Here is a 56604-nt window from a genome sequence, read left to right as displayed (position 1 = left end):
GGTCGGCGTGGATCCCCATTTCCTCGGCGTTGCGGGCGTCGTGGGCGACGTCGGTCGCCGTGATCAGCGCCTTCGACGGGATGCAGCCGTGGTTCAGACAGGTCCCGCCGTAGGCCTCCTTCTCGACGAGCGTGACGTCCAGATCGAGCTGTCCGGCCCGGATCGCGGCCACGTAACCCGCGGGCCCGGCGCCGACGATCAGGACGTCCGTTCCGGTGGTGACGTCTCCGACGACCATCAGTTCGCTCCCTCCTCGGTGTGGGCGTTCGGCGCGTCTCGTGTGTGCGGTGGTTCGGCGTACATGATTGGTGAATCGTAAATCGGTGGTGACGACGAGTCGTGGGTCCGTCTACGCTCACTCGAGCAATAGTAGGCTGGGGTTCTCGAGGTACTCCATGACGGCGTTGGTGAACTGCGCGGCGATCGCGCCGTCGATCAGGCGATGATCGAACGACAGCGAGAGGGTCAGCATAGATCGCGGTTCGATCGATTCGTTCCCGTTCTCGTCGGTCATCACGCGCGGTTTGCGCTTGATCGCGCCGATCGCGAGGATGCCCGCCTCGGGGTAGTTGATGATCGGCGTGGCGTACTCGCCGCCAATGGCGCCGACGTTGGTGATCGTGAACGTCGAACCCCGCAGTTCGCCGGGGCTGATCGACCGCTCGCGGGCCTTCTGGACGAGTTCGTTCATCTCCGAGGAGAGCTGCAGGAGCCCCTTCTCGTCGGCGTTCTCGACGACCGGTACCATTAGGCCGACGTCGGTCGCGGTGGCGACCCCGACGTTGTAGTAGTCGCGGTAGACGATCTCGTCGCTCTCCTCGTCGATGACCGCGTTCATCTCGGGGTACTCCTGTAGCGCCGCGACGACCGCCTTCATGATGAAGGGCATGTAGGTCAGCCGAATGCCCCGCTCCTCGGCGCGGGGTTTGAGCTCCTCGCGCGCCTCGACGAGTTCGGTGACGTCGACCTCGTCGTGGTGGGTGACGTGGGGCGCGCTGTACTTCGACTCGACCATCGCCTCGGCGATTCGCTTGCGCACGCCCCTGAACGGCTCTCGGCGTTCGCGCTCGCCCTCGGCGAAGTCAGTTCCCTTCGCTCCGACCGGTTCACCCGCTTCGACCGCCTCCCGGTCGGCCTCCTGGGCCCGCTGCTGGGCCTCGGCGTACTCCCGGACCGCTTCGGGCGTGACGAACGCCTCGCCCTCTCGCTGCTCGTCGGTGGGAACGGCGTTGATATCGATACCCTTCTCTCGAGCGATCCGCCGGGTCGCGGGCGCGGCGAGCGTCTTCTCGCGGTCCGCGGACTCGAGGTCGGTTGTCGGAGTCGTCGATTCGCTGGTACTCGCGGCTCCAGTTCCGGTCTCGGCTCCGGCCTCAGCCCCGGATCCGGGTTCGGTCCGGCCCTCCGTTTCGACTGCAGCGGCACCAGTCTCGCTCGAGTCGCCGGTCGTCGCGGCTGATTCGGCCGCCGTCTCCGTTGACTCCTGGCGCTGCGTTCCGCCGCCTACGGGACCGCCGCTCGCGGCGGCCTGCACGTCGGCCGCGGTGATCCGGCCACCGGGGCCGCTGCCCTCGAGACTCAAGAGATCGATCCCCTCCTCGCGGGCCATGCGTCGCACACGCGGTGGTGCGAAGACGCGATCCTGTGGCGTTGCGGTCTCCTCGGCGTCGGCGCCGAGCGCTTCGGGGCTGCCAGCGGTTTCGTTGGCTTCGGCCCCAGTTTCGCTCCCGGCCACGGTCGCCTCCTCGGGCGCGTCTACGCCTTCGGGTTCGCTAGCCCGCTCCTGTTCCTCGCCAGTTGTCTGCGCTGCCTCTTCGCCTTCCACGTTGAACGAGATGATTACCGTCCCGACGGGGACGACCTCGCCTTCCTCGACGTGTAACTCGCGGACCGTGCCGTTTACCGGCGCAGGGACCTCCACGAGGGCCTTGTCGGTCTCGACCTCCGCGACCGGCTGGTCCTCCGAGACCGTCTCGCCTTCCTCAACTAGCCACGAGACCAGTTCGCCCTCCGCGACCCCTTCGCCGACGTCCGGTAGCTCGAATTCCCTGACCATGTTAGAACTCCACGGCGTCTCGGATGCCGTCCTCGATGCGTGCCGGTTCGGGCAGGTAGTAGTCCTCGAGCGCGTACAGCGGGAACGGCGTGTCGAAACCCGTGATACGATCCACCGGCGCTTCCTGATACAGTAGTGCTTCCTCCTGCAGGGTCGCGGTGATCTCGGCGCCCAGCCCGCCGGTTTTCGGGGCTTCGTGGACGACCGCCGCGCGGCCCGTCTTCTCGAAGGACTCGACGATCGTCTCCTCGTCTAACGGCGACAGCGTCCGCAGGTCGACCACCTCGGCGTCGATCCCCTCCTCGGCCAGGTTCTCGGCGGCCTCGAGCGTCGGCCGGGTCATCGCCCCCCAGGTGTAGACCGAGATATCGCTCCCCTCGCGGCGAACGGCCGCCTCGCCGAGGGGCACCTCGTAGGATCCCGTAGGCACGTCCTCGCGGAACGCCCGGTAGATGAGTTTGGGCTCCATGAAGAGCACCGGATCTGGGCACCGGATCGCGCTCGTGAGCAGCCCCTTCGTGTCGTAGGGCGTCGACGGAACCACGACCTTCAGTCCGGGCTGGTGGACGAACATCGCCTCCGTCGACTCGGAGTGGTGTTCGGGCGCCCGGATGCCACCACCGTAGGGCGCGCGGACGACCAGCGGACAAGAGAATCGTCCGCGCGAGCGCGTCCGCAGGCGCGCGGCATGAGAGATGATCTGGTCGAACGCGGGATAGATAAAGCCCATGAACTGGATCTCGGGCACCGGGCGCATCCCGTAGGCGGCCATCCCGATCGCCGTGCCGACGATTCCCGACTCGGCCAGCGGGGTGTCGATCACGCGATCCCCGCCGAACTCGTCGTACAGCCCCTCCGTCGCGCGGAAGACGCCGCCGTTCTTCCCGACGTCCTCGCCCATGACGACGACGTCGTCGTCGCGTTGCATCTCCGTCTCTAGCCCGTCCCGAACCGCCTGGACGAGGGTGAGATTCTCCGTCTCCGATACGTCCGATGCCGACTCCGAGTTGGGTTCAGTCTCTGCTGCCATGGTATCACTCCAGAAGCGCGTCGTCGCCGTGGCGTTCGCGAATCGATTCGAAGTACTCGAGTTGCCGCTGTAAGCGCCGGGGCATCCCCTCGTAGACGTGGGCGAAGATCTCTTCGGGATCGGGCCGCTCGATCGACTCCGCGGTCTCGATCGCGTTAGCTACGGCCTCCTGAATTCGATTGTCGATCGCGTCGACCGCCTCGTCGTCGAGGATCCCCTCGTCGCGCAGGTACGACTCGAGTCGCGGGATCGGATCCTTCGCCTTCCAGCGTTCGACCTCCTCCTCGTCCCGGTAGACCGAGGGGTCGTCTGCGGTCGTGTGCGCGCCAAAGCGGTACTGGACCGCCTCGATCAGCGTCGGCCGTGTCGCGTCGCCGGGGGAGTCGTCCTCGACCGAGTCGGGATCCTTGGCCTTCTGGACCGCCTCCTTGGTGACCTTGTAGACCGCCAGCGGATCCATCCCGTCGACCTGCACGCCCTCGAACCCGTAGGCCTCGGCCTTCTGGGCCAGCGTGGCGCTGGCCGTCTGGCGCTCGCGGGGCACCGAGATGGCCCACTGGTTGTTGTTACAGAAGAAAACGTTTGGTGTGTCGAAGACGCCGGCGAAGTTCAGCCCCTCGTGGAAGTCGCCCTCCGAGGTGGCGCCGTCGCCGAAGTAGCACATGAAGGCTTTCTCCTCGCCCTTGAGCGTCGAGGCCCACGCAGCGCCGGTCGCGTGGGGGATCTGGGTCGCAATGGGCACCGCGACGGAGAACATGTTGACGTCCTCCGGGATGTAGTTGCCCCGCTCGTGGCCCATCCAGTAGAGCAGCGTTCGCTCGAGGCTCACGCCGCGTACCAGGCCGACGCCGTGTTCGCGGTAGCTGGGAAAGACCCAGTCATCCTCGGCGAGCGCGTGGGCGCTGCCGATCTGAGATCCTTCCTGCCCCGACAGCGGCGGGTAGGTACCCATCCGCCCCTGTCGCTGGAGGCTCACTGCCCGCTCGTCGAAGTGGCGCACCAGTCGCATCTGCTCGTACATCTCGACGAGTTCGTTGGCCGAGAGATCGGGGACGTCGGCGCCCTCGAGGACCTGACCGTCCTCGTCGAGCACCTGTACTCGTTCTCGGGGGTCGCGCTGTATCGTACTCACGGGACAACCCACCTGTACATACCCTAGTGAACTATCGCTCGGGATAAAGGAGTTTCCCAAAATATTTTACTATTGGTGAGATTCTTGCCCGCCACGCCGAAAAGATCTGGACACGACTGTACAGTTCTGGCCGTTGACGGGCGGCGAGTTGCGAGACCGGTTCGCGGGCGGCATCGAGGCGCAGACTGGGTCGCCGAACGCTCGGCTCCGAGGACGGACGGTCGGCGAACGGCCCAGTCACGACGGATCGGAGCGTCCGTGCGCGGTCTCGCGGACGCTCGCACGAAAGAACGACGTCCGACGCTCGACGGAGTTCCTCGCGGACCGCCTCGAGCATCGTCCAGCCGGCGGTGAAGTCAACGTTTCAGCGTTCACAAAACTTATCATGGGCGACACGTGAGTCGAACAGACGACTTACTACGAACCGATGAATCGGCGCACCCCCTCCCCGCACACCGTCCGAGAGCAGTTGTCGACCGGATTGGATCGATTCTCGCTGGGCCTCCAGCGGCGACTCGAGATCGATCTGCGAGCGCTGGCCGCGTTTCGTATCGCCGTCGGCGCGCTGTTGCTCGTCGACCTCCTGCTTCGCGCTCGCGAGCTCGGGAAGTTCTATACGGACGCCGGCGTGCTCCCGCGGGAGGCGCTGTTCGCCGACTACTCGTCGGTCTACTCGCTACACGCGGTCTCCGGGGAAGCGTGGGCACAAGCGCTGCTGTTCTTCGTCGCGGGCGCGTTCGCGCTCGCCGTGACGGTCGGCTACCGGACGCGGACTGCGACGGCCGTCTCGTGGCTCCTGTTGATCTCGCTTCACGTCCGCAATCCCATGGTCATCAACGGCGGCGACATGCTGTTGCGCATGCTCTGCTTCTGGGGGATGTTCCTCCCGCTGGGCGAACGGTGGTCGATCGACGCGCGCCGGATCGATCGGGAGCGATCGACCGTGGCCTCCGTCGCAACGATGGCGCTGCTGTTGCAGATACTGCTGATGTACGTGACCAACGCCATCCACAAGACCAGAAGCGACGTGTGGATGAACGGCGAGGCGCTCGGCCAGATCTTCCAGGCCGACCACCTCACGATCCTCCTCGGGAACGTCCTCGCGGACCAGTTCGAACTGCTGCGCGCGTTTACGCACGTCTGGATGACGCTCATCCTGCTTTCGCCACTGCTCGTGTTACTGACGGGCTACCGCCGCGCGGTGTTCGCCACACTGTTCGTCGGGATGCATCTCGGCATGCTCGTCACGCTTCGCATCGATCTGTTCCCGCTGATCGTCGCCGCGGGCCTCCTCGTTTTCTACCCGTCGGTCGTCTGGGACGACGCGACGGCGCTCGCAGAGCGACTCGGCGTCGCAGACGACTGTCGACGGGGGTTGGCGAAACTCCAACACCTCGTTCCGACGCTGCCGGTGCCGACGCTTCCGGTTGCGGTCGGTCGCGCCGCGCCGTCGCTCTCGAGTCTCAGAGCGCGGAGCCGCGTCGCGTTCGGGACGGTCGTGCCGTGGCTCTTTCTCGTATTGGTCGTGCTCTCGAACGCCGAAGCGGTTGATTACACCGAGGTTCCGGACCCTGCCGACCAGGTACTCGAGACAGCGGAGGCCGATCAGAGTTGGCGAATGTTCGCTCCGGAACCGACATCGACGGCCAAGTGGCTCGTGGTCCCCGGCGAACTGGCGGACGGGACGACGGTCGACGCCCGCGACGGAACGGCCGTCGACTGGGACCGGCCGCCGAGCGTCGAGGACACCTACGCGACCTCGCGGGATCGAAAGTACGTCATCAACATGCGGTACGCCGGCAACGAGAACCATCGCTCGTACTACGCGAACTACCTGTGTGGCCGCTGGAACCGGACCCACGACACCGGGCTCGAGTCGCTCACCCTCTACGGACTGACCGACAAAGCCGGCCCGTCCGACGACGAACCGGACGTCGCCAGATACGAACTGCTCGAGTACGACTGCTCGGGCGAGTTGGTCCAGAACGAGTAGTCTCTATCTCCGGCCGCTACATCGGCCAGTCCGCCCGATAGGACACCCTACGGACCGAGACCGAGTACCTGGCGAGACCGAATCACTCGGCCGCCGGCGTCTGCTCGTCGCGTCGTGCGTCCGCTCGCGCCTCCTCGACGCTCTTGCCCTCCCGCAACACGGCGTCGACGAACAGTTCGCCGGCCTTGTACGACGAGCGCACCATCGGACCGCTGGCACAGTAGAGGAATCCCAGTTCCTCCTCGGCGACCCGCCGCCAGGTGTCGTACTTGTCGGGATGGTCGTATCGTTGCACCTCGAGGTGGTCCATCGACGGCCGCAGGTACTGGCCGAGGGTGACGACGTCGACCCCGCGCTCGCGGCAGTCGGCTAAGGTCTGGTAGACCTCGTGGTCGTACTCGCCGTGCCCGAGCATGACGGAGGTCTTGGTGTAAATGTCGCTTTCCCGATCGACCTGCTCGAGGACGCCCAGACTCTGTTCGTAGCCCGCCCGGCGATCGCGGACGGGGAACTGCAGACGCTCGACGGTCTCGACGTTGTGGGCGATCACGTCCGGATCGGCGTCGATGATCTTCCGAACGAGACGCTCCTCACCCTGGAAGTCGGGTATCAAGACCTCGACGAGGATGCCCGGATGGCGCTCCTTGATCTCACGGATCGTCTCCGCGAAGTGACCGGCCCCCTGATCGGGCAGGTCGTCGCGATCGACCGAGGTCAGGACGACGTAATCCAGCCCGATTTCGGCGATCGCCTCGGCGACGTTTTCCGGCTCGTCGGGATCGAGCGACTCCATCCCACCCGTCTCGACGTCACAGAAGTTGCAGGCTCGAGAGCAGCGATCGCCCATCAGCATGAACGTGGCCGTGCCGCCCTCCCCATCGCCCGTTCCGGCGCCGCCCGACCAGCACTCGCCGAGGTTCGGGCAGTTCGCCTCCTCGCAAACCGTGTGGAGGTTTCGCTCGCGCAGCGTCTCCCGGATGTCGGTGAACTCCCGACCCGACGGCGGCCGCATCTTGAGCCAGTCGGGCTTGCGTGCGCTGCTCATACCAGGTCTCTAGCGACGGGCGGTGAAAAACGGTGTCCCTCGAGCCTCGACGTCCCGAACGCGGCGGTGAACACGTCAGCGGAAGGATTACTTGTGAGCCGTCAATTGTGTGGGACATGGTCGTTCCGCTGCAGATGGGCTGGCGACACCTCCTCTTCGAGAACTGGCCGGTCGATCCGGCGGTCCTCGAACCGCACCTCCCGAGGAACCTCACGGTCGACGAACACGACGGCCGCGGCTGGCTCTCGGTGGTTCCGTTTACCAACGTCGCCGTCCGGCCGCAGGGCTGTCCGAGACGGCTCGGCGTTCGGCTGCCGGAGATCAACCTCCGAACGTACGTGCGACGGGACGGCGAGCCGGCCGTCTACTTCTTCAGTCTCGACGCGCAGGGGATCGCGAGCGTCCTCGGGGCGCGGCTGTTCCACCACCTGCCCTACTACTACGCGCGGATCGCCCTCGAGTCCCGGGACGGCCGCGTGCGGTTCTCGAGTCGGCGCAAGCACCCCGGCGCGCGGCCGGCCGTGTACGAGGCCACCTACCGGCCGACGGGCGAGCCGATTTCGGCGCCGGACGATCCGCTGGCGCGCTTTCTCGTGGAACGGTACCGGTTCTACACTGAAGCGCCGGACGGGACGCTCCGGCAGACACGAGTCGACCACGAGCCGTGGACCCTCTACCCCGCGGCCGCGGACGTCGAGACGAACACGATCCTGGGGGCGAACGGGTTCGAGATTCCGGAGTCGGAGCCGGTGTACTACTACAGCCCCGGACTGGACGTGCAAGCGGCGCGCAGCGAGTCCGCGTGAGCGAGACGTACCCATAGCTTTACGGGAGCGAACAGAATACCGCCGACAATGGCGTTCAGCACGACGCCCGACTGGTTTCACATCAGCGACGAGGACGACATCGTCTGGGAGAGTCGTCCGCACCCCGTCTCGATGGGATCGCGGCTCCCGCTCGGCGTCGCGGTCGCGATCATCGGCCTCGTTCTAACCGGGTGGACGGCGGGCGACGGCGTCGGGCTCTTGACGCTCATCGGCGTCCTCGTCGCCGTCGCCGGGACGGCCCTGGCGGGCGCGCGCTACCTCGTCTGGACGAACACCCGCTATGTCATCACGACCTCGGAACTCTACAAGAAGTACGGTGTCGTCTCGCGGGACGTCACCCAGTTTCGCCTCGAGCGAATCCAGAACATCAGCCTCAACCAGAGCGTCCTCGGTCGCGCGCTCGGATACGGCGACCTGACCGTCTACACCGCCGGCTCCGGCGAACCGGAACTCGTCTTCGAACGCGTTCCCGAGCCTGAACGCGCCTCGCGGCTGTTGAGCGACCAACTCGAGGAGACGGCGGCGTCGAGCGAGGAAACGGCCGTCTGATCGCGAGCGACGGATCACAGCCCTCAATTGTATTACGACCCTTCGCTGTCGGTACGATGTCCCCACAGCCGACGGTATCCGACGAGGGACCCGAATCGTGCGACTCGAGTGCCGCGGACGTCGCCGCGAGTGCAGGACGATCGGCTACGCCGGCGTGCTGGAGCTGGGCGCCGTCGTCACCGAGGCCAGCGCCGCGGGAACGGTCATCGGCTTCGAGGTGAGTCGATCGATAGGGCCGCAGCTCCACTCCGCGGTCTTCCTCGGCGGCGTCCTCTACCCGCTCGTCTTCGCCACCGCTGGCGCGATCCTCGCCGCCGCGCTCGCTGCCGGTCGGGTCGGCGGCCTCGAAGGAAACGCCTTTGACCCGGCGCTCCCCGTTTGAGGGTGATGGAGGTCGCCGAGGTTCTCCCCGAATTCGCCGACGCCTTTGCCTTCGAGGAGTTCAACCGCATGCAACGCGAGGCACTGCCGGGGCTGCTCGAGTCCGAGGACAACGTGGTCGCGAGCGCGCCGACGGCCTCGGGCAAGACCGCGCTGGCAGAGCTGGCGATTTGCAAGGCCCTGGCCGACGACGGCACCGCGCTGTTTATCGCGCCGCTGCGGGCCCTGACCAACGAGAAGGAGGATGATTGGGACCGCTTCGAGGACCTCGACTACTCGGTGTACGTCGTCACCGGCGAGCGGGATCTGAACCCGCGCCGCGCGCGGCGCGCGGACATCCTCGTGATGACTCCCGAGAAGCTCGACTCAGCGACCCGGAAACACGACTCGCGGCGGTACGACTTCGTCACCGACATCGACGTCTGCGTCATCGACGAGGTCCACCTACTGGACGCCGATCGGCGGGGCTCGGTGCTCGAGGTGACGATCTCCCGGCTCCGACGGCTCTGTGATCCGCGCGTCGTCGCGCTCTCGGCGACGATGCCGAACGTCGACGACGTGGCCTCGTGGCTCGACGCCCCCGAAGAGACCACCTTCAAGTTCGGCGACGAGTACCGGCCCGTCGATCTCAAATCGGGAGTCAAGACCTACACGCACGGCGACAACGCCTTCGCGGACAAGTATCGTCGGCTCTATCGCGCCCTCGATCTGGCTGAACCGCATCTGCGAGAGGACGGCCAGGCGCTCGTCTTCGTCTCCTCCCGTCAAGACACCGTGCAGGCGGCCAAGAAGGCTAGAGACGAGATCGCCGAACGCGATATCCCGATGGGCGCTCGCGGCGACTACGATTTTCATACCGACGCGAAGGAACTCGACGACGCCACGCTCCGCAAGTCGGTGTTAGACGGCGTCGCCTTCCACCACGCCGGCCTCTCGAAGAACGACCGGGACCTGGTCGAAGAATGGTTCAAGGAGGGCCACGTCGAACTCCTCTTCTCGACGTCGACGCTGGCCTGGGGCGTCAACCTGCCCGCTCGCTGCGTCGTGATTCGGGACACGAAATACCACGACCCGCTTGAGGGCGAGGTCGACATGAGTCCCCTGGACGTCCTCCAGATGCTCGGTCGCGCCGGACGTCCGGGGTACGACGACGTCGGCTACGGCTGGGTCGTCTGCGACGGCGCGGACGCGGACAAGTACCGCCGGCTGCTCCGGGACGGCAAGGAGATCGAGTCCCGCCTCGCCGAGAGCTTAGAGACCCACCTCAACGCCGAGATCGCGATGGAGACCATCACCGATCTCGAGGAGGTCATGGACTGGCTCGAGACTACCTTCTACTACGTCCGCGGCCAGTCGAAACCCGAGGCGTACGACTTCCCTAATCTCCGCGAGCGCGTTCGGAACTGCCTCGAGGACCTCGTCGGTCGCGGGTTCGTCAAGATGGACGCCGACGACCTCTCGATCGAACCGACCGCGCGGGGCAAACTCGCCTCCGAGTACTACCTGCGACTCGAGACGGCCGCTGGGTTCGCGGAGCTCTGTGATCGCGTGAGCGACGGTAGCGAGAAACTCGAGACCAGCGACATCCTCGAGACGGTCGCGACCGCCGAGGAGTTCGACTCAGTGTCGGCCCGCCAGTCCGAGCGGGACGCGATCAACGCGGTGCTCGTCGGTCAGGAGACCGACGACCTCGAGGCGGGCCAGCGGAAGGTGCTGGCGATCCTCCGGGGGGCGGCCGACGGCTCGACGCCGTCGGAACTGGCCAGCGACGCGTGGGTGATCCGGCGCAACGCGACGCGACTCGTCTCGGCGCTGGGCGCCTTCCTCGATCGGTTCGTCGGCCCCCACGCCGCGAACCTCGCCCGGCGCGTCGAGGCCCGCATCGAGAACGGCGTCGCCGAGGACGCGGTCGGGCTGACCGCCATCGACGGCGTCGGGCCGGGCAGAGCGAGCAAGCTCGCGAGAGAGGGGCTGTCGGCCCCCGGCGATATCGTCGGCGTCGGCGTCGAGGGACTCGTCGACGCCGGCCTCTCCGAGGGCGTCGCCGAGCGCGTCTACGAGGGCGCCCAGTCGCTGCCCGCCCTCGAGATCGACTGGGGTGAGTTCCCCGAGACGATCGCCACCGGCGAGAACGAGGTCTGTGAGGTGACCGTCCGCAACGTCGGCGAGCCCGCGCGAGCCGGCATTCGCGTGACCGTTAATGGGGTCGAGATGACCAGCACCAACACCTACCTGCGCGATACGGACACCGTTCCGGTCGGCGTCTTCGGCGCCGATGCGGACGAACTCGAGTACACCGTCAGCGTCGCCTTCCCCGAGGAGCCGCTGGTGCCGATCGTCTCGAGTCGAACGGTCGACGTCGTCTGAGACCAGCGTCGGGTCCGACTCGAGGCCTCGAGGGGGGAGGGAAAGGGGAGTTCTCGGTAGCGCCCGGAATACACGGGTCGGTGTACTTTCAGTCGCCGGGTGGGAGGCCGCCGGTCCCGGAGGGTCTCGAGCCGGCTACGACGCCGACTCGAGGACCGTCTCTCGTAGTTCTGCAGCCGAGTCCGCGATCTCGTCGGCCGGCGAGAGGTCGAGGTCGTCGTGGGCGTCGATTCGATACGCCACGACCAGCGCGCCGGCCCGCGCGCCGGCCTCGACGCCGTTCTCCGAGTCCTCGACGACGACGCACTCCTCGGCCGGGACGCCGACCTCGCTCGCGGCGTACTCGAAGACGTCCGGCTCCGGTTTGCCCGCCGCGTCGATGTCCTCGGCGCTGATCACGTGGTCGAACGACCCCTCGAGGTTGAATCGCTCGAGGACGATATCGATCCACTCGTGCGGGGACGAGGAAACGAGCGCGCGCTCGACCCCGCGAGCGTCCAGTTCGGCCAGCAGGTCGTGGAGGCCGGAAAGCGCCTCGACGTGCTTGCGGTAGATCTCGCGAGCGGTCTCCTCGAAGCGCTCCTCGAACTCCTCGCGGGAGATGGCGGTTCCGTACTCCGCCTCGAGGTAGTCGTAGGTCTCGCGGTAGTTCATCCCGGTCACTTCGGCGACGTCGACGTCGTCGTCGGGGACGGCCGCCGGAAGGATATCCTCGGCCTGGAACTCGGTCCAGTAGTCCTCGCTGTTGACGAGGACGCCGTCCATGTCGAACAGCACTGCGTTCATGTGGCCCTGCCTACCCGGGCGTCACGGATAGCAATTTGGCAAGGAGCAACCGGGTGCGGTGGCTCGGGCAATAGTGGTCCACCCGCTCGCGCTGTACCGAGCGCTTCACGTGCGGCGGCGCGTGCGGTCTCGCGGTGAGCGACTAGCGAACCGCGAGACGAAGACGTGCGAGGGATGAGCGCGTGAGCCTGCGAGCGAGCGAGTCGGCTGGGGAGGGCGTGGCAATTCCCCATTGCTGTGATAGCAGAACGCTCCCGCTTTTCCTCACTTCGTACGCACCAGCGACGCTCGCACTCTCGAGGTTCGTGTACCCGCCGAGACGAGAGCGACGTATTCGCCGGTTGCAGTACCGAGATGAGATTAGCCGAACACTTCGCCGCGCTCGTAGGCCATCTCCTCGCTCACTTCGCTCGCGACGTCCTCGCCGAACTCCCGCTCGACGAGCCACAGCGCCAGATCGAGCCCCGAGGTGACGCCGCCGGCGGTCAGTACGTCGCCGTCGTCGACGACCCGCTCGTCGACCACGTTCGCCGCGTGGGCCTCGAGATCGTCGACGGCGACCCGGTGAGTAGCGGCGGGCCGGCCCTCGAGCAGGTCGGCCTCGGCCAGCACCATCGCGCCGGTACAGACCGAGGCGACCGTCGAGCCTTCGGCGTAGCATTCGTCGACCTCGTCGGGCAATGCGCCGTCCTCGACGACCGCGCGGACGCCCTCGTTGGCGGACGTCCATCCGCCGCCGGGGACGAGCAGGATGTCGGGCTGACCGAGCGTGCCCTGTGGTTCGACGCGCAGGTCGTGGCTCGCGGTGACGAGATCGGTCTCGTCGAGGGTCACCAGGTCGACCTCGAGGTCGGCGCCCGCGTGGGCGGCGTTCTCGAGCACCTCGTATGGGCCGATCGCGTCCAGTTCGTCGAAGCCGTCGAACAGCACGATCTCGGCGGTAGTCGCGGTCATGGGACGACCGACGGGGGCGCGGAATAAGCGCGTTTTGCAAGAATTGGCAGAACGAGACCGGCGGAGCGAACGCCGGGACTCAGACGTTCGCACGCGCGATTTCGCGGAGCGCGTCGAACACTGCCTCGTTGCCGGCGCCGGCGAACCACCGGCCGTCGTCGGACACCCCGATTTCCGCAGACAGATCGCTGATCGAGACCAAATCGCGTACCGCGTCAATTCCGATCGGTCCGGCGCATACGGTCGTTATTTGTCGCTCGATCGCGAAGCACGCATGATAATGGCTCGCGCATTCGTGCTGATCGACGTTGCGACGGGCATGGCCGAGACCGTCTGCGACTCCGTTCGCGAGGTCGACGGCGTCGCTGAGGCGTACGTCATCACCGGCGACTTCGACGTCGTGGTCGAACTCGAGGGCGAGCGACCGCACGACCTCCTTTCGACGGTCACGTCGGCGGTCCGGCCGCTCGAGGACGTCGGCACGACGCGAACGTACGTCTGTCTCGACTGACGCTCTCGATAGAACGGAGAGGGGACGATTCCGCTGGCTGACCGCTCGCCCTCGTGCTGGGCTACGTGGCCAATCCGGGGAAACAAACACGTCACTCCGCGGCGACGAACCCGTATACGGAGCCGAACTGGCGGGCGGCGGCCGTCCGATACGATATGAAACGACGCGCATTCATCGCGGCCACGGCGGTACTGGCGGCGGGGTCAGGCTGCCTCGAGGGCGGCGCCGACTCGGACGACGACGGTAACAGCGACGAATCGAACGAGTCGGCGGTCGAACTCACGACCGTCGACGCGCCTGGGAGCGAGGGAGGGACGATCGACGTTCCGAGCCGAGGGCAGATCCAGCTCGTCAACTGCATCCGGATCACCTGTCCGACCAGCCGCGCCATGCTCTCGCGGGTCGGCGAGGCCCGCGAGGAACTCGCGACCGCCCGCGAGGTCGGCCCCGACGGCGACGTCCACGTCGTAAGCGTCGTCGACGAGTACTCCGGCTCGGCGTCCTCGCCGTCGGAACTGTCCGACTGGTGGGCCCAGCAGGACGGTGACTGGACCCTCGCCGTCGACGAGGACGGGGCGCTGTTCGAGGACTATGGCGTCACCGGCACGCCGACGACGCTGGCCGTCGACGGCACCGGCGAGGTCCACTGGCGCGACGAGGGCGGTACGACCGCGAACAATCTGGTCAACGGCGTCGAGACGGCACTCGAGGCGTCGGACTCGTAGCGTCGGATTCGCAACGGCGGATTCGCAGCGCCTCGAGACGCGAGGCGCTGGAGAATCGGACCCGATAGCATTGCGTGCAATCCTCCGATAGCGCCCCCTCGAGAGTACGACGATCGCCAGCTCGGCTGCGTTCGGCGTCGTCGACCGGACGGCGCGCGCTCGAGTCGTGTTCGTCGCTGCGCTCGACCCGACGCCTCGGTGACGGGATACCCGCCTTCGATCGGCGTCAAACCGGAGACAAACCTGCGAAAACGACCCTCAAATGGCGTCAAACGCTCGAAAATCCGCTCCACGACGAACCCCCTTCAAGTCGGTCCGGCCACCGAGAGTGGGATGCGAGCTATGAAACGAACGACGCTCATCGCAGTCGCCTGCGCAGTACTGATCGCAACCACCGGGTTTGCCGCCGCGGCGCCCGGGAACGCGCCCGTGTCCCCGGACGCGAGTGCGGATAGCGCGGACGAACGACACGCGAACGATAACGCGGATCGAAGCGGGAATGGAACCGCCGGCGATACCGCCGCAGACGACCGGAACGGACAGGGACCGAACGTCAAACTCCCCGGACAGGTTCCCGATCACGTCTCCGCGATCCACGAGCGGATTTCGTCGTTCCTGAGCAGTGACCTCGGCGGTTCGCTCGGCGACGCGGTCAGCGACGTGACGCCGGATGACGACGAAGACGAGAGCGAGAGTGCTGACGAACGCGACGGGAACGGCGACGCTGACTCGGACAGCGATGAACGCGACGACGGCGCGGACGCCGACGAGAACGGCAACGACGCCGACACCGGTGACGACGAGACCGACGACGCCAACGAACCGAACGATGAGGAGGCCGTCGAACCGGGCGACTCGAACGAGAGCGAACAGACCGACGACACCGACGAATCGAACGACGAGGAAACGGACGACGAGGAATAAGTCTCCGGTAACTTCCCCATCCCATGCCTCCATTCGCTTCCCCGGCACCGATCGGGCTCGAGGACCGGCTGCTGACGTTCGCCGTGAGCCTGCTGGTCGGCGGCGCGGCCCTCCACGCCGGCACCCACGTCGCCGCGGACGCCCGTGACTACGGCCACGCTGTGGTGACCGCGCTGCTCGGCGCGCTGGCCTGGGCGTTCCTCGAGCCGGTGCCGCTGCTCGGCGGCCTGCTGGCCGTCATTGCTTGGGTCGCGGTCGTCAAGTGGCGCTACCGGCTCGGCTGGCTCCGCTCCGGCGCGGTCGGCCTCGCCGCGTGGGCGGCCGCGGTCGTCGTCCTCGCGGCCCTCGAGTTGCTCGGTATCGGCTCGCTCACGGCACTCGGCGTGCCGGGTGCCTGAACCGCGTCTCCGCTGACGCAGTCCTCCGCCGAAATCGCTCCCGCTGACGTCCCCTCCACCTGAAACGCTTCCGCTGGCGATCCCCTCCGCCGGAACCGTTCCCGCCGCCGCGCCCAAACGTACGCCGCGTTTTCTTGGAACGGGTCGGACTCGAGAGGGACATCCTCTACCCCCAAAGGTTTTGTAACTGACACATATAGCACAGTTTCGGCTTATCGTGCCGATTTCGGGCGATTTCGGCCCTTTTCTGACTTCGGTACGTTTTAAGCGAGCTGGCAAGTACCGACTCGCATGAACAGTCGCGTCGGCGTGACGGTCGCGGTCGTCGCGATACTGCTCGTCGGAACCGGGCCGATCGCAGCCGTCGGAGCCGCGGACACCGGGCGGCCGCAGTCGGAGCCGGGGTCGTTCGCGGTCCAGCAGGACCAGATCGACGCGGACGAGGTCCGAATGGACGTCGCGCTCCGACCGAACGGGACCGCAGAGTGGCGCCTCGAGTTTCTCGTTCGGCTCGACGACGAGGAGAGCACGACGGCGTTCGAATCGCTGCGGGACGATATCCGCGACGATCCGGACAACCACACGCAGTCGTTCGCCGACCGGATGGGCGAGACGGTCGCCACGGCGGAGAACGCGACGGGCCGTGAGATGTCCACCGACGGGTTCGCCGTGGAGACCGAACGCCAGTCGTTCGCTCAAGAGTACGGCGTCGTCAGGTACACGTTCCAATGGCATGGGTTCGCCGCCGTCGAGGGCGACGAACTCCGGGCGGGCGACGCGCTCGAGGGAATCTATCTCGACGACGGGACCCGATTGCTGATCGAGTGGCCGGACGGATACAACCGAGCCTCGGTCGCGCCGGAGCCCGACGACGAACGCGATCGCGCGGTCATCTGGCGGGGCGGCGACACCGACTTCGTCTCCGGCGAGCCGCGCGTCGTCGTCACCGCTGCGGGGACGGGCCCGTCCCCGGCGCTGCTCGCGGCCGCCGGCCTCACCGTCGTCGCGCTCGGCGCCGCAGGTCTCTGGTGGTATCGCAACCGCTCGCGGCCGACCGTGCCGCCGGTCGAGGGAGACATCGATCGAACCGATCCCGACGCCGCTCGAACGGACGACGCGACGGCGTCGCCACCGGCCGACGAACCGACGGTGTCGTCGGAACGGGCCCAGTCCGTGCAGTCGACGGACTCGAGTGCAACTGGGGCGCCGGATCCGGATCTGCTCAGCAACGAGGAACAGGTCCTCCGCCTCGTTCGCGAGAACGGCGGCCGGATGAAACAGCAGGCCGTCGTCGAGGAACTCGACTGGACCGATGCGAAGACCAGCAAGGTCGTCAGCGGGCTCCGAGACGAAGGGAAACTCGAGTCGTTCCGCCTCGGCCGCGAGAACGTGCTCTCACTGCCCGGCGAGGGCGATCCGCTGACCGACGAGGACGACGGTCCCGAATCGACATGAGAGCGAATCGAAACTGCATCCCGTTCCGGACGGGTAGCTGACACGAGTCGGTGAAACCGACGAAATCGCCGGACGGCGTCGGACCGAAAACGGCGTTGAATCGCGTTAATCGTCGGTGAACCCAAGTCATCGTCTCGAGCGTATATCACCACACGAAGACAACACCAACCAATGAATCGAACCACGTCGATCGCACTGGCAGCGATTCTCGTCGTCGCGGCGGTCACGGTCCCCTTCGCGGCGGCGAGCGCGACCTCCAGCGGCGGAGCGCAGTCGGAGACCGACGCCGACGACGGAACCGAATCGATCGAACCCGGCGCGCAGTTCGCCGCCACCGTCGGCGTCCAGAACGCCGAACTCGAGGGCAACGTCTCGGAGCGGGCCTTCGGCGTCCGGATCGCAAACGCCGAGTCCAACGAGACGAAAGCGGCCGTCATCGCCGCGCAGTTCAACGAGACTGACCGGCGCTTGACCGAACTCGAGGACAGACTCGAAGAGTTGAACGAGTCCCGCGAGGCCGGCGACCTCAGCGAGGGGCGCTACCGCGCGGAAGTCGCGACAACCGTCGCCGAGATGCGAAGCCTCGAGCGACGGGCTGACGCGGCCGAGACCGCCGCAGCCGGGGTCCCCGAACCCACCCTGGCCGATCACGGCGTCGACGTCGAGTCGATCCGGAGGCTCCGGGACCGCGCCGGCGAACTCGGTGGCCCGGAAACTGCGGCGATCGCTCGTTCGATCGTCGATAGCGACGACCGCTCGTCAGGCGGGCCGAACGAACGAGGGAACGAACCGCAGGGCGACGAGCGCGGCGGGCAGCCGTAATCGCGACCGCGACCTCGATCGAGGGCGCGTGAGCTGCTCGCGCTCCTCGCGTTCGAGACCGGCCGCGGGCCGCGGGTTTAAGTACGAAACCGGGGCCAGACCGCCCATGATCGACGACTCAATCCGCGTGCTCGCGGGTGACTGTACCGTTATCGCCGAGACAGGGGACCGCGAGGAGTACCGCGGCCGTGTGACGACCATCGTCAAACCCGACAACACCGTCCTGGTCCACGACAGCGACGGCTACCAGCCCGTCGCGTGGTTGACCCGCGCCGACAGCGTCTCAAGCGATCACACGGGCGATTTCACGCTCGTCGCGAAGAAGGGCACGCAGACGCTCCGGATCGCCGCCCACGAGCAGGACGGCTTCGCCAACTACCCGGCCTCCGCGGCCGGCACGCCCGTCGGCCACTGTCCCGACTGCGGCGCCGCCCTCGTGCGCTCGAGCGGCGTCCACTGTGTCGGCTGCGGCGACCGCTACGGCGTGCCCGCCGACGCGACGATCCGCGACGAGCAGAGTGACTGCGACTGCGGCCTCCCCAGAATGCGCGTCGAGCGCGGCCTCGCGTTCGACGTCTGTCTCGATCGGGGCTGCGAGTCCCTCGACGCGGCGGTCCAGGAGGCCTTCGACCGCGAGTGGGACTGCCCCGAATCCGATTGCGACGGCGACCTCCGAATCCTTCGGCGCGGCGGACTCATCGCGGGCTGCGAACACTACCCCGACTGCGACACCGGCTTCGCGGTCCCCGCCGGCGTCGTCGACGGCGAGTGTGGCTGTGGCCTTCCCACCTTCGAGACCGCCAGTGGAACCCGCTGTCTCGACGCGACGTGCGAAAAGGGGTTAGCGCGGCCGCTCGAGGTCGACTCCGCGGCGGACGACTGACCGGCGAACGTCGGTTCCCGCCGCGCTACAGCCGTCTGACCAGCCGCCGCTGCGGCGGGCGGGAATGAAAGGGGCTTCCGGGCTGGACGAACCCGGACGACGTAAGCACTACAGGGAGTGAGCGAAGCGAACGACCGAAGCGCGCAACGAGTCTTGGGAGTCCAGCCCGGAAGGGGCTTTCAGGATGTTCGCGTCGAGTACGGCGACTCGATCAGTACTGACGATGACGGAGCGGAATCGATCCGCAGCCCCTTAGTCCCCGACCGTCAAACCTCGGCTATGGCACTCGAGGGGCGGTTCGACGAGGCGGCGGGCGTCGTTCGCGTCGGCGACGACGCGCGCCAGCGCTATTACGATTCCCGGGGGTACGGCTATCCGCTCGAGGGCAACGAAATCGCACTCGCACCGGTTGAGGCGGCACACCTGCTCTACCGCGGGGATCTCGAGGCGGTCGTCGACGATTCGGGCGAACGGCTCGATTTCCGAGCGTTCGTGGCCCGCGAACCCGGCCGGAAGTTCGGCGTGCGATTTCTCGTCTATGCCGATCTGCGCTCGCGGGGGTTCTATCTCTCACCGGCGTCGGAGCCGTGGGTCGCCGATCCGCCCGCGGAACCGGCCGATTTCGCGGTCTTCCCGCGCGGGAAAGGCCCCGGCGACGGCGAGATCGAGTACGCCCTCCGGGTGATCGGCGAGCGAACCGACGTTCCGGCCGGCGAACTCACCGCCGGCGTCCTCGCGGTGGTCGACGAGGAGAGCGAGATCACCTACTTCGAGGTCTCCCGGCGGGATCCGTCTGGGACGACCGGCGCCACCCTTCCCGACGGCTGCGAGGCCGACCTGCTGGCCGACCGCGTCGTCGTCTGGGAGCCGCCGGTCGACCTCTACGAGTCGGCCTTCTACGGCCAGCCCCTCGAAGGACGAGAGTACGACAAGCCGACGCTGCAGTGCTCGCTGCTCGAGGCGGCGTACCTCGCCGAACGCGGCGCGATCGCCCTCGAGCCGACGGCGGTCCGCGAACGGGGCCGCGAGGTCGAGGGCGAGCGGTTCGACCGGCGGCTGGCGGTCTACACCACCCTGCGCGAACGCGGCGTCGTCCCGAAAACGGGCTACAAGTTCGGCGCGGACTTCCGGACCTACGCCGACGTCGAGTCCGTCGAGAACCTGGGCCACTCGGAGCTGCTGGTCCGGGTCCACCCCGCCGACTACGTCTTCGAGCCCCGGGACCTCGCGCTGGACGTTCGGCTGGCCCACGGCGTCCGGAAGACGATGGCGTTCGCGCTGGTCGACGAGGCCAGCGGCGTCGACTGGTGGTCCCTCGAGCGACTGACGCCCTGAGCTTCGAGCGAGCGGAACCGTGAAAACCCCTCGGCCGAGTATCCCGGTATGCAACTCGAGGTGATCGGCGTCGGGGGCGCGGGCTGTCGGATCGCCGACGCGATCCGAGCCGCGGAGCCGGCGGACCACTCGTTTCTGACGGACGTCTTCGTCTTCGACACCGACGCGGCGACGCTCCGGCGAACCGTCGTTCCCGAATCGCACCGCCACCGGTACGGACAGGGCACTGGGATCGACGCGGACGACGACCTCGAGCGTCGGTTCGAGATGGGCGAGACCCACGCCGAGGAACTGCTCGAGGCGCTGGCTCAGGGCGCACCGCACGAGGCCGACGCGTTTCTGGTCGCCGTCGGCCTGGGCGGCGCGACCGGCGGCGGAACGGCGCCCGCACTCGTCGCCGCGCTGCAGCGACGGTACGACGCGCCCGTCTACGTGCTGGCGACGCTGCCGGCCGACCGGGAGTTCGATCCCGACGCCGACGCCGGAGATACCGGACCGCACTCGCGAACGACCGCGGCCACCGGGAACGCCGAGCCGCCGCAGCCGACCGCAGCGTCGAACGCGGTCGCCACGATGGAGCGACTCGAGGGGCTCGCCAGCGCCGTCGTTTGTTTCGACAACGAGGCGTGGCTGCGCCCCGGCGAGACGGTCGCGGACGCCCGCGATCGATGCAATCGCGAGCTGGCGGGTCGCGTCGCGGCCGTCTTCGCCGGCGGCGGGTCGGACGGCTCCGTCGCCCAGAACGTGATCGACGCGAGCGACATCGAGCGGATCCTCGGTAACGAGTCGGCGATCGTGGCGCTTGGCTACGGCGATCAGGACGTCGAAACGAGTAGCTCGCGGTTCGGGCTCGGACTCCTGTCGACCGACCGGGACGTCGAGACGAGCGAAGCGGTCAGCGCCGTCGAGACGGTCGTCCGGAAGGGGACCCACGGGAAGCTTTCCCTGGAGTGCGACCCCGAGACGGCCGCCCGCGGGCTGTTGGTCGTCGGCGGCCCGCCGACGTGGCTCAACCGGCAGGCGATCGCCGAGGGCCGGCGGGCGCTGCAGTCGACCGTCAGCGGCAACGGCGTGCTGGGCGGCGACGCGCCGCGTCCCGACGACGAGACGGTTTTCGCGGCGGTCGTGCTGGCCGGGGTTGAATCAGAGCGACTCGAGGAGCTGCGCGCGGCAGATCGGGCAGTGTAGCCGGCGCGCCAGAAACACCGACCGTACGGTCCGCCGACCGCTCGAGCGGATCGCACACCGAACGAATGCCGACCTACGCTTCGTCCGGAATCGGAGCTCCCTCGTGCTCGAGCAACCGTCGTTTCAGCTTTAGTCCGCCCGCGTAGCCGGTCAGCGAGTCGGCGCCGACGATCCGGTGACAAGGGACGACGACGGGGACCGGATTGCGGCCGCAGGCCTGTCCGACCGCGATCGGCGCCGTCTCGAGGTCGGCCGCGACCTCGCCGTACGTTCGTGTCTCGCCGGCCGGAATCCGTTCCATCGCCCGCATGACGTCGCCCATGAACCCGTCGGGATACTCGATCTCGAGGGCGAACGTCGTTCGCTCGCCGGCCTCGTACTCGCGGACCCGCTCGCTGATCGTCTCCGCGTCCGCGTCGATCTTCGAGTCGTCAATCTCGCACTCGCGGTCGAACACTCGGATCTGCATATCGCGTCGTTCGTCGGGGTGTCGCTTTACTCTAGCAGGTCCCGTCGGACGAGATCACTCGCGTCGATCGGGACGGTCAGGGCCGCCGCTCCGGCGGCCGGTATCGTCCGTCTGGGTCGTTCGGTCCTACGATACTCGTCGCCGGGTCGCGGTATTCTTGTACGCGCGGTATCCTGTCGCCTGCGAAAACGGTTCGAGCGAGCGAAACGGTGAGTGTGCGAGGCGGATCGATTCCCGATTCGGTGCGGATACCGCCGCGAAGCCGAAGGCTTTTGCGAACTGGCGCGCCAAGACGAATCTAATGACCGGAGACGACCCACTCGAGGAGTCCGAGTCAGGGGAATCGACGACTGCAGAACCCCGTACCGACGGGGGAGCAGCTGGTGCCGACGACGTTGCACTGGACCCCTGGGGATCCTCGAGCGTCTCCGACTACCGCAAGCTGTTCGAGGAGTTCGGTATCGAGGAGTTCGACGAGGTCTTAGAGGAGGTCCCGAACCCGCACTACCTGATGCGGCGAGGCGTCATCTTCGGCCACCGCGACTACCGGCCGGTCGCCGAGGCCTTACAGAACGACGAGCCGGCGGCCGTCCTCTCCGGGTTCATGCCGACCGGCGATCCCCACATCGGCCACAAGCTGGTCTTCGACGAGATCATCTGGCACCAACAGCAGGGGGCCGACGCCTACGGGCTCATCGCCGACTTGGAGGCCAACTCAGCCCGCGGCATGTCCTGGGAGGAAATCGACGAGCACGCCCGGGACTACCTGCTCTCGCTGCTCGCGCTCGGCTTCGACCCCGAGGAGGGCGAACTCTACCGCCAGTCCGAGAACCGCGAACTGCAGGATCTCGCATTCGAACTCGGCGCCGACGCCAACTTCTCGGAGTTCCAGGCGATCTACGGCTTCGACGGCGAGACCGACGTCTCGCACATGCAGTCGGTCGTCACCCAGATGGCCGACATCCTCTACCCGCAACTCGAGGAGCCCAAGCCGACGGTCATCCCCGTCGGGCCCGACCAGGACCCCCACGTCCGGCTGGCGCGGGACTTAGCCGAGCGGATGCGCTTCTTCAAGGTCAGCGAGGCCTACGCCAGCTTCGAACTCGAGGACGAGGAGCGCGCGCTGGTCGCGGAGTTCTACGAACGCCTCGAGCCCGAGGAGTTCGACGACGACACGCTGCGCTGTGTTCACGTCGCCGAGGCGTTAGAAGAGACACCGCTGTCGGAACTCAACGTCGACGCGAGCGTCCTCGACTCGGTGCTGACCAAACTCGAGGAGGGCGGCATGGAACCGCTGCGACCCCGCACGCGCTTCTTCGACCGGCGGGCGACCGAGGATGCCTTCGACGCCCTGGTCGAGACCGTCGACGGCGAGAAACGGGTCTACGAAAGCCACGTCGATGCCTTCGACCTCGATCGGGCCGAGGCCGAGGAACTCGCCCGCGAGATCGAGGTCGACAACGGCGGCTACGGCTTCCGCCCGCCATCTTCGATCTACCATCGCTTCATGACCGGGCTGACCGGCGGCAAGATGTCCTCCTCGATTCCCGCCTCCCACATCTCGCTGCTGGACGACCCCGAGGACGGCTACGACAAGGTCAAGGCCGCCTCGACCGGCGGCCGCGAGACCGCGGAGGAACACCGCGAGAAGGGCGGAAAGGCCGACGAGTGTCCCGTCTACGAACTCTACGCCTACCTGCTGGCCGGCGACGACGACGAGTTTGCCAAGCGCGTCTACGACGAGTGTACGAGCGGCGAGCGCCTCTGTGGCGACTGCAAGGAGCAGGCCGCCCAACTGATGCGGGAGTTCCTCGAGGAACACCAGGAGAAACGCGAGGAGGTCGAGGAACTGCTCGCGGAGACGGACATCGAACTCGAGTCGCCGCGTCGACGCTGAGAGACACAGGGCCGCGAGGCCGGCCGATACAACATCAGAGACGTCGGTGAATTAACGCGTACCCATCCCATTCGTTCTCGGTCATGCGCACGGTCCAACCGTGAGCGTCGCGGCTGTCAATATGGTACTCATCCGGTCACTCGGATTCGTGAGTGGAGGACTCGGGGGCTGGCTAGCCGTTTCGAGTGTCGGTTCGGCTCTCGAGTCGATCGCATTCGTTGTCGTCGGACTCGTCGCGATTGCGCTCCCAGCTATCATCAACCGAATGAAGTAAGCGCTCTCACTGGTATTTATCAGATGGATATTCGCGGATGTGTGCTTCCTCGATGAAAGACTCAGTAGTGGCTTCGGAGTGGCCTCGAAACGGTAGATTGATCGGACATATGATTTTTGCACTCGCCGCTATTGCCGTCCTTACGGGCGTGTTCGCTACGGTCGTCGTGTTCCTGTGTCGATCCCTCGTCGTTCTTATTTTCGTTAGACCCTCGAATAGGATACCGCGGAGTCTTGTTTCGCTTACCCCTGACGGACTTCCGCTGTGGCTGTCAATAGGTGTTCCAGTCTCCGTTACACTCGCTATCTTTCTCGGATTGATGATACTGAACCGCTGGCAGCGCGGGTTACTCGTCCAGCGGTTCGAAGCGGGGACTCGTGATCCGCCTGCCGACGTCCGCAGGCAGGTCACGATGCTTTCCAAGAGTGCGAACATGCCACCGCCGTCGATCGCAGTGGTCGACTCGGAGATCCCGACTGCCTTTACTACCGGTTTACGGCCCAGTACAGCACAGATCACCGTCACCTCTACACTCCTCGAGACGTTGTCTAAATCCGAACTCAGCGCGGTCTTGGCACATGAACTGAGCCACATTAAGAACAGAGATATAACGGTCATGACGGTAGTGATGACTCCTATCGTTGTCACTGCTGGACTGTGGACTGTCATGACGACCGACACGAGCCATCAGCCTGGACAAACATATCGGCAGAAGACCCAGCGTTCAGTGCACGGATTCGATGGGGTCGTTTCGGGGGTATTCGGGCTTATCACCGGCGTGTTCTGGCTGCTGGCGTGTCTCTCCGTCGCTTCGTTTGCGCGATATCGGGAGTTCGCTGCGGATCGGGGCGCCGCCGTTATCACGGGAGAACCGGACACCGTCGCGACAGCACTAGAGACCATCAGCGGCCGAAGTCCGCCCGCCGTTGACATGCGGTTGGTCGAGGTATCACCACTAGCAGTCCTGCCGATTACGGATACCGATGCCTGGACGGTCGGATGGGAGACTCCGTCCGATTGGCTCCCCGAACCGGTCCGTGATGTAGTCTCGATGTCTGCGCGAACCCACCCAGAGACGAAAACGAGAATTCGTCGGCTTCGAGAACTGGAGAGTACGTCTCGTGGAACGGAATCGTGAGACCGTCTTTCCAGATCACTCTGTCTCTTCACCGCAGACTGGAGTACGTCACAGTTGAGATCGTCTGCACCCTCGACCTGTGCCCCACGGCGCGGTAGAACTAGATCGAGCGCCGTAGTGACGAAGTTGTGAACGCGATCGAGCGTATCAATTTTCTCTCAGTCAGGGGAAAGCATATTCGGGGTCGCGGTGTAGCCCGCGTCGATGGGGACCGGCCGCTCCGACGATCCGGACCGGGACGTCGTCGTCTGCGCCGACGTCCTTGGCTCCTTCGGCGTCGCGCCCGACGACGTCCGCGCCCAGCGTCGGGAGTACCGCGCCGCGGTCCCGCCCGGTCAGGAGGAGCGCTCCCTCGAGTCGATCCTTTCGGACGTCCTCGCGGACGCGCGCGACCGGACGGCGACGGTTCGCCAGCTCGTCTGCCGGAGCGACCGCGGGCTGACCTGTTCGGCGCGCTACGCCCAGCGGGCGCTGGGACGGGAACTCGAGGCCGTCTTCGACGCGATCAACTGGTCGTTCGAGTGGACGCGGACGGGGCCGGTCGAGAACGGCCGGGACCGACTGGAACTCGCCGCGACGGATCCCAATAGTCGCGAGCGGGCGGCGACGGTCGCCTACCCGCAAACGCCGCTCGCCGACGACAACCTCCCCGCCGTCCTACGAGTGGTCGATGAGCGTCTCCTCGCGGGCACCGATGCCACGCTCGTTCTCCTCTCGGCAGGCGTCGACCGCTGGCGGGCCGCGCTGGTCGAAGAGGAGGAACTCGAGGCGCTTCGAGATCGCTACGGCGAGCGGATTTCGGCGTTCGACCGCCCACTATTGCCGGAACACGACTTCGCGGCGTACGTGCCCGAAGATCCCGACGACGAACTCGACCCGGCGGACGCAACCGAGTCGGATCCGTGGCCGGCGTGGGCGCTCGAGCGCGCCGAACGGCGCTCGGATCCACTCGCAAGCGTCGTCGAGACAGAAGCGGCGGCACCCGGCGACGAGCGAGACTCGGTCGCATCGCTCATCGACGAAGCCGAGCCCGAGCGCACCTCGACGGCACGAACCGACGACGTCCCGACCGACGCGACCGAGTCGACTCAGAAATCGTCGTCGTCGACAGCCACGTCGGCGCCGTCGACGGAGGCCGGCGGATTCGAACTCCGGGGCGGGTCGCCGACCGTCTCGCGGGTTCGCGACGACGCCGACTCGAGCGCCGGCGCGTCGCCGCGGGACGTCGCCAACTCGATCCTCGAGACGGAGCGCGAGCGAGAGGAGCAATCCGACGCCGATGACGAGGACGGGTCGGCGGACGACGGATTCGGCACGCTCTCGGGAACCACGACGACGACTCGCGTGACCAACGACTCCTTCGGCGCGGGCGAGGAGTTCGCCACAGAGAACGACCGCTACCGTGCGCTCGGGGTCGCGCTGGGCGCCGGCGGTGCCGTCGACGTCGAGGGACTCCTCGAGGACGACGACTTCCTCCCGGAACTGCCCGTGAGCGGCCCCAGCGAGACGCGGATCGAGTTCGCCGATAAGTTCGATCCCGCGGCGGTCCCCGAGGCGACGGCCAGCGCCGAGCAGTCGGGCTTCGAGTGGGTCGACAGCGGCCGCCTCGAGACGACGCGGCTCTCGAACGACTGAGCGAGAGCGTCGTCGGCTCGCGAGCATGGTGTGGGTGATCGTACCATAACGTTTTTTGCTCGGAACTGAGTTCAATCGCATATGGCAACCGAATCCCACAATGATGGCGGTGTCGCCGGACGGACACAGCGACTGCGATCGGGATTCGGCTTCTTCTTCGCCCGGTGAACCCGGGCCAGTGGAGCCGCGAGCGACCGTAACGGGTCCTCGCGGCGAAACCGGCCGTTCTGTGCGCCCGCCCGGACGATCCGGCGGGCGGTATCGGAACCGCTAACTGACCGACACGCAGCCATACGAACAAGCGAATGCAACTTCCAGCACAACAGGTCGCGGTCTTGGAGGCCGCGAGCGCGGACGAAGCAACGTCCGTCGACGCGCTCGCCGAGCGAGCCGACCTCCCGCCCGAAACCGTCACCGGGGCGGCGTTCGAGCTCGAGGACGAGGGTCTGGTCGAAATCGAGGAACGCGTCGACGAAACGGTGGCGCTCACCGAGGAGGGTGCCGACTACGCGAGCGACGAACTACCCGAAATCGCGCTCTACGAGGCGGCCCTCGAGGCCGGCGCCGACGAGGAGGCCGTCCAGATGGGACGGGTCATCGGCGCCTCGGGACTCGAGGGTGCAGGGGTCGACATCGCGCTATCGAACTACGCGCGGAAGGGGTACGGTACGATCGACAGCGGCGAGATCACGGCCGATGCCGACGCCGATCCGTCGGCGGACGCCGAGGCGAACGCGCTCGAGACGCTTTCCGGCGCGGACGAGGCGGCCGTCGATTCGGAGACGCTCGATCAACTCGAGCGTCGCGGCCTGCTCGAGCGACGGGAGTCGACCGTCCGCGAGATCCGTCTGACCGACCGCGCCGTCACGGAGCTGATGGCCGGCATCGAGACTGCCGAGACGGTCGGGCAGGTGACGCCCGAACTCATCACGAGCGGCGAGTGGGAGGACGTCGAGTTCGCCGAGTACAACGTCGAGGCCGACGCCGAGGAGATCGGGAGCGGAAAGGTCCACGTCCTGCGCCAGATGTCCGAGCGCGTCAAGGACGTCCTCGTCGGGATGGGCTTCCAGGAGATGGACGGGCCCCACGTCGACGCGGACTTCTGGATCAACGACTGCCTGTTCATGCCCCAGGACCACCCGGCGCGGACCCACTGGGACCGCTTCGCCATGGAGCAGCCCAGCCACATCGACGAGTTGCCCGAGGATCTCGTCGCGGACGTCGAGCGCGTCCACCGCGAAGGACTCGGCGAGGACAGCGAGGGCTACCACTCGCCGTGGGACGAGGACTTCGCCCGCGCGCTTGCGTTGCGCGGACACACGACCTCGCTGTCGACGCGCTACCTCTCCGGGACCCAGATCGGCGAGATCGAACCGCCGGCGCGTTTCTTCAGCGTCGAGAAGGCCTACCGCAACGACACGCTCGACGCGACCCACCTGCTCGAGTTCTACCAGATCGAGGGCTGGGTGATGGCCGAAGACCTCTCGGTGCGGGACCTCATGGGCACCTTCGAGGAGTTCTACGCCCAGTTCGGCATCGAGGACATCCAGTTCAAACCCCACTACAACCCCTACACCGAACCGAGCTTCGAGCTGTTCGGTACCCACCCCACGACGGGCGAACTGATCGAGATCGGTAACTCCGGCATCTTCCGCGAGGAGATGTTGGAGCCGCTGGGCGTCGACTGCGACGTCATGGCCTGGGGGCTCGCACTGGAGCGACTCGCCATGCTGACCACCGGCGCGGAGGACATCCGCGACCTCCACGGCACGCTCGCCGATCTCGAGTTCCTGCGGAACGCGGAGGTGACCTACTGATGCCCACTGTCGACATCGATCCCGACGAACTGCGCGGCCTGACCGGTCGCGAAGAGAAGAGCGACGACGAACTCAAAGACGATCTGTTCGGTCTCGGCCTCGAGTTCGAGGGACGAACGGAAGACGGCGAGTTCGAACTCGAGTTCGCGCCCGACCGCCTCGACCGGCTCTCCGTCGAGGGCGTGGCGCGCTCGATGCGCTACCACTATGGCGACTCGCGCGGGGTCCACGTCCCCTCGACGAACTCGGCGGACTGGACCATCGAAGTCGACGAGTCGGTCCCCGACGAGCGGCCCTACGTGACCGGCGCGGTGATCCGCGACGTCGATCTCGACGAGGAGGCCCTCGAGTCGCTCATCCAACTGCAGGAGAAGCTCCACGCGACGATGGGCCGCAAGCGCGCGAAGGGCGCGATCGGGATCCACGACCTGACGATGCTGAAGGGGCGATCCGCCACGGACGAGAGCGTGCCGACGATCAAGTACGTCGGGCTCGAGCCCGACGAGGACACGTTCGTCCCGCTCGACGCGGACGCGGAGATGACGCCCGCGGAGGTCCTCGAGGACCATCAGACCGGCCAGACCTACGCCGACCTCGTCAGCGAGTACGAGCGCTACCCCGCGATCTACGACGATCTGGGGCTGTTCTCGTTCCCGCCGGTCATCAACGGTCGGCGCACCGAGGTCTCGACGGACTCGCGGGACCTGTTCGTCGAGATGACGGGCACCGACCAGTGGACGATCGACAAGATGCTCAACATCGTCTGCTACGCGCTGGCCGCGCGTGGGGCCACGCTTGAGGACGTGACGGTCGAGTATCCGGATAGCGAGGCCGCGAACGCGGCCTCGGACGGGAGCCGGACGCAGTCCGGCGGACGCGAGATCGTCCGGCCGGATCTCTCGACGAAGACGAAGACGGTCGCCCACGACCGCATCGAGACCATCCTCGGCATCGGCCTCGACCCCGAGGAAGTGATCGACCTCGCCGAGCGGTCCGGCCTCGAGGCCGAACGCGAGGAGAACGACGACGGGGAACTGGTCTACGAGGTTACCGTTCCGCCCTACCGCGTCGACGTCCTCCACCCGCTGGACGTCATCGACGACCTCGGGCGCGCCTACGGCTTCAACGACCTCGAGCCGACCTACCCCGACGTGGGGACCGTCGGCGGCCGCCACGAGCGCTCCCGTCTCGAGCGCGCCGCGCGCACCCAACTGGTCGGCCTCGGCTTCGAGGACCTCCTCAACTTCCACATGATCAACGAGGAGGAGAACTACGAGCGTATGGACGTCGAACCCGACGCCGACGTCTACGGCGCTGGCGAGCCGGCGACGATCAAGGAGGCCTACAGCGAGGACTACACCATGCTGCGGACCTGGACCATGCCCTCGCTGCTGATGGTCTTAGAGCGCAACACCCACCGCTCGTACCCCCAGTACCTCTCGGAGATCGGCTTCACGGCCCGTGTCGACGAGAGCGAGAACACCGGCGTCGGCGAGAACCGCCACGTCGGAGCCGTCCTCGCGAGCCACGAAGCGGGCTACGAGGACGCCAAGGCGCGCCTGCAGGCGCTCGCGGAGAACTTCGACGTCGACCTCGAGACGCCGCCGACCGACCATCCGACCTTCATTCCGGGTCGCACCGCAGCGGTCGTCATCGACGGCGAGGAAGTCGGCGTCATCGGCGAAGTCCACCCGAAGGTGCTCGTCGAGCACGACCTCGAGGTGCCCGTCGCGGCCTTCGAGTTCGACCTCGAGGCGTTACGGTAGGTTCGCGAACGACCGCCGAGCGCGATCGGGTTCCGGCACGGGTCCGATTCTCGCCCGAGGACGATCGATCGACGGAAAACGAGTAGTGCGCGGTCGGAGATGATCGGAGACCGTGATTCGGTCAGAAGCTGTTCCGGATCGTCGCCTCCTCTTCGGTGATCGTGGTCAACTCTAACGGACCGTCGCCGTTCCCGCCAGCGGACGTCTCCTCGATGACAACCGTTTCCGCACCGAGGGAGAACCCGTGGTACGAATTGTCTTCGGCGACGCAGTTCGTGATCGTCTGTTCGTCGTCACCTCTCGTACCGAGGACGCGAACGCCGTGTCCGCTCTCACTCTCGATGAACGACGAATTGCGCACGTCGACCGTCTGTCCGCGAACGTCGTTCCCGTCGATATTGAGTTGAGTCCCCTCGTTTCGGCGCAGTTCGACGTTTTCGACCTCGATCGTCTCGCCGTTGACGATGTGAATCCCGTAGCCGTACTCGTCGACGCTGGAGCTGAACCAACTAGTCGTCGTTTCCCGCTTGGTATCGGTGACTGTGGTATCACGCACCGTCACGTCGCCGTCACTCGAACTCACGATCGAGATACCGCTGTCCGCGGCCCCGCCGCTCTGTACCTCGACGCCGGTGATGTCTACGGTTTCGGCCGCGACATCGATGCCGTGGTACGAGTTGTCGACGAAATCGACGTTTTCGACGGTGACCGTATCGTCGCCGCTCGTTCCGACGATGGAGAGACCGTTACCGCTCTCGTTCTCGGTCATCGACGAGTTTCGAACGGTGACCGTCTGTCCGCGAACGTCTCCGCCTTCGACGCGGAGCTGATCGTTTCCGTTCTGGAGTAGTCCGATCTCCTCGATCTCGACCGTCTTCCCACCGGCGACGCGAATCCCGTATCCGCCGTCGTGCGTGACATCGCTATCGCGTACCGCCACGTCGCCGTCGCTGGTGCTCTCGATCGAGAGCCCGCTTCCGGTCCCGTTTTCCCGGAGATCGAGGCCGGTCACGTCCACGGACTCGGCCGCGATATCGACGCCGAAGCTCGAATTATCGGCGGCCTCGACGGTCTCGACGGTCACGGTGTCGTCCCCCCGCGTTCCGGTGACGGAGAGCCCGCTCCCGCCGTTCTCCAAACTGGTCACGTCCGTGACCTCGACCGTCTGTCCGCGCACGTTCCCGCCGCCGACGTTGATGCCTGTCCCGCCGTTTTGCAGCGCTTCGACGCCGTCGAGGACGACCGTCTTCCCGCCGGCGATGGTGAGTCCACCAGCAGCAGAACGGACGAAGTTGCTGTTGCGTACCGTCACGTCGCCGTCGGCAGACGCTTCGATACTGGCCGCTCCGCCGTTGTCCTCGAGGGTGACGTCGGCGAGCGAGGCGGTCTCGGCGGTAAGCTGGAGTGCCGCTTCCGAGATATTGTACAGTTCGACGTCAGTAATCGAAACCTCGGCGAGATCGCCGGAGGTACGAATCCCGGCGGTCTCGTAATCGAAGATTTCGAACCCTTCGATCTGAACGCCGGACTCCGACACCGTAATGGCCGAACCGCCGTCGGCGTCGACGCCGTCGAGGGCCGCGCCGTCCGGAGCGGTGAGCACGAGTTTCTTGTCGACCGCGAGAGACTCCACGTACGTCCCCGACCGCACCTCGACGGTTCCGTTCGGACTGACCTCGTCGATCGCATGCTGAATCGAGTCGCCCGATTCAACGACCACCGTCTCCGCCGTCCCCGTCGTCTCCTCGTCGCCGTTCGATTGCCCGCTGTTTCCGGTTCCATCGCCGTCGCCGTTCGGCAAATCCTCCGAACCCGTACAGCCGGCGATACAGAGCGTCGACACCGATCCGACTCCGGCAAGTAGCCGTCTCCGTTTCATATCTGAGCGTGATTGTGGTTGGATATTATAAGTCGTTTTGGCCGATAAGAACCGGGCAAGCACGATTAACTGTATGGTCCTAAAACTAAGCGAATTTTATGGTTGAATATAGGAGAGCGGAAATCTGATGGAGTTAACTAACCGAGTTGTGCCCGAAAGTCGGATTCGCGGTCGGCGACGCGTTTGACGGACCGAACGTAATTCGGTAGTCACACGGAAATCGATCGCCGCGCGAAGCGGCAGTCACAGCAGTTGCAGTATCGACGGCGCCGTCGAATTCCCGAGCAACGCTGGGACGCACGCTGTGCGGCCGCGACGCAAGCGCGGCGGGATTAGAACTCGTGTTCGACGTCTTCCTCGTCGGCTTTCTGGATGATGATCTTGCCGTCTCGGACGCGGACGAAAACCTCGTCGCCGATATCCATGCCCGCGACTGCCAGTTCGTCCTCGTGGAGATTCAGATGGACGTTGTGATAGTTGCCGTCTTCGTCTTTGGCACCGCTTGGACTCAGCTTCTTTTTCCGTACCATCGCGGGATTCTATCCCGAACTTCGCCGTAGGATATACTTAAGTGTTTTCGACGCCTCAACGAATGACCGAACGAGCGGTGAAACCAGGTGACGGAACCGTCAGCATCCTTGGAGTCGTCCGCCGGGTAATGCAGTACACTGGCGGAAGCTACTCACTTAAAGATACCGCCGCAGTCGGTCGGTTTTGGGGGATATCTTTATGTCGGATCGTGTGCTGGATTGACACGGAGGCGAAACTTATGGTACGCGAAGACGGGAAACGAAACTTTGCACTGCGCGAGTCGGACGGCGAGGAATCGAGCGTCTTCTCCGGAAACACCCCGCGACAGGCCGCTCTCAAGGCGGCCCGGCGGCTCGAGCCCGGCTCGAGCGAGGACGGCGCGGAACGCGTCGAACTCAGGTTACGGGAGAAGGGAACGGACAAGGTCCACATCTACGACGGCTGGGCGTGGGAGGAGACGGCCCCCGACGACAAGCCCGACTGGATGCCCGGCGAGATCACGGAGGCGAACGTCTCGAAGAAAGGTATCGAACACTTAGACGAGTGAGTCGCTGGCGGGCGAGTTTTCTCTTCGCGAGTTACGTAGCAGTATCTGTCGAGATATCTCCGTTTTTAGTTTAACCGTTTGTATTCTTCCCGGCTATCCGTTGACATCGATGAAGTCCTAAAGGAGGTTTAGTCCGATAGTCACTGCACACTAGTGTTAGGATCGTCTAAGAAGTACGCTTTTATAGCACTAGATGTCCAGTCTAGCCCAGAATATGGGCCCGAACGACGTCTGTATCCAGAAGAAAGAAAACGGTTGTACTCAGAATCTATCCTCAGTACGCGAGTCACACGCGTGCCGAGATTCGGCGAACGGGGGTGGGGGAACCGCATGATCCCCGCGAAGTACAAGAACCTGATCCTCGCGACGGCGATGTTCAACCTCGGGTTCGTCATCTGGTTCTCCTTCGCCCCCTTCACGGGCGAGATCGCCGACGAATTCGGGCTCTCGGTGGCCCAGCTCGGCGTCGTCTCGAGCGCGGCCGTCATCGCCGTGCCGCTCGGCCGGATCGTCGTCGGTCCGCTGACCGACAAGTACGGGGCGCCGATAACGGCGGGGAGCACGATGCTGCTCGTCGGTGCCTTCGCGATTGTCAGCGCGTTCGCACAGACCTACGAGGTGTTTACGGCCTCGCGGATCGTCGCCTCGCTGGCGGGGATCACCTTCGTCATCGGCATCCAGCACGTCTCCGAGTGGTTCGAAGAGGAGGAACTCGGCACGGCGGAGGGGATCTTCGCCGGAATCGGCAACGCCGGCGCGGGACTGGGCGCGTACTTCACCCTGCCGCGGATCTTCGGCGAGGGGTACGCCGGACCGCTGTTCTCGTCGAACTGGCGGGCCGCGTTCTTCTACACGGGTGTGCTCGCTGTCGCGATCGGTATCCTGTACTTCGTCTTCGGCGACGCGGCGAAAAGCGCCGCGAAGCGCGCGGAGACCAAACAGGGCGTCAGTCGGGAGCAGTGGCTCTACATCGCGACGCGCCACGGCGCGGTCGTACTCGCGGTGGCGTACGTCATGACCTTCGGCCTCGAGCTGGCGATGAACGGCTGGCTGGGCACCTACTACCGCGAGGCGTTCGGTCAGAGCGACATCGTGATCGCGGCGACGTTCGCGGCGACGTTCTCGATCGCGGCGGGGCTGCTCCGCCCGATCGGCGGCTACGTCAGCGATCTCGTTGCGCGCAAGGAGGAGAATATCCTTCCGTGGTTTACGGGCCGCTACCGCGAGCAGTGGACGTTCGCGACGCTCGCGTTCGTTGTGTGCGCCATGTTCGGCATGACAGCGGCCGGCCTGACCGGCAACATCTACGTCGCCGTCGTCGCCGGCTTCCTCGTCGGAACCGGCTGCGCGTTCGCCGAAGGGGCAATCTTCGCTCAGGTGCCCGCGATGTTCCCCGATAACTCGGGCTCCGTAGCCGGCTTCGTCGGCGGCATCGGCTCCTCCGGCGGCTCGATCTACCCGCTGATCTTCGCCGCGCCGTTCCTGTCGAACCTCCACCTCGGCTATGCGGTCGTCGGGCTCACCATGATTCCGATTGTCGCCCTGAGCGCGTGGGTCTTCCAGCCTCAGATCGCCGAGCGCGCGACCGAGAACGGTTGGTTCATCGCCGAGAACCCCGCCGCCAGTAACGGCAGTCCAGGCTCGACCAGCGACGACTGATGTCGCCCGCGAGTCGCCGCTCGAGCGGCGACTCGATAGCCTGCGACGCTCTGCTCACTTCGGCGCGGTCGCGTCGTCGACGATCGATGCGAAGTTCTCGACGACCCGGGTCGCGTTCACGTCGTCGAACCCGCGCTCGGCCTCGGTCCAGCCGAAATCCGCCTCGAGGCGCTCGCGCAGCGCGGCGGTGAACTCGGGGTGGAACTGGACGGTCCACAGCGGCGCCGTCCGGTAGCGCGTCGCGAACGCGGGGTAGTAGTCGGCTGACGCGATCGCGTCCATCCTGTCGCCGGGTTCGGTGACGACGTCCCCGTGGGCGACCGGAACGACCGACGAGACGCCGTCGAAGAGCGGCTCGTCCGCGAGATCGGCGTCGACCGGTCGAGCGGCCGTCTCGGCCTGTTCGACGGTTCCGCCCAGCGCCGCGTTGGCGATCTGATGGCCGAAGCAGACGCCCAGCGTCGGAATCTCGCGGTCGACCAGCTCTCGGATGAGCCGCTTCTGATCGGCGATCCACGGGCGGTCGTCGACCTCGTAGACGCCCGCAGTACTCCCCGTGATGATGACGCCGTCCGTCTCCTCGAGGACCGGGCGCTCGCCGGCCGGGTAGTCGACCGCTCGAGCGTCGGCCGCGGCGTCGGAGACGACCCTCGCTAAGGCGTCGCAGTGGTACTCGCAGCCGGGATCGACCTCATTGCGGACGACGGTGATCGTCGGGGACGACATCGGTGGTTCAGTGGTCCTTGGCCCGCCTTCGAAAAAGGGTTATCGCGATAGAGGGTGCATCGAACGTCCGGCGTCCGATTTCGAACTCCGGCGACGGTCAGGCGAGGACGTCCTTGTAGGCCTCGAGGGTCCGCTTGACGTCCGCCTCGGTGTGCGCGTCGCTCACGAACTGGCTCTCGAACTGATTGGGCGGCAGAAGGATCCCCCGCTCTTTCATCGCGGGCCGAAAGAGCCGCCGCCAGCGCTCGGTGTCGCCGGCGTCGACGTCGCTGCCATCCCGCGGATAGGCGTCGGGTTGGTCGGCCGGTTCGTCGCGGGTGAACAGGAGCTTGAACATCGAGTCCGTGCCGACGACCGCGTACTCGGGCGCGTGGTCCGCGACGATCTCGCTGAGGCCGGTTCGGAGCCGATCGCCGAGCGCATCAACGTGTTCGTAGACGTCGTTCTCCTCGGCGTACTCGAGGGTCGCCAGGCCGGCCGCCATCGCGACCGGATGCCCGTTGAACGTCCCCGACTCGAACACCTCGCCGGTCGGCGTGAACTCCTCCATCACCGACGCGCGGCCGCCGATCGCGCCGACGGGAAAGCCGCCGCCGACGATCTTGGCGAACGTCGTCAGGTCCGGTTCGATGTCGTACTTCCCCTGCGCACACGAGAGGCCGCCGACCCGAAAGCCGGTGATGACCTCGTCGAGGACGAACAGCGCGCCGTACTCGTCGCACAGAGTCCGGACGGTATCGTGGAAGCCGTCGACCGGGCGGACGATCCCGTTGTTGCCGAGCAGCGGTTCGGTGATGACGGCCGCGATCTCGTCGCCGTGTCGTTCGAACGCGTCGGCGAGCGCCGTCTCGTCGTTGAAGGGGACCGGAATCGTCTGCTCGGCGAACGCTTCGGGAACGCCCGCGCTTCCCGGGCGCGGCCGCTCTGCGTCGCCCTCAACGAGGAACGACTCGTGGCCGCCGTGATAGCCGCCCCGCATGACGACGATCTTATCGCGGTCGGTCGCGCCGCGAGCCAGTCGGACCGCCGCGGCCGTCGCCTCGGTCCCGGAGTTGACGAACCGCAGGCGCTCGACCGACGGGACGTGGTCGGTGATGAACTCCGCCAGTTCGACCTCGAGGTCGGTCGAGAGGCCGTACATCGGCCCTGCATCGACCGCTGTGTCGACCGCGTCCCGAACCGGATCGGGCAGGTCGTGACCGAGCAAGAGGGGCCCGTACCCCATCACGTAATCGAGATAGCGGTTCCCGTCCACGTCGACGACGCGAGCGCCCTCGCCGCGCTCGACGAACTCCGGATAGGGCTGGGAACCGGCCCGCACGGGCGAGTTCACGCCGCCGACGAGCGTCGACAGCGACCGTTCATACAGGGCTCGAGTCGTCTTCTCTTCGTTCATCGACTCACCTCGTCGCGATCGGTTTCGTCTCGCATTCTTCTTTCGGTAGTTTCCTGTCCGGCTAAAACAACGTTCCGAACGCGTTCATCGACTCGACGGCCTGCGTCCGGCGAGTCCGTTGAGAACGCAAGGAGTAGTTCGATTTCGCGGATCGTCGGAGGTCCGCACATGACCGACTACGAGATGCACGAACCCGACTTTTCGGGGACGACGACCGAGGAATGGGACGAGCCGCAACTCGAGGACTTCGATATCTCCGAGCAAAGTTCGGATGGTCAGCGAGACTCTGACGAGTCTCGCCAGACCGATGATCTGAGCGAGGTCGCCGACCACTTCATCCTCTCGTCGTCCGGGTTCCCGCCGGAGAACTTCACTGACCTGAAACTGCCCGCCGTGGACCCGGACGGCAACCTGAACAAGAACGCTCTCCAGACCGCCAAGAGCGGCGGGCACGGCGTCGGTTCGGTCGAGGACTTAGACGACGACAAGCAGGAAGAGATCGAGGACATGATCGACGAGCTGGCCAACGAGAACTTCGAGGACGCCGACTTCGGGGACTGACGTCAATCGCGCTGATCGGCAAGGTCAGTCGAACGCCGACGACCGACTTACTGCCACTCGCAGGTCGTCCCGGCAGTCAACCCCTCCTCCTCGATGTGGGCCGCGAGACAGCCGTAGTTGCAGAACCGGCTCGTCGGCGTCTCGACGCTTTCCTCACTGACGAACACCGGCTCGTGGCGCTCGATATCGCAGCCGCAGTAGGTGCAGTCGGCTCCCATACCGGAACCGTAGGGAACCGACGGGGAAGGCGCTACGCCCGGAGGGGCGTCTCGACAACTCGCTCGAGCGCCGCGGTCTCGCGGGTACGCGATCAGGCCGGACTCGAGTCCGATGGCGACGACCCACCACCGCGGACCAGCTTGAGAAGGCCCTGTGCTGCGAGTCCAGCCACTGTCCACTTCCAGGCGAGAACGGCGACGAAGAGGAGCGCGATTCCGCGAGTCCGGTTCCCCCGCCCGAACGCCTTTCGAGCCTCCGAGAGAACCGAAACGACCGTCATCGACCGCATCGCTTTCGAACCGAGGAGTTTCTTGAGTGGCATATCCGTCCTGAGGGCGCCGATGGAATAACGAGCGTCCCGGAGCGCGCAAGCGCGACCGAAGCCGCCGACTTACTCCGGATCGAAGCCGCCGACGAGATACTCGAGGCCGAACAGGGCGATAGCGCCGAGGACTGCCCACGCGGCGGTCAGCCCCATCGTCTCGGCAGTCCACGCGTGGCTCTCACCGATGTTGTGCAGCGGGGCCGGCACCGAGCCGGCGATGAGGCTCACCAGGAAGATCAGCGTCACCGATCGGTGGCGGGCCAGCGCGGCGCGAACGACGCGAGCGATCGTCACGAGCCCGACGATCCCGCCGGCGACGAACAGCGCGACGGTCGTCCCCGGGTCGACGACGGCCGCGAGCGAGCCGCCGCCGACGAGGTCGGCGACCGCGTGAACGAACGCGCTCAGCTCCCCGGAGAGGAAGACGTACTGGCCGAGCAGGATTAGGATGAGCGAGCCTGAGATCCCCGGCAGGATCATCGCGCTGATGGCGACGGCGCCGGCGAGGAAGATCACGACCCCGCCGCTGCCCGGAAGTTCGACGATATCGGCGGCGACCAGCAAGGCGAGCCCGGCGCCGGCCAGCACGGCGACGACGTGGCTCGGCGAGGTGATCTCGAGGCTCCGGTAGAGGGCGACCGCCGAGGCGGCGATCAGGCCGGTGAAGAAGCCGAACAGGGCGACCGGGTGGGACGACTCGAGCGACGAGACAATATCCGCGATGAAGACGACGGCGGTGACCATCCCGACGCCGAGGGGCAGCAGGAACTGGAGGTCCATCTCGAGGAGCGCGTCCCGGGCCCGGGAGCGCCGCTCAGGGCGATAGCCTCGCAGGACGGTGAGCGCCCGACCGGGGGTGAGCGCGGTGACAGCGGCGATCAGCCGGCCGTAGAAGCCGAGCAAGAGCGCGACGGTGCCGCCAGAGACGCCGGGCAGGGCGTCGGCCGCGCCCATACAGAGGCCGTACGCGTAGGCGCGAAGCAGTTCGACGCGGTCGACCACGTCGGTGCGTTCATACTCCATGCGTCTGCTCTCGTCGCCGTCCGTTCGGGGTGGGGATCGATCCGAGTCGGTACCGCGCCGACGAACCGCAGGGCGGTCTGGACTGCATGGTCGATTGGGTAACGCGCTGCCGTATAAAAGTTCGACACCGACGTCGGCGCGCTGCCCTCGTCGACCGTCAGTCGGCTCTCGCCTCTCGTCTCACATCGCCGCCCGTTTGCGCTCCCCGCTCGGCTTCCACCACACGGTACCGTCCGATTCCAGCAACGAGCGTCTCAGGCCGGTCGTCCGATCGTGTACAGAAACATCGGGGTCTGTCCAGCGGCTCGCGGCGCGAAGAAGTCCGTCGCGACGTCGTCGTAGAACGTCAGCCCGGTCCCGCCCAGCGTCCGGTGGGCATAGGTCCCCAAATACAGCCGCCCCGCGGTCAGGGCGGCCTCGAGTTGAGCCGCGCGATAGCCGCGGTCACCGAGCGCATCGACGATGTCTTCGAGGTCGGTCAGGAAATAGACGCAGACCGCGGCATCGCCGCCCAACCGCTGGTCCAGCGCGAGGTGGCTCGCTTCGCGTCGGAACTCGCCCGACTGGAGGCGCTCGAGTTCGCCCGCATCGGGATGGTAGTGGTAGCTGCCCGACTCGAGGCCGTCGACGCCGTTGACGATCAGATAGGGGTCGACGAACGAGAGCGGCGGGTCGGCGCCGGTCTCGCTTCGCTCGCCCCCGCCCCGTACGTCCATCGGGACGCCGCGGACGGCCCGGTCGAGCACGGTCGAGAGCTGTCGGAAGCTGATCGGCTCGCGCTCGTACTCGCGACAGGAGCCGCGTCGACGGATCGTTCGATGGAGGGGGCGGCTCGAGGCCCGATCGTGGTCGACCGGCTCGAGCGGGACGCGCTCGCCGTCGCCGGGGTCGCGGGTGCCGATCGTCCGGTTCCCCGTCGGTCCTCCAGCGCGCCACGAAGCAACAGCGGTGCCGTCCTCGAGCGTTCCGGCCTGCCAGGCCTCATGGATCAGCGGAAATTCCCGTTCATTCGGTGAGAGAGGTTCTGTAGCGGGATCGATCGGGTCGATATCGGCGGCCGCCGAACTCGGAACGGGCGCGTCCGCGCCGATCGGGACGATCTCGAGGGGCGCCTCGCGCTCGGGGTCGACACCGAGCAGGTCGGCGACGGGGCGGTCGGCGAAGCCGGTGACGACATCGGCGCGGTAGTCCAGCGCGTGGGCGACCGCCAGCAGGTTCGCCAGCGTCGTCCCCGAATCCCAGAAGGCGTGGCGGACGGTTCGCGTCTCGTACTTCCAGGCGTTTCGCCACCACGTCGAAGTCGCGACGATCGACAGCGGCGCCTCGGCGACGGCCTCGTACTCGCTGGCGGCCGCGAGGACGCCGCGGTGGTCGCCCTCGCGGAGGACGTCCAGCGAGCAGGTGGGGGGATCGAAGTGGTAGACGCCGGCCTCGAGGTCGAGGTCGGGATCGGCATTCGAGTCGTTACCCGGCCCCTCGAGGTCGCCACAGATAACGTACAGATCGACGTGGTAGAGCGCGCCGGTGGTCGCCGCCGCCCGGAACAGTTTCGTCCGATTTCGGAGGTCGATCGCCTTCGTGATGCCCGCGGCGTAGTAACAGAGCGTCGTGACGGTCTCGCGGTCCGGGTCGCGACCGCGCCTCGAGTCGCCGTCAGGCGTCGGCTCGGCGATCGCCGACAGCGCCGGCTGCTGGGGCGGGCGGATCCGCTCGGCCAGCGGGATCGACGGCAGGTCGACGTACGCCTTGTACGGCCGCGGCTTGTTGTCGAAGTTCAGCCCCGTACTCCCCTCGCGGACGCTTCTGGGCGAGTGTTTCGTCCGTTCGTGGTACTCGAGTGCGCCGGTCGGCATGCGCCGAGTTACCACGCCGGTCGCCAAAAACCGGGCGGGAACTTTTTCTCGCTTCGGTTGGATACGACCGTCGAGAAGCAATGGACCTCGAGACGATCCCGGGCGTGGGCGAAAAGACCGCTCGGGCGCTGGAAGCGCTCGACGAGCCCGAGCGCGCGCTGCGGCGGGGCGACGTCGCGACGATCGCGACCGCGCCGGGGATCACCCAGGGACGGGCCGCCCGCATCGCGCGCGGCGCGATCCGCCAGGAGCACGACGACCCCGGCGGCTTCCTCGCGACCGACCGCGCCCGCGAGGTTTACCGGGAGGTCCTCGGACTGCTGAAAGAACGCACCGTTACCGACTACGCCGCCCAGCGGCTTGAGACGATCTACCCGAGTCCGCGCCGCTCGCGCATCGAGGACGTGCAGGCGTTCGCCCGCGAGGCGATCGACCGGGACGACGACGACGCGGTGCTCGAGGCCCTCGAGGGGCTCGAACCGCTCCGGAACCCGGGCGACGTCCGCGTCCGCGAGCGCTGTCTGGCGACGACCGACGCCGAGCGTTATAGCGAGGCGAAAGAAGCGATCCCAGAGCTCTCCGTCGAGATCGTAGAGAACGCCCAGGGACTGGCCGAACTCGCGAGGGGGTACTCGACGGTGATCGCGCTCGACGAATCCTTCGCCGGCGTCACCCTCGAGGGCGACGTCCAGGTCAAGCCCGGCGCCCTCGAGAATCCCGCCGAAGTCGTCCCCGAGCGGCCGCTGGCCTTCTTCGCGCGCAACCGGGACCGCCTGCAGGCGGCCGTCGAGGTGCATCAAGCGGCGGATCTGGATCCGGCCTGCGACCTCGAGGCGCTCGGGGACGGCCTCTCGCGGCTCGATGAGGACGGCACCGTCGCGGGCGACGACGAACTCGACCGGTTGACGACGGCGGTCGACGACCTGGACGCGGCCGCGAGCGCGGCCGAGAGCGTGGCCAATGACCGTCTGCGGGAAGCCATCCGCGAGCAGGACGTGACGATCGAAGGATCAGACCTGCTCTCGCTGGTCGAACGGGGCGCCGGCGTCGACTCCCTACTGTCCCGCGAACTCGCCGACGAGTACGCCACGGCCGTCGAGGCCGCCCGCGAACACCTGATCGACGCGCTGGATCTCGATCAGGGGGAGAGCGAGATCGCCCGACGGGCGTTCAGCGACGAACCGGCGTTTCCGGTCGAACGCGACGAGGCGGTCGTCTCGCGGCTGCGCGAGGAGCTGACCGCGGCCAAGGAGCGCCGCGCCGGCCGACTCAAACGGGAGCTCGCCGCCGATCTGGCCGACCAGCGCGAGGGGGCCCGCCAGCTCGTTCGGGATGCCCTCGAGTTGGACGTCGAACTCGCGATCGCCCGCTTCGCCCGGGAGTACGAGTGTACGATGCCGGAGTTCGTTGAGAGCGAGGCGCGTAACGCCTCGGAAGACGACGGAGTGACGACCGAGAGCGACGACCCCGTCGGCTTCGCCATCGAGGGCGGCCAGTCGCCCCTGCTCGACGAGCCGCTCGAGGCCATCGATCCCGTCGACTACGCGGTCTCGGACGTGGCGCTGCTGTCGGGGGTCAACAGCGGGGGGAAGACCTCGACGCTTGATCTGGTCGCCAGCGTCGTCGTGCTGGCCCACATGGGCCTGCCCGTTCCGGCGGAGCGCGTGCGCCTCCGGCGGTTCGACGACCTCCACTACCACGCCAAGACGCAGGGGACGCTCGACGCGGGCGCCTTCGAGTCGACGGTCCGGGAGTTCGCCGACCTCGCCCAGGGCGGCGAGGGCTCGCTCGTGCTGGTCGACGAACTCGAGAGCATCACCGAACCCGGCGCCTCGGCGAAGATCATCGCCGGCATCTTGGAGGCACTCTCGGAAAACAGCGCGACGGCTGTCTTCGTCTCCCACCTCGCCGGCGAGATCCGGGAGATGGCCGACTACGACGTGACCGTCGACGGCATCGAGGCGGTCGGCCTCGTGGACGGCGAACTCGAGGTCAACCGCTCGCCCGTCAAGGACCACCTCGCGCGGTCGACCCCCGAGTTGATCGTCGAGAAACTGGCCGATGAGGCCCGGGACGACGCGGTCGCGACCAACGGCGGCGCGCCGAACGGCGAGGGCGATCCGGAGCCCGTCTTCTACGATCGGCTGCTCGAGAAGTTCGACTAGCCGTCGGGTCGATGTCGAATCCTGTTCCCGCAAATGCAAGTGAAATAGCTACCCTGATACTCGAGCGATGCTATGACATGCCCTACCAGTTCGAGTGCTCGGGGGATCACTGCCAGTTCATGATCCGCTCGAGCAGCTCCGACGAGGTGGAGCGGTTAGTCCGAGCGCACGTTCGAATGACCCACAACGGACGGATCACGAAAGCCGATATCGAACGCGAAATGGATCGCGTCGAACTCGCGTAAGGCGGCTGTGCGGGCGAGTCGACGCGTCGGAGATTCTGCCAGTCGGCCGCTCAACTGTGCCAGTCCAGAATTCGCTGGTGGCCCCACGATTCCTCGTCGTCCGTGTCGTCGCCGGTGATCGCCGCGAGCGAATCGGCGTCGCGCTCCTCGAGGAAGTCGCCGAGTTCGTCGACGTACCCTGCGATCGCCGCGAGCGTCTCCTCGTCCTGCAGCGCGAAGGCTTCGACGATGGAGTCGGACGCCGCCTCGGGCGCGACGTAGGTCTCCTTGCGGGCGTACTCGCCGATGTCTCGCAGCGTCTCCGGCGAGTGATCAGTGAACTGATCGAGCAGGAAGTCAGGAACCGTCGCCGGTGGGTCCGGTAGAGTCATATCGGTATCTTCGCCTGAAAGTCATTCTAATAAACATTAATTATTGTGGTGTGGTCACACGCATCGATCGGCTCCTCGCGACCACGGGATCGGCCGCCCGAATCCTTAAGACGCTGCGGAAGCAGGGTGAAAGTGATGGCAGACGACCCCGAGGAGGGGATGTTGTCGTGGGATGAATCCGTGTTCCGGGACGAGCACGTTTTCGAGATCGACTACGTTCCCGAGACGTTCAAGCACCGTGAAGGCCAGACACAGAGCCTGACGTACGCGCTTCGGCCGGCGGTGCGCGGCTCCCGGCCGCTGAACGTCATGGTCCGCGGACCGCCGGGCACCGGCAAGACGACGGCCATCCAGAAGTTGTTCGACGAGGTGGGCGCCCAGACCAGCGACGTCCGCACCATCCGCGTCAACTGTCAGGTCAACGCGACCCGGTACTCGGTGTTCTCGCGGCTCTTCGAGGGGACCTTCGACTACGAACCGCCGTCCTCGGGGATCTCGTTCAAGAAGCTGTTCGGCCAGATCGCCGAGAAGCTCGTTGAGGAGGACAAGGTGCTCGTCGTCGCCTTGGACGACATCAACTACCTCTTCTACGAGAACGAGGCCTCGGACACGCTCTACTCGCTCCTGCGGGCCCACGAGGAGTACCCCGGCGCGAAGATCGGGGTCGTCGTCGTCTCCTCCGACCCCGCCCTAGACGTCATCGACGAACTCGACTCGCGGGTCCAAAGCGTCTTCCGCCCTGAAGACGTCTACTTCCCCGTCTACGACCAGCCCGAGATCGTCGACATCCTCGAGGAGCGCGTCACACGCGGCTTCAACGACGGCGTCATCGGCCGGGACACCTTGGAGTACGTCGCCGACCTCACCGCCGACAGCGGCGACCTGCGTGTCGGGATCGACCTGCTACGCCGGGCCGGGCTGAACGCCGAGATGCGCGCCAGCCGCACCGTCGAGCGCCAAGACGTCGAGCAGGCCTTCGAGAAGTCCAAGTACATCAACCTCTCGCGGAGCCTCTCGGGGTTGACCGACACCGAACGGACGCTGCTCGAGGTGATCGCCCACCACGACGGCGAGCAGGCCGGCGATGTCTACGAGGCGTTCCACGAGGAGACCGAGCTGGGCTACACACGCTACTCGGAGATCGTCAACAAACTCGACCAGCTGGGGCTGATCGACGCCAACTACGTCGAGGTCGACGGCCGCGGTCGCTCGCGGTCGCTGTCGCTGTCCTACGAGAAGGACGCTGTGTTAGAGCGGCTCGAGTGAGACGTACCGGGCCCTCGAGATACTGATTCTCGCTGTCGCCGTTCGCCGCATAGCAATGCCGGCCCGCCGCTTAACCGCCGACGCGGCCTCGTTCGGGGTATGCCGACCCTTCTGATCTACGGCTCGTACGGGTTCGTCGGCGGTCTGATCACCGAGGAGGCGATCGACCGCGGACTGGATCCGATCCTGGCCGGCCGCGACCGGGAACAGCTCCGCGAGCAGGTCGCCGACCTCGAGCAGCCGGGTCGCCGGTTCTCGCTCGAGGATCCCGTGACCGTCGCGACGGCCCTCGAGGACGTCGACTGCGTGCTGAACTGCGCGGGGCCGTTCTCGAATACGGCCGAACCGCTCGTCAAGGGCTGTCTCCGCAGCGAGACGGACTACGTCGACATCACCGGCGAGATCCCCGTCATCGAGTCGATCCACGACCGGGACGAGGAGGCGACGGAGGCCGGCATCACGCTGCTCCCGGCGGCCGCACTCTCGACGATCCCGATGGACTGTCTGGCCGCCCACCTCGCCGACCGGCTTCCGGAGGCGACTCACCTCGCGCTGGGCGTTGACTCGTTTCGCGTGCCCTCGATCGGCACGCTTCGGACGGTCATCGAGGGCGCCGACACCGAGAACGCCGTCCGCCGCGACGGCAACCTCGAGAGCGCGCCGACGGGGTGGAAGACCCGCGAAATCGACTTCGGGCGCGGCGAACGGCCAGCGGTGACGATGCCGATGGGCGACGTTTCGACGGCTCACTACACGACCGGGATTCCGAACGTCGAGATGTACGCGGTGATGCCCCAGCCCGCCCGCACCGCACTGCGACTGCATCGCTACCTCTCGCCGGTGTTCGAGTCGAAACCGGTGCGCTGGACGCTGAAGCAGTTGGCCGGCGTCCGCGACGGTCCCTCCGAGCGGGCTCGCGAACGCGGATCCGCGTACGTCTGGGGCGAAGCGCGCACTGAAGGGGAAGGCGACGGGGAGGGCGAGCGCGTCATCTCCCGCCTGCGGACGCCCGATCCGTACGTCGTCACCGTCGACGGCGCGGTGACGGTCGCCGAGCGCGTCCTCGCGGGCGACGCCGACGCCGGCTTCCAGACCCCCGCCGGCGCGTTCGGCGCCGACTTCGTCTTCGAACTCGAGGGCGTCGAGGGCTTCTTCGACGAGGAGACGCCCGACGAGACGTCACCGGTGAATCCGCTGTTGCAGTAATGTCGATCATCGGGTTTCTTCCCTCGAAAACGTGTTTCCGGCTGGCTCGATTGGTCACTTGAACTCTCCGGCGCGGAATACGACCCGCGTTTCGCCCCTCCTTACGGGGCGTGTGATGCGCTCGTCTCGAGTGAAACGTTGCGCTCGTTTCCGGTCGAGCGAACGGAAGAGACGCGCTCCGTCCGTTCTCGATCTGTTTCCGTACCGTCCGCTCTAGCAGTAGTTGGTAATACGGTTTCTTTATTCAGAGGGAGTGCGTGAAACTCGCGTTCAGTAGAGGGAATTTACGGACCGCGACAGCCTTCATTTACATACGTTGCCATCACGTGCGTTTCATTATGGTGGATAACGTGATAGATTGACTGGACGTCCCCGTACTGGAATTCTTCAGAGCGCAAACTTTGATTTGTGGTGAAGTAAACACCGTCCGCGAGTGCCTCGTCGAACACCTGCTGGGCCTCCGTACTCAAATCTCCGTATCTGTACGTTTCGACGGGCACACCATCGTAAGACTCTTTCACACGAGACGGGTCCAGGTCGTGTATTAGTTCACACTCCCCATCCAGCGTGTCCCCGTCGGACGAACCGTCCGGTGTGTCCCCGTCAGACGAACAGCCAGCAATAACCGTTGAGAGAGCGACTCCGCTGGCAGCAAGGACCGAGCGTCGATTCATACGTTATATTTAATTAGTATCCGTAAATGTATTCTTGAGTATATTATACTGATTACTGCTCGTTCATTACTATCTACTGCTAGAGCTTGAGCGTGTAGACCGCCTCGTCGTAGAACTCCCCGTCGATCTCGACCTCGCCGACGTCGGTCCGCTCGAAGCCCAGCCCCTCGTAGAACCGCCGGCTGGCGTCGTTGAACGCGAAGTCGAAGGCGCGGATCCGCCCGACGTCGTAGACCCGGAGCTGTTCGACCAGCCGTTCGTGGAGATCGGTCCCGACGCCCGCTTCCTGCCGGTCGGGATCGACGTACATCCGGAGGATATCGGCCGTGTCGCCCTGGACGACCGCGTGGGTGAAGCCGACGATTTCGCCGTCATCGTCGTCGAACTCCGCCTGACTTCCGTCCGCCGCTTCCACGACGAGGACGACCGTCCCCGGCGCCTCGAGGGGCATCGAGTCGTCGGTGTACCAGTCGTCGACGGTTCGGTCGATCAGGTCTTCGTCGAGTTCGTCGTGGGTATCGTGCCACGTTTTCCGAGCGATCGCTCGTATGTCCGGAAAATCGTCGTCCACTGCCGGACGAATCCTCATACTCGTACTTGCTAGGACGGACATAAAGCGACTTCGACGCGGGAGCGGCTCGAGCGCCGGTTCGACGCGAAAAGCGTTAGTTCGGCCGTTCGGGACGGCTCACTCGCGAACGTCGAACCCCCGCTCGCGGAGCAGGTCAGGCACCCGGTCCCGGTGGTCGCCCTGCAGTTCGATCCGGCCGTCGTCGACGGTCCCGCCCGTCCCCATCGAACTCTTGAGGTCCGACGCGATCGATTTGATCTCGTCCGACTCGAGGTCGAAGCCCTCGACGATCGTCACCGGCTTGTCGTACCGACGGCTCTCCGTCCGGATCGACAGCACCTGCTGTGACGTCTCGAGGTCGCCCTGGCTGTCGAGTTCGTCGAGCAGGTCGTCGAGTTCGTCGTCGTTTGACATGCCGTATCATAGGACCGGTACGGGGGATAGCCCTGTCCTTGCTTTCGCAACGGTCACACGACGGCGGCCCGGCGGCGGTATCGGTCACGCCTCGAGATCGAACTCGAGGACGTCCCCTTCGCTAACGTCGTGGTCGGTCGTCCACTCGTAGTTGACCTCGAGGACGTACTGTCCCCGGCCGGGATACTGGTGGTGTTCTTCCTCGCCGTCCTCGCCCGGTTCGGGCGCCGGCGCGTGGTGAACGTCGGTGATCGTCCCGTCCGAGTCGGCGTAAACGATGTCGATGCCGAAGTCCATCTCCCGCATGACGAACGTGTGCTCCCCGACCGACTCGAAGACGAACAGCATGCCGTGGTCCGACGGCAGTTCCTCGGTGTCGCTGAGTCCGAGACTCTGGAGGTCCTGCGTGTCAGCGATCGCCGCCGTCACCGCACCGAGTTCGTCCCCATCGGCGGAAACGATCCGGACCTCGGTCGTTTCGTAGTCCTCGTGAACCGGTTCCGCGGTAGCGTTCGCCTCTGATCCATCCGTCTCGTCGTCGTCGTCAGTCGTTCCGTCGGACGATTCGGCCTGCGTCTCGCCGTTCGCCTCGCTCGAGTCGCCTGCGTCGAGACAGCCGGCGACCGCGACCGCACCGGAAACGGCGAGCAGGGTCCGGCGGCGCAGCTCGGTTTTCATAGCAGTGCTTCCAACGATACGGGATAAATTACTTCTGCATAGTTTCGGCAAGTAATCATCGGCAGAGAGTGTCAGCCACCGGTACCGGTTCCGGAAGCGGGCGCGTCAGAGTCGCGATTTGATCGTCTCGGCTGTCTTCTCGCCGATCCCCTCGACGCTCTCGAGGTCGTCGACGCTCGCCTCGCGGACGTTCTCGACGCTGCCGAACCGGCCGAGGAGTCGCTTTCTGGTCTCAGGGCCGACGCCGGGGACGTCGTCCAGCACCGTCTTGACCTCGTCGCGGACGGTCTGGTGGTACTGCACCGCGAAGCGGTGGGCCTCGTCGCGCACCCGCTGGAGGAGGTGGAGGTGGGGCGCGTCGCTCGGCCACGAGAACGTCCGTCGGGGCGTGACCACGCGCTCTTCGGCCTTCGCCAGCGCGACCGCGGGCACGTCCCAGCCGACGGCGGCCAACGCGTCGCGGGCGGCCTCAAGTTGGCCTTCGCCGCCGTCGATCAGGAGCAGATCAGGGTCAGGGCGATCGTCTCGCCCCTCGACGGCGCGGCTGGCGCGCCACTCGAGGAGGGTCTGCATGTTGTCGTAGTCGTCGTTCTGGTCGGTGAGTTTCTTCCGGCGGTAGTCTGCCTTCTCGGCGCTGCCGTCGACGAACGTCACGTTGCTGCCGACCGCCGACTTCCCCTGGGCGTGGCTCACGTCGAACCCCTCGATCCGCCGGGCCGCGTCGATCTCGAGGGCGTCAGCGAGCATCCCGCACTCGTCGCGGCCGCCGACGTTCCGGCGGGCGTTCTTCAGCGCGAGGTCGACCAGTTTGGCCTCCCGACCGGCGCCGGGGACGCGCACCGAGACGCCCTCGGCCTCGAGCCACACCGCGACCTCGCCGTCGCCGTGGCGTTCGGGCAGCAGCAGGGCGTCAGGCAGGTCGCGCTCGGCGTAGTACTGGACGACGAAGGCGGCCAGCACCGCGGGGACGCCCCCCTCCTCGTCTCCGGCGCCCTCGGCTGCGGGCGCCTCGAGGGTGTGTCGGTCCCGGTCGACCAGTTTCCCGCGCTCGGCGCGCAGGCGGGCGACGGTCGCGTTCTCGCCCTCGATGGCGACCCCGAGGACGTCGACCGCGCGCTCGTCGCCGACCGACTGGACCGCCTCGCCGCCCTCGCCGTGGAAGGCCTCGACGGTCTCGAGACGGTCCCGAAGATTGGCGGCGCGCTCGAAGTTCTGGTCCTCCGCGGCGGCTTCCATCTCCCGGCGCAACGGGTCCGCGAGGATCCCCGTCTCGCCCTCGAAGAAGCGCTCGACCGCGGTCACGTCCTGCACGTAGCTCTCGAGGTCGATCTCGCGGGTGCAGGGCGCGGTACAAAGCCCCATCTCGTAGTCCAGACAGGGGCGCTCGCGGCCGCTGTATTTGTGGTCCGAACAGCCGCGGACGCCGTAGGTCTCCCGTAGGGCCTTCACGACGGTCTCGACCTGGCCCTTGTTGGTGAACGGACCGAAGACCGTCGCGGACTCGGCGGGATCGCGGGTGATCTCGATCCGCGGGGCCTCGTGGTCGGTCAACTGCACCATCGGGTAGGACTTGTCGTCCTTCAGCCGGACGTTGTAGCGGGGCTGGTGGCGCTTGATCAGGTTCGCCTCGAGCAACAGCGCCTGTGTCTCGGTGTCGGTGACGGCGATCTCGATCTCGTCGGCGCGGTCGACCATCCGGCGGATTCGCGCCGTCCGCGGATCGGCGTAGGAGCGGACGCGACTCCGGAGGTCGACGGCCTTCCCGACGTAGAGGGTGGTTCCCTCGGCCCGGAACTGGTAGACGCCGGGCTCGCGCGGCAGCGACTTTGCTCGTTCGCGGACCCCGTCGGCGTTCATCGGCGGGGCTAGGTCGTCAGCGGCTTTCAGCCTGACTCATCGATCCCGGCAGTTGACGGATCGTCGGTCGATAAGCCGTCGGTCGGTGAGTCGCCACCGGCGTCGCCGTCCGCGGGCGACGTATTCGGGTGGATCGCCTCCTCGAGGGCGACCGCCCGCCCGGCCTCGAGGTCGGCGTCGGTGACCGGGAGCAGGATGTCGTCGTCACCGCTGACCCGGAGGGCGAGTCGCTGCCACCGCGACCGGACGTAGCCGGCGAAGGACAGGACGGCGAGCACGAGCAGGAGGCCGCCGCCGACGAGGATCGAGAGATCGAACACCGTCAAAATCGTCGCGAGCGCCTCGAGAGCGGCGTCGACGATACCGGTCGGATCGCCGGTTGTGCCGGCGTAGTCGTCGGCGAAGCCGGCGAGGTCGACCGTCGTGCTGATCATCAGGAGGCTGAGCCCGAGGAACAAGAAGAGGGACGCCCAGAGGAGCCGTCCCAGTGCGCTGTTGGTTTCGACGGAGACCCGCGTGACGTTCGGCCGATCGGCGGATCGGTAGTTCGGCCCGTCCTCGTCGGGCGTAAAGGCCAGCACGCGACGGTTCGTGACGACGACCATCGCCCGCTCGAGGTCGACGCGGTGCTGTTCTCGCTCGCGCTCGTCCAGCAACTGGTCGACGTGGTCGCTCCAGGTCTCCTGCATGGAGTAGTATGAAATCTTACCTCGAGGGGCAAGTACCTCGCGAAGTCCGCCACTGCGTGAGACCGTCCGCCCGGCGTCGCCCGACGAGGGACGCGGTACATTCTCGGTCGTCGACGCCGAAGGGGTGGGTATGAGTGAGTCGACGGCGCAGTGCTGGCTCGTCGAGCGCGACTTCGACAGCCGGAACATCGTGACGCTCGTCTACGCGACGCCCGACGGATCGCAGTATCAACAGCGGGAGCGATCGGGCCAATCGCTGCAAACCGGCGCCGAAGTCACCGCGGCGGTCGACGTCCCCGAGGACGAACTCGAGCCGGTCGACGACGAGGTGACCCGGGACCGGTACGCCACGGAGGCCGAACGTACTGCCGAGCAGTACGGTCCCGACGACCCGATCTAGCCCATTTTTCCTCCCCGAGGAGACGAATATTATCACGGGAGAGTAACAACTCTTATCGGACGCGGGTGAGACCACACAGCTATGCCAGCTATTACAGTCGATAACCTGACCAAGTCCTACGGTCAGACCCTCGCGCTCGAGGATCTGTCATTTCAGGTCCAGGAGGGTGAGGTATTCGGCTTTCTCGGTCCGAACGGCGCCGGCAAGTCGACGACGATCAACGTCATCCTCGACTTCATCCGGCCGACCGCCGGCCGGGTCGAAGTGCTGGGCATGGACGCCCAGGCCAACAGCCGCGAGATCCGCTCGCAGACCGGCGTCCTCCCGGAGGGCGTCGAGACCTACGACCGCCTGACGGCCCGCCAGCACCTCGAGTTCGCCATCGACTCGAAGGGATCCGACGACGACCCCGAAGCCCTCCTCGAACGGGTCGGCCTCGTCGACGCCATCGACAAGAAGGCCGGCGGCTTCTCGAAGGGGATGTCCCAGCGACTCATGCTGGCGATGGCCCTCGTGGGCCAGCCGGACCTCCTCATTCTCGACGAACCGTCGACGGGGCTCGACCCCAACGGCGCCCGCGAGATGCGCCAGATCGTCCGCGAGGAGAACGAACGCGGCGCGACCGTCTTCTTCTCGAGCCACATCATGGAGCAGGTCGAGGCGGTCTGTGACCGCGTCGGCATCCTCCGGGACGGCGAGATGGTCGCCGTCGACACCGTCGAGGGGCTGCGCGACTCCGTCGGCGGCGGGACGACTCTGCGGGTTACCGTCGACCGCCTCGACGACGACACGCTGCAGGTCGTCCGCTCGCTGCCCGACGTCTCCGACGCCACCGTCGAGGACCGGAATCCGCCCGTGCTCGTCGTCCAGGTCCAGGGCTCCAAGACGGCCGTCCTCGGCGAACTCGAGGATCGGGGCATCGAGGTCAAGGACTTCACGACCCGCGAGGCCTCCCTTGAGGACGTCTTCCAGTCGTACACGACCGGCACGGAGGTGCACGCGCGATGAGTACCGAGACCGCAGCCGGATCATCGGGGTCGGGATCGGGATCGGCCTCGAGTTCCGTGAATCTCGAGAGCGTCCGCGCCGTCGCGAAGAAGGACTTTCAGGACGCCGTCCGCTCGTGGCTGTTCTGGGGACTGAGCGTCTTCTTCTTCCTGTTGCTGGTCGGCGTCACGGGCGGGATCTCGTACTTCGGCGCCGAGGTCTCGCCGACGCAGGCGGAGACGACGGGGGCGCTCGTCTCGCTGGTCAGCCAGATGACGAAGGTCATCATTCCGCTGATCGCGCTGGTGCTTGGCTGGAAGGCCATCGCCGGCGAGCGAGAGACCGGGAGCATCAAGGTGTTGCTCTCGCTGCCCCACTCGCGAAAGGACGTGCTCCTGGGCAAACTGCTCGGCCGAGCGGCCGTGCTGTCGCTGTCGCTGATCGTCGGGTTCGTCCTCGCGGCCGTCGCCGTCGCCGCGATCCTCGGGAGCTTCGACGTGGTCGAGTACGCCGGACTGCTCGCGATGGCGATCCTCTACGGCCTCGCCTACACCAGTATCGCCGTCTCGCTCTCCTCGATGACCAAGTCGACGACGGTCGCCGGCGCCGCGGTCTTCGGCGTCTTCCTGCTGTTTTATGGAGTTTGGAACTTCCTACTTCAGATTATTAATTTTCTGGTCTCCAGGGGAACGATCAACGGCGTCGAGTACACGCGGACCTTCGAGATGCCAAACGGAGCGACCGAACAGATAACCACCCAACGCGCGCCCGACTGGGCGCTGTTCATCGACTCGCTCGATCCGGGCAACGCCTTCGCGAACGCGCTCTCGATCATCAGCGACACCGTCACGGGAACGACGTATCCGGGCTACTACTTCCCGGACGGCATGCCGTTCTTCCTCGAGGACTGGTTCTCCTTTATCATCCTGCTGCTGTGGATCGTCGTCCCGCTCGCGGTCGCGCTCTGGCGGTTCGACCGCGTCGACCTGTAGACTGACGGCGTTCGCCGCGCGTTCGTTCTTTTCGCCTCACTTCGCGCTCGAGTCCGCACCCCGACTCGATCGACCTGCATCCATCGCCAGCGATGACACTCCGACGATCGTGGCAATCGATTTAGGTGTCCGTCGATCGTACGCGAGACCGTGACCGACTGCATCTTCTACGGCGGCAAGGGCGGCGTCGGCAAGACGACCTGCGCGGCGGCGACCGCCGTCCGACTGGCCGAGGGTGGCCGGGAGACGCTGGTCGTCTCGACCGACCCGGCCCACTCGCTGTCGGACTCCCTCGAGGTCGATCTCGGAGCCGAACCCCGCAAACTCGAGGACGTCGGCGATAGCGGCGGTGACGGCAGTCTCTGGGCCGTCGAGATCGATCCCGACACCCAGAAGGAACGGTACGAAAAACTGGCGCGAGCGCTCGCGAAGGACCTCCGCAGCGCCGGCATTCGGCTGGACGACGAGGAAGTCCGACGGCTGTTCGCCTCGGGCGCGCCGGCCGGCAGCGACGAAATTGCGGCCCTCGATCTGCTCGTCGAATACGTCGACGAGGGCGACTGGGACGTGGTCGTCTTCGACACCGCGCCGACGGGCCACACCCTTCGACTATTCGACATGCCCGAGGTGATGGGGCTGGCCCTCGAGACGGCCCAGTCGCTGCGCGGGCAGGCCAAGCGGATCGGCAACGCCGCCCGGACGGCCGTCCTCGGCCCGATGTCGATGATGGGCAGCAGTAGCGACGACGAGGAGGAAAGTCTCGAAGCGTTTCGCGCCCGTCTCGAGCGCGCTCGCGACCTGCTGACCGACCCCGAACGGACGGAGTTTCGCGTCGTCCTCCTCCCGGAGGGGATGGCCATCGCCGAGTCCGAACGGCTGGTGGGGACGCTACGGGAAGCCGACGTTCGGGTCGACCGCCTCGTCGTGAATCGGGTCTTCGAGGATCCCGAGGACGACTGCTCGCGGTGTCAGTCGCGCCACCAGCGTCATCTGAAGCGGGTCGAAGAGGTCCGGGAGACGTTTCCCGACCTCGAGGTCGTCACGCTGCCCGAACGGGAGGGCGAGGTGCAGGGCCTCGAGGCGGTCGCGGAGATCGCGGCGCGGTTGCCCGCCGAGGTGTGAGAGCGACCGGAGCGATCGTCGGTGGCACGAGACGGCGCGGCAGCAACGGTGCGAGGGGACGCCGAAGTCGGGCGCGCAAGACGGCGGCGCGGCCCGGCCGTTTTACTTGTTGGACGTCCAATAGTAGCACATGACGTTTTCCATCGGCCGAAGCTCGTCCTCGATCGGCACCGCGACCGGACTGGCCGTCGCGCTCGTCGCGATTGTCGGCACCCAGTTCCTCGGCTGGGAGTGGGGCAGCGGCCAACTCGTTCCCACGCTCATCGGCGTCGTCGCCGCCGTGGTTGCCCTCGTCACGGTCCTCAGCCGGCGTGACTGAGCGCCGCCCGTCGCCGCCGGACGCGGCGAGCGCTCACTCGAGGTCGATCCCGTACTCCGCCAGCAGCTCGCGGAACTCGCCCTCGTCGACAATTGGGACGTCGTTCGCTTCGGCGTCGTCGCGTTTGGTCTGTCCCGGATTCTCGCCGACGACGAGGTAGTCCGTGTTCCCCGAGACGCTGCCCGTCGCGTTGGCGCCGTGAGCTTCGACGGTCTCCTGGGCCTCGCTGCGGGTGACTCCCTCGAGCGACCCCGTGAAGACGAACGTCAGGCCCTCGAGTTCGTCGCCGCCGCTCTCGAGGTCTGACTCCTGGGGCGAGACTTGCTCGAGCAAGTCGCCGACCGCCGCGGCGTTGGCCTCGCTGGTGAAGAACTCGTGGAGCTGTTCGGCGACGGTCTCGCCGACGTCCGGCACGTCCTCGAGGCGTTCGGGCTCGGCATCGGCGGCCTCGCGGAACGCGTCGAACGTGCCGAACTCGCGGGCGAGTTCGCGGGCCGTCGTCGGCCCGACGTGAGGGATGCCGAGCGCCGAGAGGAAGTCGGCGAGCGGCGGCTCGCGGCTGGCCTCGATTTCGTCGAGGACGTTCTCGGCGCTCGTCTCACCCCAGCCCTCGAGGGCCGTGAGGTCCTCGCGGTCGAGTTCGTAGAGGTCCGCGACGGACTCGAGGAGGCCGGCGTCGACCAGTTGGCGGACGCTCTTCTCGCCGAGCCCCTCGAGGTCGAGCCCGTCGTCGCCGGCGTAGTACTCGATCGACCGCCGGAGCTGGGCGTCGCAGGCGAGGCCGCCGGTACAGAAGGCCATCGGACCGTCGCGCTCGACGGCGCTGTCGCAGATGGGACAGTGGTCGGGCAGCTCGTAGTGACCCTCGCCGTCCTTCTCGACGACCTCTTCGACGTATGGGATGACGTCGCCGGCCCGCTGGACGCGGACCGTGTCGCCGATCCCGACGTTCTTCTCGGCGATCTCCTCGGGGTTGTGCAGGCTCGCCCGCGAGACCGTCACGCCGCCGACGTCCACCGGTTCCAAGAGGGCGACCGGCGTCAGCCGACCGGTACGTCCCACCTGCACCGCCACGTCGACGATGGGCGTCACCTCGGCGCGGGCGGGGAACTTGTAGGCGAACGCGTAGCGGTCGTGGCGCGCCGTCCGGCCCAACTCCTCGCGGGCGTCGCGGGCGTCGACCTTGATGACGGTGCCGTCGATCTCGTAGTTCAGGTCGTCGCGGGCCTCGAGCATCCGGTCGCGATAGTCGATCGCCTCGTCGATGTCGTCCACGAGTTCGACGTGTTCAGTGACCCGCAGCCCCCACTCGGGAAAGCGCTCGAGTTCGGCGCTGTGGCTGTCCTCGAGGTCGCTGGCCTCGAGCACGTCGAAGAAGAACACCTCGAGGGGACGGTCGGCGACGACGGCGGGATCGAGCTGGCGGATCGTCCCCGCGGTGGCGTTGCGCGGGTTGGCGAAGGGCTCCTCGCCGCGCTCGATGCGCGTGCGGTTGTGCCTCTGAAAGGCGTCCTTGGGCATGTAGACCTCGCCCCGAACGGCGAGGAAATCGGGGTAGTCGCCGTGGAGCTT

The 56604-nt window shown here is 66.5% G+C and carries 54 protein-coding genes (2 of these 54 only partly in view); 31 read left to right on the top strand and 23 right to left on the bottom strand.

The features are described 5' to 3' along the window. The 4 genes from lpdA to pdhA form a co-directional block, all read right to left on the bottom strand. On the bottom strand, window positions 1–238 hold the beginning of the coding sequence (lpdA, locus tag EH209_RS18085; protein ID WP_126664237.1) for a dihydrolipoyl dehydrogenase. It extends 1247 nt beyond the left edge of the window; 238 of the gene's 1485 nt are visible here — the first part of the coding sequence; it begins with the start codon at window positions 236–238; its stop codon lies beyond the left edge, outside the window. Between the two features lie 117 nt (window positions 239–355). Beyond that, window positions 356–2056, bottom strand: coding sequence for a 2-oxo acid dehydrogenase subunit E2 (locus EH209_RS18080; protein WP_126664236.1), 1701 nt, complete (start codon window positions 2054–2056; stop codon window positions 356–358). Between the two features lies 1 nt (window position 2057). Continuing rightward, the gene (locus EH209_RS18075; protein WP_126664235.1) at window positions 2058–3086 is read right to left on the bottom strand and encodes an alpha-ketoacid dehydrogenase subunit beta; all 1029 of its coding nucleotides are present in this window, start codon (window positions 3084–3086) and stop codon (window positions 2058–2060) included. Between the two features lie 4 nt (window positions 3087–3090). Further along, complete coding sequence (gene pdhA, locus EH209_RS18070) at window positions 3091–4218, bottom strand: pyruvate dehydrogenase (acetyl-transferring) E1 component subunit alpha (protein WP_126664234.1); 1128 nt, start codon at window positions 4216–4218, stop codon at window positions 3091–3093. A 427-nt stretch (window positions 4219–4645) separates the two neighbouring features. Here pdhA and EH209_RS18065 point away from each other — a divergent pair, with 427 nt between their 5' ends. Further along, window positions 4646–6211 (top strand): HTTM domain-containing protein, encoded by a 1566-nt coding sequence (locus tag EH209_RS18065; protein WP_126664233.1) that lies wholly within the window; start codon window positions 4646–4648, stop codon window positions 6209–6211. A gap of 82 nt (window positions 6212–6293) precedes the next feature. Here the strand turns inward: EH209_RS18065 and lipA are convergent, their stop codons facing one another. Further along, window positions 6294–7256: a lipoyl synthase gene (gene lipA, locus EH209_RS18060; protein ID WP_126664232.1), complete on the bottom strand. Its 963-nt coding sequence runs from the start codon at window positions 7254–7256 to the stop codon at window positions 6294–6296. 116 nt (window positions 7257–7372) lie between these two features. Between lipA and EH209_RS18055 the strand changes: the two genes are divergently transcribed. The 4 genes from EH209_RS18055 to EH209_RS18040 all read left to right on the top strand — a co-directional run bounded on the left by EH209_RS18055 (window position 7373) and on the right by EH209_RS18040 (window position 11380). Beyond that, window positions 7373–8062 (top strand): YqjF family protein, encoded by a 690-nt coding sequence (locus EH209_RS18055; RefSeq protein WP_126664231.1) that lies wholly within the window; start codon window positions 7373–7375, stop codon window positions 8060–8062. Between the two features lie 48 nt (window positions 8063–8110). Continuing rightward, the gene (locus EH209_RS18050; protein ID WP_126664230.1) at window positions 8111–8632 is read left to right on the top strand and encodes a PH domain-containing protein; all 522 of its coding nucleotides are present in this window, start codon (window positions 8111–8113) and stop codon (window positions 8630–8632) included. 97 nt (window positions 8633–8729) lie between these two features. Next, a complete protein-coding gene (locus EH209_RS18045; protein ID WP_126664229.1) occupies window positions 8730–9014 on the top strand; it encodes a hypothetical protein in 285 nt (94 codons plus the stop codon). Window positions 9015–9019: 5 nt separating this feature from the next. Further along, a complete protein-coding gene (locus EH209_RS18040; RefSeq protein WP_126664228.1) occupies window positions 9020–11380 on the top strand; it encodes a DEAD/DEAH box helicase in 2361 nt (786 codons plus the stop codon). Between the two features lie 135 nt (window positions 11381–11515). Here the strand turns inward: EH209_RS18040 and EH209_RS18035 are convergent, their stop codons facing one another. After that, on the bottom strand, window positions 11516–12166 hold the full coding sequence (locus EH209_RS18035) for an HAD family hydrolase (protein ID WP_126664227.1): 651 nt from the start codon (window positions 12164–12166) through the stop codon (window positions 11516–11518). A gap of 360 nt (window positions 12167–12526) precedes the next feature. Further along, on the bottom strand, window positions 12527–13120 hold the full coding sequence (locus EH209_RS18030; RefSeq protein WP_126664226.1) for a DJ-1/PfpI family protein: 594 nt from the start codon (window positions 13118–13120) through the stop codon (window positions 12527–12529). 280 nt (window positions 13121–13400) lie between these two features. Here EH209_RS18030 and EH209_RS18025 point away from each other — a divergent pair, with 280 nt between their 5' ends. The 9 genes from EH209_RS18025 to EH209_RS17985 all read left to right on the top strand — a co-directional run bounded on the left by EH209_RS18025 (window position 13401) and on the right by EH209_RS17985 (window position 21361). Then, window positions 13401–13631 (top strand): Lrp/AsnC ligand binding domain-containing protein, encoded by a 231-nt coding sequence (locus EH209_RS18025; protein WP_126664225.1) that lies wholly within the window; start codon window positions 13401–13403, stop codon window positions 13629–13631. 155 nt (window positions 13632–13786) lie between these two features. Further along, a complete protein-coding gene (locus EH209_RS18020; protein ID WP_126664224.1) occupies window positions 13787–14356 on the top strand; it encodes a TlpA family protein disulfide reductase in 570 nt (189 codons plus the stop codon). Window positions 14357–14698: 342 nt separating this feature from the next. Further along, window positions 14699–15280, top strand: coding sequence for a hypothetical protein (locus EH209_RS18015; RefSeq protein WP_126664223.1), 582 nt, complete (start codon window positions 14699–14701; stop codon window positions 15278–15280). Window positions 15281–15303: 23 nt separating this feature from the next. Continuing rightward, a complete protein-coding gene (locus tag EH209_RS18010) occupies window positions 15304–15678 on the top strand; it encodes a hypothetical protein (RefSeq protein ID WP_126664222.1) in 375 nt (124 codons plus the stop codon). 291 nt (window positions 15679–15969) lie between these two features. After that, a complete protein-coding gene (locus EH209_RS18005) occupies window positions 15970–17133 on the top strand; it encodes a helix-turn-helix transcriptional regulator (protein ID WP_126664221.1) in 1164 nt (387 codons plus the stop codon). Window positions 17134–17304: 171 nt separating this feature from the next. Then, entirely contained in the window at window positions 17305–17955 is a 651-nt protein-coding gene (locus tag EH209_RS18000; RefSeq protein WP_126664220.1) for a hypothetical protein, read from the top strand. A 106-nt stretch (window positions 17956–18061) separates the two neighbouring features. Beyond that, complete coding sequence (locus EH209_RS17995) at window positions 18062–18838, top strand: DUF91 domain-containing protein (protein ID WP_126664219.1); 777 nt, start codon at window positions 18062–18064, stop codon at window positions 18836–18838. 279 nt (window positions 18839–19117) lie between these two features. After that, window positions 19118–20173, top strand: coding sequence for a tRNA-intron lyase (gene endA, locus EH209_RS17990; RefSeq protein ID WP_126664218.1), 1056 nt, complete (start codon window positions 19118–19120; stop codon window positions 20171–20173). 48 nt (window positions 20174–20221) lie between these two features. Continuing rightward, entirely contained in the window at window positions 20222–21361 is a 1140-nt protein-coding gene (locus EH209_RS17985) for a tubulin/FtsZ family protein (protein WP_126664217.1), read from the top strand. A 73-nt stretch (window positions 21362–21434) separates the two neighbouring features. Here EH209_RS17985 and EH209_RS17980 read toward each other — a convergent pair whose 3' ends face one another. Further along, entirely contained in the window at window positions 21435–21830 is a 396-nt protein-coding gene (locus tag EH209_RS17980) for a methylated-DNA--[protein]-cysteine S-methyltransferase (RefSeq protein WP_126664216.1), read from the bottom strand. Window positions 21831–22131: 301 nt separating this feature from the next. On the opposite strand from EH209_RS17980, the gene EH209_RS17975 reads away from it, so the two are divergent. The 5 genes from EH209_RS17975 (at window position 22132) to pheT (ending at window position 30357) form a co-directional block, all read left to right on the top strand. Next, window positions 22132–23727, top strand: a complete 1596-nt coding sequence (locus EH209_RS17975) for a tryptophan--tRNA ligase (RefSeq protein WP_126664215.1) — start codon at window positions 22132–22134, stop codon at window positions 23725–23727. 383 nt (window positions 23728–24110) lie between these two features. After that, window positions 24111–25139 (top strand): M48 family metalloprotease, encoded by a 1029-nt coding sequence (locus EH209_RS17970; RefSeq protein WP_164722072.1) that lies wholly within the window; start codon window positions 24111–24113, stop codon window positions 25137–25139. A 204-nt stretch (window positions 25140–25343) separates the two neighbouring features. Further along, the gene (locus tag EH209_RS17965; protein WP_126664213.1) at window positions 25344–26774 is read left to right on the top strand and encodes a hypothetical protein; all 1431 of its coding nucleotides are present in this window, start codon (window positions 25344–25346) and stop codon (window positions 26772–26774) included. 305 nt (window positions 26775–27079) lie between these two features. Beyond that, complete coding sequence (gene pheS, locus EH209_RS17960; RefSeq protein WP_126664212.1) at window positions 27080–28591, top strand: phenylalanine--tRNA ligase subunit alpha; 1512 nt, start codon at window positions 27080–27082, stop codon at window positions 28589–28591. Beyond that, window positions 28591–30357, top strand: a complete 1767-nt coding sequence (pheT, locus tag EH209_RS17955; RefSeq protein WP_126664211.1) for a phenylalanine--tRNA ligase subunit beta — start codon at window positions 28591–28593, stop codon at window positions 30355–30357. The genes pheS and pheT overlap by 1 nt, the downstream gene beginning before the upstream one ends. A gap of 121 nt (window positions 30358–30478) precedes the next feature. Here the strand turns inward: pheT and EH209_RS17950 are convergent, their stop codons facing one another. Then, entirely contained in the window at window positions 30479–32236 is a 1758-nt protein-coding gene (locus EH209_RS17950) for a right-handed parallel beta-helix repeat-containing protein (RefSeq protein WP_126664210.1), read from the bottom strand. Window positions 32237–32568: 332 nt separating this feature from the next. Beyond that, the gene (locus EH209_RS17945) at window positions 32569–32766 is read right to left on the bottom strand and encodes a hypothetical protein (RefSeq protein ID WP_006111025.1); all 198 of its coding nucleotides are present in this window, start codon (window positions 32764–32766) and stop codon (window positions 32569–32571) included. 239 nt (window positions 32767–33005) lie between these two features. On the opposite strand from EH209_RS17945, the gene EH209_RS17940 reads away from it, so the two are divergent. Continuing rightward, the gene (locus EH209_RS17940) at window positions 33006–33314 is read left to right on the top strand and encodes a non-histone chromosomal MC1 family protein (protein WP_008893452.1); all 309 of its coding nucleotides are present in this window, start codon (window positions 33006–33008) and stop codon (window positions 33312–33314) included. A gap of 330 nt (window positions 33315–33644) precedes the next feature. Then, window positions 33645–34973, top strand: coding sequence for an MFS transporter (locus EH209_RS17935; RefSeq protein ID WP_126664209.1), 1329 nt, complete (start codon window positions 33645–33647; stop codon window positions 34971–34973). A 54-nt stretch (window positions 34974–35027) separates the two neighbouring features. Here the strand turns inward: EH209_RS17935 and EH209_RS17930 are convergent, their stop codons facing one another. Beyond that, window positions 35028–35699, bottom strand: coding sequence for a type 1 glutamine amidotransferase (locus tag EH209_RS17930; RefSeq protein WP_126664208.1), 672 nt, complete (start codon window positions 35697–35699; stop codon window positions 35028–35030). 97 nt (window positions 35700–35796) lie between these two features. Further along, a complete protein-coding gene (hemL, locus tag EH209_RS17925; RefSeq protein WP_126664207.1) occupies window positions 35797–37095 on the bottom strand; it encodes a glutamate-1-semialdehyde 2,1-aminomutase in 1299 nt (432 codons plus the stop codon). Between the two features lie 168 nt (window positions 37096–37263). Between hemL and EH209_RS17920 the strand changes: the two genes are divergently transcribed. Beyond that, a complete protein-coding gene (locus EH209_RS17920) occupies window positions 37264–37656 on the top strand; it encodes a hypothetical protein (RefSeq protein ID WP_126664206.1) in 393 nt (130 codons plus the stop codon). A 47-nt stretch (window positions 37657–37703) separates the two neighbouring features. Here EH209_RS17920 and EH209_RS24200 read toward each other — a convergent pair whose 3' ends face one another. The 4 genes from EH209_RS24200 to EH209_RS17905 form a co-directional block, all read right to left on the bottom strand. Further along, window positions 37704–37874, bottom strand: a complete 171-nt coding sequence (locus tag EH209_RS24200) for a hypothetical protein (RefSeq protein ID WP_164722071.1) — start codon at window positions 37872–37874, stop codon at window positions 37704–37706. A gap of 92 nt (window positions 37875–37966) precedes the next feature. Then, a complete protein-coding gene (locus EH209_RS17915; protein WP_126664205.1) occupies window positions 37967–38197 on the bottom strand; it encodes a hypothetical protein in 231 nt (76 codons plus the stop codon). Window positions 38198–38266: 69 nt separating this feature from the next. Continuing rightward, a complete protein-coding gene (locus EH209_RS17910; RefSeq protein WP_126664204.1) occupies window positions 38267–39223 on the bottom strand; it encodes a DUF368 domain-containing protein in 957 nt (318 codons plus the stop codon). Window positions 39224–39477: 254 nt separating this feature from the next. Next, on the bottom strand, window positions 39478–41076 hold the full coding sequence (locus EH209_RS17905; protein WP_126664203.1) for a SagB/ThcOx family dehydrogenase: 1599 nt from the start codon (window positions 41074–41076) through the stop codon (window positions 39478–39480). 80 nt (window positions 41077–41156) lie between these two features. Here EH209_RS17905 and EH209_RS17900 point away from each other — a divergent pair, with 80 nt between their 5' ends. Beyond that, on the top strand, window positions 41157–43241 hold the full coding sequence (locus EH209_RS17900; protein ID WP_126664202.1) for a MutS-related protein: 2085 nt from the start codon (window positions 41157–41159) through the stop codon (window positions 43239–43241). A gap of 77 nt (window positions 43242–43318) precedes the next feature. After that, window positions 43319–43486: a DUF1059 domain-containing protein gene (locus EH209_RS17895; RefSeq protein WP_126664201.1), complete on the top strand. Its 168-nt coding sequence runs from the start codon at window positions 43319–43321 to the stop codon at window positions 43484–43486. 50 nt (window positions 43487–43536) lie between these two features. Here the strand turns inward: EH209_RS17895 and EH209_RS17890 are convergent, their stop codons facing one another. Continuing rightward, window positions 43537–43857 carry a hypothetical protein gene (locus tag EH209_RS17890; protein WP_126664200.1) on the bottom strand — a complete coding sequence of 107 codons (321 nt, stop codon included), beginning with the start codon at window positions 43855–43857 and terminating at the stop codon, window positions 43537–43539. 135 nt (window positions 43858–43992) lie between these two features. Here EH209_RS17890 and EH209_RS17885 point away from each other — a divergent pair, with 135 nt between their 5' ends. Both EH209_RS17885 and EH209_RS17880 read left to right on the top strand, forming a co-directional pair. Further along, complete coding sequence (locus EH209_RS17885) at window positions 43993–45123, top strand: ORC1-type DNA replication protein (RefSeq protein ID WP_126664199.1); 1131 nt, start codon at window positions 43993–43995, stop codon at window positions 45121–45123. A gap of 99 nt (window positions 45124–45222) precedes the next feature. Further along, window positions 45223–46329, top strand: a complete 1107-nt coding sequence (locus EH209_RS17880) for a saccharopine dehydrogenase family protein (RefSeq protein ID WP_126664198.1) — start codon at window positions 45223–45225, stop codon at window positions 46327–46329. Between the two features lie 753 nt (window positions 46330–47082). Here the strand turns inward: EH209_RS17880 and EH209_RS17870 are convergent. The 5 genes from EH209_RS17870 to EH209_RS17850 form a co-directional block, all read right to left on the bottom strand. Beyond that, on the bottom strand, window positions 47083–47592 hold the full coding sequence (locus tag EH209_RS17870; protein WP_126664196.1) for a GNAT family N-acetyltransferase: 510 nt from the start codon (window positions 47590–47592) through the stop codon (window positions 47083–47085). A gap of 99 nt (window positions 47593–47691) precedes the next feature. After that, a complete protein-coding gene (locus EH209_RS17865; RefSeq protein ID WP_126664195.1) occupies window positions 47692–47988 on the bottom strand; it encodes a translation initiation factor in 297 nt (98 codons plus the stop codon). Between the two features lie 84 nt (window positions 47989–48072). Further along, window positions 48073–48666, bottom strand: coding sequence for a DUF192 domain-containing protein (locus EH209_RS17860; protein ID WP_126664194.1), 594 nt, complete (start codon window positions 48664–48666; stop codon window positions 48073–48075). 105 nt (window positions 48667–48771) lie between these two features. Beyond that, window positions 48772–50523, bottom strand: a complete 1752-nt coding sequence (locus EH209_RS17855; protein ID WP_126664193.1) for an excinuclease ABC subunit C — start codon at window positions 50521–50523, stop codon at window positions 48772–48774. A gap of 26 nt (window positions 50524–50549) precedes the next feature. After that, complete coding sequence (locus EH209_RS17850) at window positions 50550–51212, bottom strand: hypothetical protein (RefSeq protein ID WP_126664192.1); 663 nt, start codon at window positions 51210–51212, stop codon at window positions 50550–50552. Between the two features lie 130 nt (window positions 51213–51342). Here EH209_RS17850 and EH209_RS17845 point away from each other — a divergent pair, with 130 nt between their 5' ends. The 5 genes from EH209_RS17845 (at window position 51343) to EH209_RS17825 (ending at window position 55032) form a co-directional block, all read left to right on the top strand. After that, on the top strand, window positions 51343–51612 hold the full coding sequence (locus EH209_RS17845) for a hypothetical protein (RefSeq protein ID WP_126664191.1): 270 nt from the start codon (window positions 51343–51345) through the stop codon (window positions 51610–51612). An 81-nt stretch (window positions 51613–51693) separates the two neighbouring features. Further along, on the top strand, window positions 51694–52620 hold the full coding sequence (locus tag EH209_RS17840; protein ID WP_126664190.1) for an ABC transporter ATP-binding protein: 927 nt from the start codon (window positions 51694–51696) through the stop codon (window positions 52618–52620). Beyond that, on the top strand, window positions 52617–53591 hold the full coding sequence (locus EH209_RS17835; RefSeq protein ID WP_126664189.1) for an ABC transporter permease: 975 nt from the start codon (window positions 52617–52619) through the stop codon (window positions 53589–53591). The genes EH209_RS17840 and EH209_RS17835 overlap by 4 nt, the downstream gene beginning before the upstream one ends. 150 nt (window positions 53592–53741) lie before the next feature. Continuing rightward, window positions 53742–54713, top strand: a complete 972-nt coding sequence (locus tag EH209_RS17830; protein WP_126664188.1) for an ArsA family ATPase — start codon at window positions 53742–53744, stop codon at window positions 54711–54713. 130 nt (window positions 54714–54843) lie between these two features. After that, window positions 54844–55032, top strand: coding sequence for a multidrug transporter (locus tag EH209_RS17825; RefSeq protein ID WP_126664187.1), 189 nt, complete (start codon window positions 54844–54846; stop codon window positions 55030–55032). 33 nt (window positions 55033–55065) lie between these two features. Here the strand turns inward: EH209_RS17825 and ligA are convergent, their stop codons facing one another. Beyond that, on the bottom strand, window positions 55066–56604 hold the 3' portion of the coding sequence (gene ligA / locus EH209_RS17820; RefSeq protein WP_126664186.1) for an NAD-dependent DNA ligase LigA. 540 nt of this gene lie beyond the right edge of the window; only the last 1539 of its 2079 coding nucleotides appear in the window; the start codon falls outside the window, past its right edge; it ends in the stop codon at window positions 55066–55068.

It is taken from the genome of Haloterrigena salifodinae, from assembly GCF_003977755.1.
Classification (GTDB): Archaea; Halobacteriota; Halobacteria; order Halobacteriales; family Natrialbaceae; genus Haloterrigena; species Haloterrigena salifodinae.
Note: the sequence above shows the minus strand (reverse complement) of the source record. Positions and strands in the feature narration are given on the sequence as shown.

Coding starts and splice junctions, on each gene's coding strand:
- EH209_RS17970 (WP_164722072.1), top strand. CDS start 24,111: ATGATTTTTGCACTCGCCGCTATTGCCGTCCTTACGGGCGTGTTCGCT.
- EH209_RS18040 (WP_126664228.1), top strand. CDS start 9,020: ATGGAGGTCGCCGAGGTTCTCCCCGAATTCGCCGACGCCTTTGCCTTC.
- EH209_RS18020 (WP_126664224.1), top strand. CDS start 13,787: ATGAAACGACGCGCATTCATCGCGGCCACGGCGGTACTGGCGGCGGGG.
- EH209_RS18075 (WP_126664235.1), bottom strand. CDS start 3,086: ATGGCAGCAGAGACTGAACCCAACTCGGAGTCGGCATCGGACGTATCG.
- endA (WP_126664218.1), top strand. CDS start 19,118: ATGGCACTCGAGGGGCGGTTCGACGAGGCGGCGGGCGTCGTTCGCGTC.
- EH209_RS18015 (WP_126664223.1), top strand. CDS start 14,699: ATGAAACGAACGACGCTCATCGCAGTCGCCTGCGCAGTACTGATCGCA.
- EH209_RS18025 (WP_126664225.1), top strand. CDS start 13,401: ATGGCTCGCGCATTCGTGCTGATCGACGTTGCGACGGGCATGGCCGAG.
- EH209_RS18010 (WP_126664222.1), top strand. CDS start 15,304: ATGCCTCCATTCGCTTCCCCGGCACCGATCGGGCTCGAGGACCGGCTG.
- EH209_RS17985 (WP_126664217.1), top strand. CDS start 20,222: ATGCAACTCGAGGTGATCGGCGTCGGGGGCGCGGGCTGTCGGATCGCC.
- EH209_RS17945 (WP_006111025.1), bottom strand. CDS start 32,766: ATGGTACGGAAAAAGAAGCTGAGTCCAAGCGGTGCCAAAGACGAAGAC.
- EH209_RS18000 (WP_126664220.1), top strand. CDS start 17,305: ATGAATCGAACCACGTCGATCGCACTGGCAGCGATTCTCGTCGTCGCG.
- EH209_RS17825 (WP_126664187.1), top strand. CDS start 54,844: ATGACGTTTTCCATCGGCCGAAGCTCGTCCTCGATCGGCACCGCGACC.
- EH209_RS18080 (WP_126664236.1), bottom strand. CDS start 2,056: ATGGTCAGGGAATTCGAGCTACCGGACGTCGGCGAAGGGGTCGCGGAG.
- EH209_RS17890 (WP_126664200.1), bottom strand. CDS start 43,857: ATGACTCTACCGGACCCACCGGCGACGGTTCCTGACTTCCTGCTCGAT.
- EH209_RS17865 (WP_126664195.1), bottom strand. CDS start 47,988: ATGTCAAACGACGACGAACTCGACGACCTGCTCGACGAACTCGACAGC.
- EH209_RS18055 (WP_126664231.1), top strand. CDS start 7,373: ATGGTCGTTCCGCTGCAGATGGGCTGGCGACACCTCCTCTTCGAGAAC.
- pheS (WP_126664212.1), top strand. CDS start 27,080: ATGCAACTTCCAGCACAACAGGTCGCGGTCTTGGAGGCCGCGAGCGCG.
- EH209_RS17940 (WP_008893452.1), top strand. CDS start 33,006: ATGGTACGCGAAGACGGGAAACGAAACTTTGCACTGCGCGAGTCGGAC.
- EH209_RS24200 (WP_164722071.1), bottom strand. CDS start 37,874: ATGGGAGCCGACTGCACCTACTGCGGCTGCGATATCGAGCGCCACGAG.
- EH209_RS17935 (WP_126664209.1), top strand. CDS start 33,645: ATGATCCCCGCGAAGTACAAGAACCTGATCCTCGCGACGGCGATGTTC.
- EH209_RS18050 (WP_126664230.1), top strand. CDS start 8,111: ATGGCGTTCAGCACGACGCCCGACTGGTTTCACATCAGCGACGAGGAC.
- EH209_RS17910 (WP_126664204.1), bottom strand. CDS start 39,223: ATGGAGTATGAACGCACCGACGTGGTCGACCGCGTCGAACTGCTTCGC.
- EH209_RS17905 (WP_126664203.1), bottom strand. CDS start 41,076: ATGCCGACCGGCGCACTCGAGTACCACGAACGGACGAAACACTCGCCC.
- EH209_RS17915 (WP_126664205.1), bottom strand. CDS start 38,197: ATGCCACTCAAGAAACTCCTCGGTTCGAAAGCGATGCGGTCGATGACG.
- EH209_RS17975 (WP_126664215.1), top strand. CDS start 22,132: ATGACCGGAGACGACCCACTCGAGGAGTCCGAGTCAGGGGAATCGACG.
- EH209_RS18005 (WP_126664221.1), top strand. CDS start 15,970: ATGAACAGTCGCGTCGGCGTGACGGTCGCGGTCGTCGCGATACTGCTC.
- EH209_RS17845 (WP_126664191.1), top strand. CDS start 51,343: ATGAGTGAGTCGACGGCGCAGTGCTGGCTCGTCGAGCGCGACTTCGAC.
- EH209_RS17900 (WP_126664202.1), top strand. CDS start 41,157: ATGGACCTCGAGACGATCCCGGGCGTGGGCGAAAAGACCGCTCGGGCG.
- EH209_RS17850 (WP_126664192.1), bottom strand. CDS start 51,212: ATGCAGGAGACCTGGAGCGACCACGTCGACCAGTTGCTGGACGAGCGC.
- EH209_RS17920 (WP_126664206.1), top strand. CDS start 37,264: ATGACCGACTACGAGATGCACGAACCCGACTTTTCGGGGACGACGACC.
- EH209_RS18030 (WP_126664226.1), bottom strand. CDS start 13,120: ATGACCGCGACTACCGCCGAGATCGTGCTGTTCGACGGCTTCGACGAA.
- hemL (WP_126664207.1), bottom strand. CDS start 37,095: ATGAACGAAGAGAAGACGACTCGAGCCCTGTATGAACGGTCGCTGTCG.
- EH209_RS17880 (WP_126664198.1), top strand. CDS start 45,223: ATGCCGACCCTTCTGATCTACGGCTCGTACGGGTTCGTCGGCGGTCTG.
- EH209_RS17840 (WP_126664190.1), top strand. CDS start 51,694: ATGCCAGCTATTACAGTCGATAACCTGACCAAGTCCTACGGTCAGACC.
- EH209_RS17835 (WP_126664189.1), top strand. CDS start 52,617: ATGAGTACCGAGACCGCAGCCGGATCATCGGGGTCGGGATCGGGATCG.
- EH209_RS17995 (WP_126664219.1), top strand. CDS start 18,062: ATGATCGACGACTCAATCCGCGTGCTCGCGGGTGACTGTACCGTTATC.
- EH209_RS17870 (WP_126664196.1), bottom strand. CDS start 47,592: ATGAGGATTCGTCCGGCAGTGGACGACGATTTTCCGGACATACGAGCG.
- pheT (WP_126664211.1), top strand. CDS start 28,591: ATGCCCACTGTCGACATCGATCCCGACGAACTGCGCGGCCTGACCGGT.
- EH209_RS17855 (WP_126664193.1), bottom strand. CDS start 50,523: ATGAACGCCGACGGGGTCCGCGAACGAGCAAAGTCGCTGCCGCGCGAG.
- EH209_RS17930 (WP_126664208.1), bottom strand. CDS start 35,699: ATGTCGTCCCCGACGATCACCGTCGTCCGCAATGAGGTCGATCCCGGC.
- EH209_RS18065 (WP_126664233.1), top strand. CDS start 4,646: ATGAATCGGCGCACCCCCTCCCCGCACACCGTCCGAGAGCAGTTGTCG.
- EH209_RS17885 (WP_126664199.1), top strand. CDS start 43,993: ATGGCAGACGACCCCGAGGAGGGGATGTTGTCGTGGGATGAATCCGTG.
- EH209_RS17860 (WP_126664194.1), bottom strand. CDS start 48,666: ATGAAAACCGAGCTGCGCCGCCGGACCCTGCTCGCCGTTTCCGGTGCG.
- EH209_RS17895 (WP_126664201.1), top strand. CDS start 43,319: ATGCCCTACCAGTTCGAGTGCTCGGGGGATCACTGCCAGTTCATGATC.
- lipA (WP_126664232.1), bottom strand. CDS start 7,256: ATGAGCAGCGCACGCAAGCCCGACTGGCTCAAGATGCGGCCGCCGTCG.
- EH209_RS18035 (WP_126664227.1), bottom strand. CDS start 12,166: ATGAACGCAGTGCTGTTCGACATGGACGGCGTCCTCGTCAACAGCGAG.
- EH209_RS17950 (WP_126664210.1), bottom strand. CDS start 32,236: ATGAAACGGAGACGGCTACTTGCCGGAGTCGGATCGGTGTCGACGCTC.
- EH209_RS17965 (WP_126664213.1), top strand. CDS start 25,344: ATGGGGACCGGCCGCTCCGACGATCCGGACCGGGACGTCGTCGTCTGC.
- EH209_RS17980 (WP_126664216.1), bottom strand. CDS start 21,830: ATGCAGATCCGAGTGTTCGACCGCGAGTGCGAGATTGACGACTCGAAG.